The 57,671-nt window shown below is 53.7% G+C and carries 50 protein-coding genes and 1 CRISPR repeat array (1 of these 51 running past the window's edge); of the genes, 35 read left to right on the top strand and 15 right to left on the bottom strand.

Features of this window, described 5'->3' with window-relative positions; translation table 11 throughout:
- The 4 genes from ACTCIA_RS05640 to ACTCIA_RS05625 form a co-directional block, all read right to left on the bottom strand.
- Positions 1–3 carry the 5' end (the start) of an ASKHA domain-containing protein gene (locus ACTCIA_RS05640; protein WP_463000826.1) on the bottom strand. The gene continues 399 nt to the left of window position 1, outside the view, so 3 of the gene's 402 nt are visible here — the first part of the coding sequence; its start codon is at positions 1–3; its stop codon lies beyond the left edge, outside the window.
- Positions 4–361: 358 nt separating this feature from the next.
- Positions 362–973 (bottom strand): cytidylate kinase-like family protein, encoded by a 612-nt coding sequence (locus tag ACTCIA_RS05635; protein ID WP_463000823.1) that lies wholly within the window; start codon positions 971–973, stop codon positions 362–364.
- Positions 974–1,169: 196 nt separating this feature from the next.
- Positions 1,170–2,444, bottom strand: a complete 1,275-nt coding sequence (locus ACTCIA_RS05630; RefSeq protein ID WP_463000822.1) for a radical SAM protein — start codon at positions 2,442–2,444, stop codon at positions 1,170–1,172.
- A 23-nt stretch (positions 2,445–2,467) separates the two neighbouring features.
- A complete protein-coding gene (locus ACTCIA_RS05625) occupies positions 2,468–3,058 on the bottom strand; it encodes a hypothetical protein (protein WP_463000821.1) in 591 nt (196 codons plus the stop codon).
- 540 nt (positions 3,059–3,598) lie between these two features.
- Here ACTCIA_RS05625 and ACTCIA_RS05620 point away from each other — a divergent pair.
- From ACTCIA_RS05620 to ACTCIA_RS05605, 4 genes are all read left to right on the top strand, one after another.
- Positions 3,599–4,723 carry a 2-hydroxyacyl-CoA dehydratase subunit D gene (locus ACTCIA_RS05620; protein WP_463000820.1) on the top strand — a complete coding sequence of 375 codons (1,125 nt, stop codon included), beginning with the start codon at positions 3,599–3,601 and terminating at the stop codon, positions 4,721–4,723.
- A gap of 24 nt (positions 4,724–4,747) precedes the next feature.
- Positions 4,748–5,986: a 2-hydroxyacyl-CoA dehydratase subunit D gene (locus ACTCIA_RS05615; protein WP_463000819.1), complete on the top strand. Its 1,239-nt coding sequence runs from the start codon at positions 4,748–4,750 to the stop codon at positions 5,984–5,986.
- Positions 5,987–6,020: 34 nt separating this feature from the next.
- Positions 6,021–6,797, top strand: a complete 777-nt coding sequence (locus ACTCIA_RS05610) for an acyl-CoA dehydratase activase (RefSeq protein ID WP_463000818.1) — start codon at positions 6,021–6,023, stop codon at positions 6,795–6,797.
- A 141-nt stretch (positions 6,798–6,938) separates the two neighbouring features.
- Entirely contained in the window at positions 6,939–7,226 is a 288-nt protein-coding gene (locus tag ACTCIA_RS05605; RefSeq protein ID WP_463000817.1) for a PxxKW family cysteine-rich protein, read from the top strand.
- A gap of 96 nt (positions 7,227–7,322) precedes the next feature.
- Here the strand turns inward: ACTCIA_RS05605 and ACTCIA_RS05600 are convergent, their stop codons facing one another.
- Both ACTCIA_RS05600 and ACTCIA_RS05595 read right to left on the bottom strand, forming a co-directional pair.
- Entirely contained in the window at positions 7,323–8,009 is a 687-nt protein-coding gene (locus tag ACTCIA_RS05600; protein WP_463000816.1) for a lipopolysaccharide kinase InaA family protein, read from the bottom strand.
- The gene (locus ACTCIA_RS05595; RefSeq protein WP_463000815.1) at positions 8,006–9,064 is read right to left on the bottom strand and encodes a glycosyltransferase family 9 protein; all 1,059 of its coding nucleotides are present in this window, start codon (positions 9,062–9,064) and stop codon (positions 8,006–8,008) included. Before ACTCIA_RS05595 ends, ACTCIA_RS05600 begins: the two co-directional genes overlap by 4 nt.
- Before the next feature lie 161 nt (positions 9,065–9,225).
- Here ACTCIA_RS05595 and ACTCIA_RS05590 point away from each other — a divergent pair, with 161 nt between their 5' ends.
- Positions 9,226–9,603, top strand: coding sequence for a DUF6165 family protein (locus ACTCIA_RS05590; RefSeq protein ID WP_463000814.1), 378 nt, complete (start codon positions 9,226–9,228; stop codon positions 9,601–9,603).
- 62 nt (positions 9,604–9,665) lie between these two features.
- Positions 9,666–10,445 carry an endonuclease/exonuclease/phosphatase family protein gene (locus tag ACTCIA_RS05585; RefSeq protein ID WP_463000813.1) on the top strand — a complete coding sequence of 260 codons (780 nt, stop codon included), beginning with the start codon at positions 9,666–9,668 and terminating at the stop codon, positions 10,443–10,445.
- A gap of 23 nt (positions 10,446–10,468) precedes the next feature.
- On the opposite strand, the gene ACTCIA_RS05580 is transcribed toward ACTCIA_RS05585, so the two are convergent.
- Together ACTCIA_RS05580 and ACTCIA_RS05575 are read right to left on the bottom strand one after the other, a co-directional pair.
- Positions 10,469–12,238, bottom strand: a complete 1,770-nt coding sequence (locus tag ACTCIA_RS05580; protein ID WP_463000812.1) for an adenine deaminase C-terminal domain-containing protein — start codon at positions 12,236–12,238, stop codon at positions 10,469–10,471.
- Position 12,239: 1 nt separating this feature from the next.
- A complete protein-coding gene (locus ACTCIA_RS05575) occupies positions 12,240–12,728 on the bottom strand; it encodes a hypothetical protein (protein ID WP_463000811.1) in 489 nt (162 codons plus the stop codon).
- Between the two features lie 311 nt (positions 12,729–13,039).
- On the opposite strand from ACTCIA_RS05575, the gene ACTCIA_RS05570 reads away from it, so the two are divergent.
- Positions 13,040–13,507 carry an HAD family hydrolase gene (locus tag ACTCIA_RS05570; protein ID WP_463000810.1) on the top strand — a complete coding sequence of 156 codons (468 nt, stop codon included), beginning with the start codon at positions 13,040–13,042 and terminating at the stop codon, positions 13,505–13,507.
- Positions 13,507–13,971 (top strand): DnaJ domain-containing protein, encoded by a 465-nt coding sequence (locus ACTCIA_RS05565; protein WP_463000809.1) that lies wholly within the window; start codon positions 13,507–13,509, stop codon positions 13,969–13,971. The genes ACTCIA_RS05570 and ACTCIA_RS05565 overlap by 1 nt, the downstream gene beginning before the upstream one ends.
- On the opposite strand, the gene nth is transcribed toward ACTCIA_RS05565, so the two are convergent.
- On the bottom strand, positions 13,968–14,606 hold the full coding sequence (gene nth / locus ACTCIA_RS05560; protein ID WP_463000808.1) for an endonuclease III: 639 nt from the start codon (positions 14,604–14,606) through the stop codon (positions 13,968–13,970). The two genes, ACTCIA_RS05565 and nth, sit on opposite strands and share 4 nt — an antisense overlap.
- 111 nt (positions 14,607–14,717) lie before the next feature.
- Between nth and ACTCIA_RS05555 the strand changes: the two genes are divergently transcribed.
- Both ACTCIA_RS05555 and ACTCIA_RS05550 read left to right on the top strand, forming a co-directional pair.
- Positions 14,718–15,770, top strand: coding sequence for a tRNA 4-thiouridine(8) synthase ThiI (locus ACTCIA_RS05555; protein ID WP_463000807.1), 1,053 nt, complete (start codon positions 14,718–14,720; stop codon positions 15,768–15,770).
- On the top strand, positions 15,761–16,591 hold the full coding sequence (locus tag ACTCIA_RS05550; RefSeq protein ID WP_463000806.1) for a putative molybdenum carrier protein: 831 nt from the start codon (positions 15,761–15,763) through the stop codon (positions 16,589–16,591). Before ACTCIA_RS05555 ends, ACTCIA_RS05550 begins: the two co-directional genes overlap by 10 nt.
- A 6-nt stretch (positions 16,592–16,597) precedes the next feature.
- Here ACTCIA_RS05550 and ACTCIA_RS05545 read toward each other — a convergent pair whose 3' ends face one another.
- Positions 16,598–20,848, bottom strand: a complete 4,251-nt coding sequence (locus ACTCIA_RS05545) for a diguanylate cyclase domain-containing protein (protein ID WP_463000805.1) — start codon at positions 20,846–20,848, stop codon at positions 16,598–16,600.
- A gap of 170 nt (positions 20,849–21,018) precedes the next feature.
- Here ACTCIA_RS05545 and ACTCIA_RS05540 point away from each other — a divergent pair, with 170 nt between their 5' ends.
- The gene (locus ACTCIA_RS05540; protein WP_463000804.1) at positions 21,019–21,516 is read left to right on the top strand and encodes a CBS domain-containing protein; all 498 of its coding nucleotides are present in this window, start codon (positions 21,019–21,021) and stop codon (positions 21,514–21,516) included.
- Between the two features lie 34 nt (positions 21,517–21,550).
- Here the strand turns inward: ACTCIA_RS05540 and ACTCIA_RS05535 are convergent, their stop codons facing one another.
- Positions 21,551–21,937: a NifB/NifX family molybdenum-iron cluster-binding protein gene (locus ACTCIA_RS05535; protein WP_463000803.1), complete on the bottom strand. Its 387-nt coding sequence runs from the start codon at positions 21,935–21,937 to the stop codon at positions 21,551–21,553.
- Positions 21,938–22,156: 219 nt separating this feature from the next.
- Here ACTCIA_RS05535 and ACTCIA_RS05530 point away from each other — a divergent pair, with 219 nt between their 5' ends.
- On the top strand, positions 22,157–23,134 hold the full coding sequence (locus tag ACTCIA_RS05530; RefSeq protein ID WP_463000802.1) for a YheT family hydrolase: 978 nt from the start codon (positions 22,157–22,159) through the stop codon (positions 23,132–23,134).
- Positions 23,135–23,137: 3 nt separating this feature from the next.
- On the opposite strand, the gene ACTCIA_RS05525 is transcribed toward ACTCIA_RS05530, so the two are convergent.
- Positions 23,138–23,524: a hypothetical protein gene (locus ACTCIA_RS05525; protein ID WP_463000801.1), complete on the bottom strand. Its 387-nt coding sequence runs from the start codon at positions 23,522–23,524 to the stop codon at positions 23,138–23,140.
- 219 nt (positions 23,525–23,743) lie between these two features.
- On the opposite strand from ACTCIA_RS05525, the gene aceA reads away from it, so the two are divergent.
- From aceA to ACTCIA_RS05465, 12 genes are all read left to right on the top strand, one after another.
- Positions 23,744–25,093, top strand: a complete 1,350-nt coding sequence (aceA, locus tag ACTCIA_RS05520) for an isocitrate lyase (protein WP_463000800.1) — start codon at positions 23,744–23,746, stop codon at positions 25,091–25,093.
- Positions 25,094–25,107: 14 nt separating this feature from the next.
- The gene (locus ACTCIA_RS05515) at positions 25,108–28,050 is read left to right on the top strand and encodes a 4Fe-4S dicluster domain-containing protein (protein ID WP_463000799.1); all 2,943 of its coding nucleotides are present in this window, start codon (positions 25,108–25,110) and stop codon (positions 28,048–28,050) included.
- A 4-nt stretch (positions 28,051–28,054) separates the two neighbouring features.
- Positions 28,055–29,368 (top strand): NrfD/PsrC family molybdoenzyme membrane anchor subunit, encoded by a 1,314-nt coding sequence (nrfD, locus tag ACTCIA_RS05510; RefSeq protein ID WP_463000798.1) that lies wholly within the window; start codon positions 28,055–28,057, stop codon positions 29,366–29,368.
- Entirely contained in the window at positions 29,361–29,888 is a 528-nt protein-coding gene (locus tag ACTCIA_RS05505; RefSeq protein WP_463000797.1) for a DUF3341 domain-containing protein, read from the top strand. Before nrfD ends, ACTCIA_RS05505 begins: the two co-directional genes overlap by 8 nt.
- On the top strand, positions 29,885–31,117 hold the full coding sequence (locus tag ACTCIA_RS05500; RefSeq protein WP_463000796.1) for a hypothetical protein: 1,233 nt from the start codon (positions 29,885–29,887) through the stop codon (positions 31,115–31,117). Before ACTCIA_RS05505 ends, ACTCIA_RS05500 begins: the two co-directional genes overlap by 4 nt.
- Entirely contained in the window at positions 31,114–31,665 is a 552-nt protein-coding gene (locus tag ACTCIA_RS05495; protein WP_463000795.1) for a cytochrome c3 family protein, read from the top strand. Before ACTCIA_RS05500 ends, ACTCIA_RS05495 begins: the two co-directional genes overlap by 4 nt.
- 259 nt (positions 31,666–31,924) lie before the next feature.
- Complete coding sequence (locus tag ACTCIA_RS05490) at positions 31,925–33,295, top strand: cbb3-type cytochrome c oxidase subunit I (RefSeq protein ID WP_463000794.1); 1,371 nt, start codon at positions 31,925–31,927, stop codon at positions 33,293–33,295.
- Positions 33,292–34,227, top strand: a complete 936-nt coding sequence (locus tag ACTCIA_RS05485; RefSeq protein ID WP_463000793.1) for a cbb3-type cytochrome c oxidase subunit II — start codon at positions 33,292–33,294, stop codon at positions 34,225–34,227. The genes ACTCIA_RS05490 and ACTCIA_RS05485 overlap by 4 nt, the downstream gene beginning before the upstream one ends.
- Positions 34,228–34,238: 11 nt before the next feature.
- On the top strand, positions 34,239–34,496 hold the full coding sequence (gene ccoS, locus ACTCIA_RS05480) for a cbb3-type cytochrome oxidase assembly protein CcoS (protein ID WP_463000792.1): 258 nt from the start codon (positions 34,239–34,241) through the stop codon (positions 34,494–34,496).
- Positions 34,497–34,665: 169 nt separating this feature from the next.
- Positions 34,666–34,941, top strand: a complete 276-nt coding sequence (locus ACTCIA_RS05475; RefSeq protein WP_463000791.1) for a hypothetical protein — start codon at positions 34,666–34,668, stop codon at positions 34,939–34,941.
- A gap of 2 nt (positions 34,942–34,943) precedes the next feature.
- On the top strand, positions 34,944–35,171 hold the full coding sequence (locus ACTCIA_RS05470) for a hypothetical protein (RefSeq protein ID WP_463000790.1): 228 nt from the start codon (positions 34,944–34,946) through the stop codon (positions 35,169–35,171).
- Positions 35,168–35,683 (top strand): c-type cytochrome, encoded by a 516-nt coding sequence (locus tag ACTCIA_RS05465; RefSeq protein ID WP_463000789.1) that lies wholly within the window; start codon positions 35,168–35,170, stop codon positions 35,681–35,683. Before ACTCIA_RS05470 ends, ACTCIA_RS05465 begins: the two co-directional genes overlap by 4 nt.
- A 122-nt stretch (positions 35,684–35,805) precedes the next feature.
- Here the strand turns inward: ACTCIA_RS05465 and ACTCIA_RS05460 are convergent, their stop codons facing one another.
- Entirely contained in the window at positions 35,806–36,228 is a 423-nt protein-coding gene (locus ACTCIA_RS05460) for a nucleotidyl transferase AbiEii/AbiGii toxin family protein (protein ID WP_463000788.1), read from the bottom strand.
- Positions 36,221–36,607 carry a type IV toxin-antitoxin system AbiEi family antitoxin domain-containing protein gene (locus ACTCIA_RS05455; protein ID WP_463000787.1) on the bottom strand — a complete coding sequence of 129 codons (387 nt, stop codon included), beginning with the start codon at positions 36,605–36,607 and terminating at the stop codon, positions 36,221–36,223. The genes ACTCIA_RS05460 and ACTCIA_RS05455 overlap by 8 nt, the downstream gene beginning before the upstream one ends.
- A 394-nt stretch (positions 36,608–37,001) precedes the next feature.
- Between ACTCIA_RS05455 and cas3g the strand changes: the two genes are divergently transcribed.
- The 6 genes from cas3g to cas2 are packed head-to-tail and all read left to right on the top strand — an operon-like array spanning position 37,002 to position 45,064.
- Positions 37,002–39,770 carry a type I-G CRISPR-associated helicase/endonuclease Cas3g gene (gene cas3g, locus ACTCIA_RS05450; protein WP_463000786.1) on the top strand — a complete coding sequence of 923 codons (2,769 nt, stop codon included), beginning with the start codon at positions 37,002–37,004 and terminating at the stop codon, positions 39,768–39,770.
- Positions 39,763–40,554 (top strand): hypothetical protein, encoded by a 792-nt coding sequence (locus ACTCIA_RS05445; protein ID WP_463000785.1) that lies wholly within the window; start codon positions 39,763–39,765, stop codon positions 40,552–40,554. Before cas3g ends, ACTCIA_RS05445 begins: the two co-directional genes overlap by 8 nt.
- 12 nt (positions 40,555–40,566) lie before the next feature.
- Positions 40,567–41,652: a type I-G CRISPR-associated RAMP protein Csb1/Cas7g gene (gene cas7g / locus ACTCIA_RS05440; protein ID WP_463000784.1), complete on the top strand. Its 1,086-nt coding sequence runs from the start codon at positions 40,567–40,569 to the stop codon at positions 41,650–41,652.
- On the top strand, positions 41,649–43,073 hold the full coding sequence (gene csb2 / locus ACTCIA_RS05435; RefSeq protein ID WP_463000783.1) for a type I-G CRISPR-associated protein Csb2: 1,425 nt from the start codon (positions 41,649–41,651) through the stop codon (positions 43,071–43,073). Before cas7g ends, csb2 begins: the two co-directional genes overlap by 4 nt.
- A gap of 3 nt (positions 43,074–43,076) precedes the next feature.
- Entirely contained in the window at positions 43,077–44,765 is a 1,689-nt protein-coding gene (gene cas4g/cas1g / locus ACTCIA_RS05430; protein WP_463000782.1) for a CRISPR-associated endonuclease Cas4g/Cas1g, read from the top strand.
- Positions 44,766–44,770: 5 nt separating this feature from the next.
- The gene (cas2, locus tag ACTCIA_RS05425; protein ID WP_463000781.1) at positions 44,771–45,064 is read left to right on the top strand and encodes a CRISPR-associated endonuclease Cas2; all 294 of its coding nucleotides are present in this window, start codon (positions 44,771–44,773) and stop codon (positions 45,062–45,064) included.
- A gap of 215 nt (positions 45,065–45,279) precedes the next feature.
- Positions 45,280–49,851: direct repeats of the CRISPR family, unit length 37 nt; unit sequence GTATTCCACGGCCTTCCGGCCGTGGCCTCATTGAAGC.
- Between the two features lie 134 nt (positions 49,852–49,985).
- Here cas2 and ACTCIA_RS05420 read toward each other — a convergent pair.
- Entirely contained in the window at positions 49,986–50,972 is a 987-nt protein-coding gene (locus ACTCIA_RS05420) for a helix-turn-helix transcriptional regulator (protein ID WP_463000780.1), read from the bottom strand.
- 219 nt (positions 50,973–51,191) lie between these two features.
- Between ACTCIA_RS05420 and ACTCIA_RS05415 the strand changes: the two genes are divergently transcribed.
- The 5 genes from ACTCIA_RS05415 to ACTCIA_RS05395 all read left to right on the top strand — a co-directional run bounded on the left by ACTCIA_RS05415 (position 51,192) and on the right by ACTCIA_RS05395 (position 57,455).
- Positions 51,192–53,687 (top strand): heavy metal translocating P-type ATPase, encoded by a 2,496-nt coding sequence (locus ACTCIA_RS05415; protein WP_463000779.1) that lies wholly within the window; start codon positions 51,192–51,194, stop codon positions 53,685–53,687.
- Position 53,688: 1 nt separating this feature from the next.
- Positions 53,689–54,840: an inositol-3-phosphate synthase gene (locus ACTCIA_RS05410; RefSeq protein WP_463000778.1), complete on the top strand. Its 1,152-nt coding sequence runs from the start codon at positions 53,689–53,691 to the stop codon at positions 54,838–54,840.
- Entirely contained in the window at positions 54,837–55,682 is an 846-nt protein-coding gene (locus tag ACTCIA_RS05405) for a sugar phosphate isomerase/epimerase family protein (RefSeq protein ID WP_463000777.1), read from the top strand. Before ACTCIA_RS05410 ends, ACTCIA_RS05405 begins: the two co-directional genes overlap by 4 nt.
- Positions 55,683–56,065: 383 nt before the next feature.
- Complete coding sequence (locus ACTCIA_RS05400; RefSeq protein ID WP_463000776.1) at positions 56,066–56,293, top strand: hypothetical protein; 228 nt, start codon at positions 56,066–56,068, stop codon at positions 56,291–56,293.
- Positions 56,286–57,455, top strand: a complete 1,170-nt coding sequence (locus ACTCIA_RS05395; protein WP_463000775.1) for an alginate export family protein — start codon at positions 56,286–56,288, stop codon at positions 57,453–57,455. The genes ACTCIA_RS05400 and ACTCIA_RS05395 overlap by 8 nt, the downstream gene beginning before the upstream one ends.
- The last annotated feature ends 216 nt before the right edge of the window (positions 57,456–57,671 follow it).

Genomic DNA, 57,671 nt, shown 5'->3' with positions numbered 1-57,671 from the left:
AATAGCAATATTTATGCCAGTGCATTAAAAAATTTGCACTATGCTATTTTTTTAATGCGTGGACCGGCAAAAGGATTCATGCGCAGGGGTTGTGGGCTAACCGGGGCGTGTTTGGTGGTGATACAAGCAAGGTGGGGCCAGGCTGACCATAACGAATGTAACGTTATGTAGCGTTAATACTTGAGGGAAATATTTTGCACCATGCCTTGTGCACAAAAAAAAATCAGCAGGCGGCCGGGCTGCCAAGTACCCGGCCACCTGCTGATCCAGGGAGGTTGACAAGTCAGGAGGTGTTGTTCAACCTGTAAATTAATAAGCAATATGCGTGCCAGTTCTTCGGTATGTGTTTGCCAAATTGCGCCTACCCCTGGATCAGATCGCAGGTCAGGTCTGTGGCTTTTTTCATGGAAATCCGGCTCATGTTCAAAACAAGATCATACAGGCTCGGATGATCATAGTCCTCTTTTCCAAATTTTTTATAAAGGGCCCGCCGTCTTTTGCCCTGGACCGTTATGGCGGTTTCCGCCTGCTTGCGGGTGAGATTATAGTTTTCCATCATGAACCGGACCCGGTCTTCGCGTCTGCCCACCAGCAGAATATGGAAGGCACGGGGATGATCCCGCAGGATATACTGCCCGCCCCGGCCGATGATCACGCAGTCGCCTTCATCGGCCATTTTTTCGATTATTTCATACAGGGCACTTACATAGATTTTTTCGTCAATGTATCCTTTGGTTTCAGCCAGAACCCGGTCAACATAGCTTTTGGAGATCATGTAGTCCATAAACCGCAGCAGCGAGCCCCCGGCTTCCTTTTCAATGGATTTTACCCAATCGTTGGAGACTTTGGCGCGTTCGGCAACCATTTGCACCAGGTCTTCGTCTGCCAGGGTGTAGCCCATCCGCTTTGATACTGTTTTTCCCAGGGTTTTTCCGCCTGCTCCGAATTGCCTTGAAATGGTCAGCACCGTCATAACCTCGGCTCCTTTTTGCGGGTGATTGTTTCAAATACCTTAATCTTAAACCGGAACATTGTTTTTACTTTTAATAAATATATACATGTTTGCGCACATGGAAACCCGAAAATCGAAAACCGGCTGAATATCAGACGCATTTATCGCATTATCCGGGCCTGCAGCCGGGCGTTTGCCCCAAAATCGGCACTTCTTTTCAGAGCCGCTGGATCAGATAAATATAGGCCGGCAGGCGGCAGCGGGTTTTCAGTTCATTAAACCGGGTCAGCAGCCGGTTTTTGTCCCCGATATGCTCAAGCGGGGACAGGTAGACCGCCCCTTTGGCATAAAAATGCGCCAGCCGGCTGCGGGTCAGTTCCAGAATCGAGGGCAGGTGGGATTCGGGCAGGTCTGCGCCGATCACGAAATTGGCAGTGACTTCCACCCGGTCGTATTGCTGGTTGATTTCCATCATCCGGTCAAAAGCGGCTGTTACTTTTTTGGCATTCAGGGGCTTTCCCAGGGCGGACAAAGTGGCTGTGTCCCCGGATTCCAGGCCTATGTTGATATATGTGTAAAACGGCAGGTCATTTAAGCCGGCAAAAAGGCGAGGGTCTGCGGCCAGCATGGAATCCACGCTGCCGAATAAAAAAAGCCGCGGGTTTTTCATGACCGATCGGCCGATTTCCAGAATATCCCAGGCCCTGCGTGCGGCAAAAAAAATCGGATCCGCCCCGGCATGCAGGGCATCATGCTGGCCCAAAAAAACCGAATTGTAGTTGATTCGGTTGGCACCGTAGAATTGCGCCAGCTCGCGAAGCTGGTCTTCAACGGCCTGCTTCGGGTAAACGGAAAAACCGCGCCCGGATTTGACCCGGCAGAACCGGCAATTATACAGGCATCCTTTTGAGATGGCCACCGGGATCACATCGTATTCAACATGTCGGCAGTCCGGGGGCAGGACAGTGACCGGCCCGCCGATGATTTCGTGCAGGCGCCGGCCCCGTTGTTCCAGGACTTGCGGATTCATTGCCAGGATACGGTGAACAAATGCGCTTTGTTTTTTAGCCAGCCGTGTTGTATCAAGTTGCTGCAGGTCCCGGCGCAGCCGGTGCCAGGCGGCAAAGGCTTCCCTGACCTCCTGTCTTTCAAAGGCGTCGGCGCCAAACAGGGCATTGGTCTGGTAGGGCAGGCACGGGACGTAATATTCTCCCGTGTAGTTCAGGGCCCCGGCGTAACCCCCTGCGGAAAAATACTGCCAGTCATTTCCGGCGGTGCGCTTGAGCCATTCCGCAGAGGTGAGCCACCCGCCTGTCCGGCCGGCGATGGTCCGGATCTCGCCGTTGGGCTGGAATTCGAAAATATGGGCCGGAGTCCGGATTTCGCCGTAGCAGCCATAACGCAGGGGGTAGCTGATTTTAATATATTCCGCTGCCCCCTGTTTTTCCGGGGCGATGCTCAGTTTTTGATTCCGTTCAGAAGGGCTTGTCATTTGGCTTTAATGGATCAGTTCCGTCATTCCTCGCCAATGCCGGTAAACCGGACATTGAGGTTGATGTTAATGTTCAGCCCGCCCTGCTCGGAGATTTCATCCAGAACCTGGGCAACCAGCATTTTGATGGCCTGGTCGGAATCCTCGTTTTGCCGCGTGCTGGCCGTCTGGTTGGGCAGACGGATGGCGGAAATGGTTTTGTCCATGGATTTGCGCCGTTTTTTGGCGTTATGTTTGATTTCACGGTTTTTCAGGCGCGCGGAGCTGACATATTTTTTGAGATCCGGATAATCGGCAAGGGTTTGTTCAAGAGTGTAGCGGTTCTTTCCGGTTTTGCGGGTAAGCCCGTAAAGCGCTTCTGCCGGAAGGGTTAGGGCTTCGGGAACCAGATGATAGGTGTAGCCCTTGGCGCTTCTTTTTTTATAGATGAAAAAGCCCAGGTCGCATTTCTCGCTATTGCTTAATTTGGCCAGAATACTGGCAATATCCTGGATTTTGATACTTTTCCCGGATTGCTCGGTGACCAGCTGTGTAATTTCCGGAGACCGCAGGTCCCGGCCCGTGAGCAATGCATCAATAATAAATTCACTGTTGGTTTTTTTCTCCCGATCCATGGGATGCCTTTCTCTGTTCCAATTGAATTGGTTAATAGTATGTTTTCTTTTTCCTTAATCCATTCTATAAATAATGAATTTAATTATTTTGTCAAGGGTATTCTAATTTTATTTCCAGGATGTTAGCCAATATTTCGATTTCTATTGATTTTACGAAGGCATTGTTTAGATTGATCTCGTTGGGAACGGAGTTGTTTCGAAAAACATGGTTTTTTGGCCGGTGAGGGGGAAAAAGGAGTGCCAAAAACGAACGAATGCTCGTTTTTTCGCCTTGACAGGGCTTTGGCCGCAAGGGTATGAACAAGGCATGTCTGTGCAGGGCAAACACATTATTGAACTTTGCAAAAAAAACCGGACTTGATTTTTGATGGCGCCGTAAAAAGTCCAATATCTGCGTTACGCGCAATTTCTCAGAATTTCACGTACGGATAAGTACGCTGCATTCTTCGAAATTGTGCAAGCCTTGATCTTGAACTTTTTACGGCACCATCTGAAATCAGACTTTTTACGGTGCCATCATTTTTGTATAAGGAAAACTCCATGACTTCAGCAGAAAGGTTTCAGTCCATCTGGCGCGATCCCGCAGGCTACGGCCGCAGCGTAAAACAGGAAACCGGCCGCAGCATCCTTGGATTTTTTTGTTCCTATGCGCCCGTTGAACTCATTTATGCCGCCGGGATCCTGCCTTTTCGCCTGTTTGGCACCCGGGGGGAAATCAGCCTGGCGGACACCCATCTTCAGTCCTATTGCTGTTCCCTGGTGCGCGGCGGCCTGGAGGACGCCTTAAAGGGGAATCTGGATTTTCTCGATGGAGCGGTGTTTCCCCATACCTGTGATTCCATTCAGCGACTGTCGGATATCTGGCGGTTAAATGCCGGTTTTGCCCATCATTTTGACGCGGTGTTGCCGGTTAAGCTAAATACGCAAAGTGCCCGGCAGTATATGATTGATGTGCTCTCCGGGTTTTGCCGGGAGCTTGAGGCCGCATTTGGCAAACAAATCCGTGATGCGGATATAAACGCGGCCATTTGTGAATACAACCAGATCCGAAAGCAATTAAAAGCCGTATATGAACTCAGAAGTCAAAATCCCGGGCTGTTTGAGCCCTCTGCCGTGCACTGGATCATGACCGCGGCCATGGTCATGGAACCAGCGGCATTTTTGCGTGAAATCACCGCATTTCTGGATCAGGTCGGCTCTTCTGCCGGGGCTGCAGCGCAGACCGGCCGCAAGCGCCTGATGCTGGCCGGCGGCATCTGCACCCATCCGGACGTCTATGATCTGCTGGCCCGGGCCGGGGCGGACGTGGTATGGGATGACTTGTGTACCGGCGCCCGGTATTTTGAGGGCGCCATTGACGAATACGCCGAAGATCCCGTGGCAGCAGTGGCGGACCGGTATCTTTCGCGCAGCGTGTGCCCGGCCAAGCATGCCGATATCACCGCCAGGGGCCGGCATCTGGTGGATGCGGCCCGGCAGCAGGGGGCAGACGGGGTTGTGTTTCTCCAGCTTAAATTCTGTGATCCCCACGCTTTTGACTACCCTTACCTGAAGCAGTTTCTCGATTCGGCACAGATTCCGAGCCTGCTTATCGAAATCGAGGACCAGCCCCCGCCCGGGGGCCAGTTGCTCACCCGTTTGGAAACCTTTGTGGATATGCTCTAGCCCGGGGCGTATGGGAGACAAGTAATGGCAGATAATCAAAAAAAGCATGATCCGGCAAAAAAAGCGCCCAAAATCCAGGCGGTCTCCCGCATGAAGGAGATCATGACCAATTATTACATTGATGCCAAAACCGCCCGGGAGCAGGGCAAAAAAGTGGCCTGGATCACCAGCGGCGGCCCGGTTGAGCCCCTGATCGCCATGGACGTGATTCCGGTGTACCCGGAAAACCACGGGGCCATGATCGGAGCTTCAAAGATGGGGGCGCAGCTTTGTGAAAAAGCAGAGGAAATGGGCTATTCCCGGGATCTGTGCTCCTATGCCCGGGCGGATATCGCCGACAGCGTGCAAAAAACCGGGCCCATCGGCGGTCTGCCCGAACCCGACATGCTGGTGTGCTGCAACAATATCTGCGGCACCGTGCTCAAGTGGTACGAAACCGCGGCGCGGTATTACAACGTTCCCCTGTTTATCCTGGACACGCCCTTTGTGCACACGGAGTTTTCCGATGCCGCCCGCAAATACGTGCTTTCCCAGATTTACGAATACATCGGTTTTCTCGAGACCCATTGCGGCACCAAAATGGACTATGACCGCATGGAGGAAGTGGGCCGGCTTTCCGTGGAGGGCACCGGGCTCTGGCAGGCCGTGCTCGACACCTGCGCCCACCGGCCGGCGCCCATGACCGCATTTGATGCTTTTTTTCATCTGGCCCTGATTGTCACCCTGCGCGGCACGCAGACTGCGGTGGATTATTACCGGCAGCTGCACGATGAATTAAACCAGCGCATTGCAGACGGCGTTTCCATGGTGCCGGATGAAAGATACCGGCTTTTGTGGGACAATCTTCCGGTGTGGTACAAGACCCGGTGGCTGTCTGAAAAATTTGCCGCCCATGACGCGGCCCTGGTGGCCGACACCTACACCTCGGCCTGGAGCGGGATGCTGCCGGACATGGGCGGGCAGACCTTTCTGGAAGCCATGGCCGAGACCTATACCAAAGTGTATATCAATATCTCCATTGACAGGATGTTTGATATTGTGGCCAATATGATCGAAAAATACCACGTGGACGGGATGGTGATGCATTCCAACCGTTCCTGCAAGCCCTATTCCCTGGGCCAGTATGATCTTCGGCAGATGATCATGGACCGGCTCGGGGTGCCCACCTTAATCATCGAGGCTGACATGGTCGATGAACGCGCTTTTTCCGAAAGCCAGATTGACACCCGCATTGACGCCTTTATGGAAACCCTGAAATCCTGAATTCACTGCATATCACCCGGGGATGGAAAGCAGCATGATTACCGCAGGCATTGATATTGGTTCGATAACCGCCAAGGCGGCGCTGATCCGTGACGGCAAACTGGCCGGCACTTCTCTGCAGTTTACAGGATACCATGCGGCAAAAGCCGGAAACTCGGTGCTTGAAACCCTTCTGGGCCAAACCGGTATCCGCAGAGATGACATTGATGTGATTGTGTCCACGGGCTACGGCAGAAACAGCGTGGATTTTGCCGACAAGGCCGTCACCGAGATTACCTGCCATGGTGCGGGCGCGCATTTTATTGATCCGGAAATCCGGTTTGTGGTGGACGTGGGCGGACAGGACAGCAAGGTGATCAAAATCGATGGCACCGGCAAGGTGATCGATTTTGCCATGAATGACAAGTGCGCAGCAGGCACGGGCCGATTCCTGGAGGTCATGGCCCGGGCACTGGAAGCGGATCTGGATGATTTTGGCCGGCTTTCGGCCGAGGCTGACGCCCCGGCGGCCATCAGCAGCATCTGTACTGTCTTTGCCGAATCCGAGGTGATTTCCCTGATTTCCAGGGGGGAGAGCCGGCAGAACATGATTGCCGGGATTCATGAATCCGTTGCCTCCCGGATTTCGGCCATGGCCCGGCGCGTGGGGGTCACTCCGCCGGTGATGATGACAGGCGGGGTGGCACGAAACCAGGGAGTGGTCCGGGCCCTGGAAAGCCGAATGCATGTTGAAATTCGCGTTTCGCCGCATGCCCAGTTAAACGGTGCCATTGGTGCCGCCCTGCTGGCAGCGCGAATGCAGAAACAATAAAAAATCTTGACAAGGACAAACCCGTTGCTATATAAATAATTTCTTTATATTTGTCATAAGCTTGGCAGATATGAGTGCGTCAAAAATTTCCGGCCCCTTTCGGGGCCGTTATTTCATGTAAGAAAAGGAGTTGAGAGAAAAATGATCTGCCAGACCACCCGAAAAGGAATGGAATGTGCTTTTATGACAGCAGACGGCTGTGTTTATAACGGCGGTACCTGCTATCAGATTATTGAGTCCTGCAACGGCTGCGGCCGAAGCGTGTCCTATGAATCCGGCTGGTATTGCAGCAAGTGTCCGGAGCCGGAAAAAAAGTGGAAAAACGGCACCTGTAACCTGGCCACCCACGTGTCCAAAGCCGGGGCCGATACCAAGGCGGCCAAGATCAACCCCATCAAGGCCTCCAAGCGCGGCGCGGGCAAAAAATAGCCGCATTTTAACAAGCGATCCCCTCCTGCGGCGCAGGCCGGTAAGTTTTACGGTTTGCGCCGCATTTTTTTTGCGCCGGCCCAAAAAACGCTTTTCTTATTCCCCGAGACTGTCGCGGAACAACGGATCGAGAAACAGGGGCAGTTCGTGTTTGATCACCGCCCTTTGCCACCTGCGCACATAGCGCTGGCGCAGCCGTGCGGCGTCATCCTTTGTTTGAAGCGCCTTGTCAAAATCAATGATATAAACCCTGCCGCAGTCATTCACCAAAATATTGCCCGGGTGGAGATCCACGTGCAGGATCCGGTTTTGAATCAATCTGCGCACCTGGCCGGCCACGGCGGAAATGCTCTGCGCTGCGGCTTTTTCATCGGCCATGGCCAGTTCCGAAAGGGTGCGGGCATTTTCGATCTGCCGGGTGACCAGCCATGTGTTTTGTAAAAATCGCCCTTTGGATGCAAAGGCCACCGGTGCAGGTGCCCGCACGCCCATGGCGCGGATGCGGGTTAGCATCTCAAATTCGGCCCGGCCCCGGCACGGGCCGATGCCCAGGTAGGTTTTTTCAATGACCCGGCCCGGCAGCCCGCCTCTGAAGTAGGCCTTTATGACCACCTTGCCCAGGCCTTTGATCTCCGGGGTTTGAACAGCCGTTCTCCCGCCGAGCCGGCCCTGTGGGTTTTGCGGCGGCATTTGAAAATACTCTGCCAGCCGGTCCATCTGCGGGCGGGTCAGGCCCCGGCCTGAGCCGAACCGATATCCCCGGTGGCGCTGAAGTGTTATCATTTGGCCCCCTCCGGCAGATTTTCCGGCTCCGGGTAGGCTGTGAGGCAGTATTGTATTTTTTCAATCACTTCTTCCGGGGTGATGGTTTCCATCCGGCCCGGCTTGGTTTTGCGGGTAATCGGCGCGTGTTGTGCATCCGGATCGTTGTAGTGGTCGATCAAGAGGTCATGGAACCGGTAGGGGCCGCAGCGCCTGGGGTTGGAGTATCCATAGAGCCCGATGGTGGGAACCCCCATTGCCACGGCAATGTGTAAAGGTCCGGTATCCGGGGACACCACCAGGCGGCAGCCCTGAAGCTGCATCATGGTGCGGCGGATGGGTTTTTCCAGGGCAATGACAGGCCGGCATTTGCAATGGGCGGTAATTTCTTCTGCAATCTGTTTTTCCCGGGCGCTGGGTCCGCCGATCATCACCGGCTCAAGGCCCAGGCGGGATTTGACCGCGTCCATGACCCGGGCGTAGCAGGCCGGGGCCCATTCCTTTTGCCGGTGGGCCGTGGCAATGACAAAGCCGGCAACCGGGTGGTCAATGCGGTCAAAATAGGCCTTCTGCCATCTGCGCTCCTCCGGGGTAAAACAGAAATCCCAGGTTTTTGTAAAGTTGCCGATCCCCAGGTATTCCAGAAATTCGAAAAACTGGTCCTGCACATGCCCCATAGGGCGGCGGCCGGGAATATGGTGATTTGTGGCCAGCCAGTGCAGTTCCCGGGACCGGTGCCAGTCAAATCCGAGCTTGATTTTTGCCGGGGTAAACAGGGCGATCAGGCTGACTTTGGCGCTGACCTGCGGGATCACGGCCAGGTCAAAGCGCTGTTGGCGAAGATCCGCGATGAGTTTCCGCCAGCCTGCCGGACCGGTTTTGCGGTCAAAGGTGATAAACCGATCCACGCACGGCTGGTGCATGACCATTTCATAGGGAATGGTCTGCAGCACCCATGTCAGGCTGGCATTGGGAAAACCTTGTTTCAGTCCGTTGGCCAAAGCCAGGGCATGTACCGTGTCGCCCACGGCAGAGGTGCGGATCAGACAGATTTTTTCAGGTGCGGGTTCAAGCATTTTTTATGCGTCAAAGGGGCAGCCCCGGCCCGGAATTGCCGGACAACGCCTTTTTTTTCAGTGAGATTGGACTTGAAATCAGTTGGGCTACACTATATGGTTTGCCTTAAAAAATCAATGGATTTGTCCCATATGCACCGTTTGTGCGGAAAGGAACAGCAATGAAGGTTGAGGTCTCTGTGGGTGAACTGGTGGACAAGGCCACCATTGTCCACATCAAGTCCGAGCGGATTCATGATCCGGAAAAACTGCGCAATATCAACAGGGAATTTGCTCTGCTCAAAACGGCCATGGCGGCTGCGGGCGTTGACGAGACAAGCCCCCAATACCTGCAGCTCTATGAGATCAACGGCCGGCTGTGGGATATCGAGGATGCCATCCGGGAAAAGGAGCGGACCAAATCCTTTGATGATGAATTCATCTCCCTTGCCAGAAGCGTTTACTTCAACAATGATAAGCGCGCTGCGGTCAAGCGGGAAATCAACCTTGCCTGCGGATCCGAGCTGGTGGAGGAAAAAAGTTATCAGTCCTATGAATGATCCGGTTTTATGCATCATGAAATGCGGCGTACGCCATCCGGACAAAAACGACGGGGAATCAGATGAATTTGCGGGTGATGACGTTTAATCTGCGGTTTGAAAACGACCGGGACGGGCAAAATGCCTGGGAGTGCAGAAGGGCCATGGTCGTGCGGGTCATTGAAAAGCATGCCCCGGACATCCTGGGCACCCAGGAGGGGAAATGGGATCAGCTCATGTACCTGGCAGACAACCTTCCGGATTACCGGATCCACATGCCCGGCCGCCAGGAAGACCAAAAGGCCCAGTGCCCGACCCTGTTTGTGCGCAAAGACCGGTTTGAGATCACGGGAGGCAGGGACCTCTGGCTGTCAAAGACCCCGGATGTTTACATGAGCAAGGACTGGGACAGCGCTTTTCCCCGGATGATGAGCTATGCCGAGCTTGCCTGCCGGGAGGATGAAGGCCGAAACATTTGTGCGGTTGTCACCCACCTGGATCACATCGGCAAACAGGCCAGGTTTCACCAGGCAAAGATCATTGCGGAGCAGGCCGGACGCACCGGTTTGCCCAGGCTGGTCATGGGCGATTTCAACGAGGAGCCCGAAGCCGATGTCCACCAGATCCTGACAGACCCGGCGGTTGGCCTGAAAGATACCTGGCAGCAGTCAGGCGGGGGCTGCGGCCCGGACAGTTTCACCAGCCACGGGTTTACCGGTATTCCCCAAAAAAGCCGCATCGACTGGATACTGGCAAGCAAAGAATTTTCGGTTGATCATGTCCGGATCATAAAATACCAGGAAGACGGGTTTTACCCGTCGGATCATTTCCCGTACATGGCGGATTTGCGCCTGAGTGCATAAAACGTTCCGCTGCCGGGGCGGTTTTATGCAAACAGGTCAAGGCGTTGACCGGTTTTCAAATCCACCAGCCCCTGCTCGCAGATCCGGATAAACGGGATGGCCGCCCCGGTAAGGGTCAAAAGGCTCAGCACCGGATCGGGAAAGGCAATTCCAAGGGATTTTGCAGCGGATTTGATTTCGCGGTTGGCTTCGATGATGTCGGCCATGGGCTGTTCTGTCATGACCCCGAGAACGGGCAGGGCCAGTTCACCGATCACCCGGCCGTGTTTTACCGCAACAATGCCGCCGCTGTTGTGACTGACCCGGTTGATTGCAGCGGCCATGTCCGCGTCATTGACCCCCACGGCCACAAGATCCGAGGTGTCCCAGGCGCCGCTTGCCGCCATTGCCCCGGCCGTTATGCCAAATCCCTTTACCAGCCCGGTAAAGCACCTTCCCGGGTCCTGGCGGAAGTTGACAGCCGCTGCCTTGGCAATATCGTTTTCCGGATCTGCCGCAATTCCGCCGTTGGCCACGGGCAGGTCCATGATTTTTTCCCGGGTGACAAGGTCTGTGACCATTTCCATGACCCGGATGCGCTGGACGGGTCCCGAATCCGGGGCGGTGACCGCAAAGTCGGCCGCATCCAGGTCCCTTGGCAGTCGCATGGTGTTGTAAGCGGTTTGGGAAAACACGTGGGGCCTTGGGGAAACGAGCAGTTTGCCGTTTTCCGCAATGACCTGTCCCCGGGAGACCACGCACCGGGCCCGAATGGTGGAAATATCGGGTATGAGCAGAAAATCCGCATCCCGGCCCGGGGCCACGGAACCGATCTGCAGATCCATTCGGAAGTGTTCGGCCACGTTTAAGGTGGCCATGCGGATGGCGTCCACAGGGGCAAAGCCCAGGTCAATGGCTTTTTGCACAAGGGTTTCCATGTAGCCGGACCGGCTCAAAGCCTCGGGGGTGATGCCGTCTGAGACCAGGGCGGCCCGGCGCAGGTCGATGTTTTTGTGCCGGATCTCGGATACGGCTTCCAGGTCTTTTCGCACGCTGCCTTCGCGGATCATCACGCAAAGACCCTGGCGCAGCCGGGACAGGGCTTCTTCTGCGGAAATGGGTTCATGACAGGATGATATGCCGGCGGCCAGATAGGCCGCCAGTTTCTGCTCGCTGGCTCCGGCTGTGTGGCCCTCCAGGGTTTTGCCGGATTTGCGCACCATTTCAAACGCCGCCATGTAGCGCTCCGGATGCTGGAGCACCTCCTGCCAGTAAGCCTCGCCCATGCCCAGAATCTCGGGCCGGGAAAGCAGGGCCTGCAGGTCTTCTGTGTCAATTCCGGCCGAGAGGCTGCTGATGGACACCATGGCCGGGGCGGTGGCAAAGATCTTGATGGGTTGTTCACTGCAGGCGGCCAGGTAGTCGGTGACCCCGGCCAGGCCGGCGGCAAAATAGCCCTCAAAGACTTCCGTGACAATGGTGGTGGTGCCCCCGGTCATGGCATATTTGAGAAATTCCTCCGGGACCAGGGATGCGGCCATGTGGGTATGGCCGTCAATAAATCCGGGAATCACGGTCATGCCGCCGGCGTCAATGACGCGGGTATCCGCATCCGCCATTTTTTCCACGCCCGGGCCCACGTAGGCGATTTTGCCGTCCTTGACGCAAATTCCGCAGTTTTCCGGCAATTCGCCGGTAAACACGTTTAGCACCCGGGCATTGATCACAACCAGGTCCGCCGGGATTTTTCCCAGGGCCGCATCCATGAGCCGGGATGCTGTCTCGCCGAAGCTGTCGTTTGTGAATGCGTCCATCTCAGTGAGGCTCTTTGGGGATGTCGGAACCGGATACATCCGTGCTGAGGTCTGCATGGATGTTGTTTAAACCGTTTTCGTAGAACTCGTCGGCAAACAGCGATTCCAGAGCCCGGAGCTGGGCGGCGTTCTCCTCGTCAAAAAGCTCGTCATAGGTTTCAATACCCTTTTTGTCCACAAGGGTTTTCAGAGCCATGCGCTGGGCCAGGCCGAACCAGAACAGGTTGTCCTCGAAATCCTCGAGCAGGTCCATGACCTCGGATTCCTCCTCGTAATCCGGGGTGGGCTGATATGCGTCCGCCTGCTCGTCATAGGCCACCAGGTCGCCCAGGCCCTTTTCCCGGGCTCCTTCGTAAATCTTTTGGATCACCTGGTCATAGTCCCGGGTTTCGGGATTTTCCTCGGTTTCAAACACGTGAAGAACCCAACTGGCGATCATGGCCAGATCCATGAGTTTCCGGTATTCTTCCCTGCTAAATTGCGTTGGCATGTGTACCTCTTTTTGGCTGGTTTTTAAAAATAAATGAAAATCTGTATGAAAATATTTTCCAAGTAACAAAATGTCATTGAAGTTTCAAGGCAATTTCACTTGTTGGAAAGTTTCGGGCAATTTTTTGTTTTTGTGCAATATCCTGCAAATATAAAGATCTTGCAGGGCTTTTCGCGTCCGGGCCGACGGGGGACGGGTTGCTCCCTTGACAAAAATCAGGCTTTTAGTATTGATATGGATCAGGAAAAGATCCGGCCCAATTGCCCGGGTCTGGATTTAAAAAAATCACAAGCAAATCAAAAGGGGCGGGTTTGAAAATCGATATACCGGGATACGGCACCCTGGATCTCAAATACGTGGTCATGGATTATAACGGCACCCTGGCAGTCGACGGCCGGGCCGTGGCCGGCGTGGACCGGGCTCTGGAAAACCTGGCGGGTGAACTGGAACTGCACGTGCTGACCGCCGACACCTTTGGCAAGGCGGCTGCAGAGCTTAAAGCCATGCCCTGCAGCCTTTCGATTCTGCCTGCAGGCGACCAGTCGGCAGCCAAGCGCGAGTATGTCCGGCAGCTGGGGGCGAAAAACACCGCTGCCATTGGAAACGGCAGAAACGACCGGCTCATGCTGGCTGAATCCGCCCTTGGCATCTGCGTTCTGCTCGATGAGGGCGCCTGTGTGGAGACCGTCAATGCCGCAGACGTGCTTTGCCCCTCGATTCTTTCGGCCCTGGGGCTGCTGGCCAACCCCCTGCGCATTAAAGCCACCCTGAGAAGCTGATGAATCCCTTCTGGGTCGTTCTTATTATCGTGCTGGGCCTGATCTATATCATCAGCCCGGTGGATCTGCTGCCGGATTTTTTCCCCATTGCCGGCAGACTCGATGATCTCGGGCTGGTGGCCCTGCTGATTTATTACCTGAAAACCGGCCGCTGGCCCGCCTTTATTTCCCGTATTGCCGGCTGGCTTTTCGGCACGGGCGGCTCGAACACCGGAAAATCCAAAGATCAGGAGCGGAGTACCGGGGGGCGGCAGCAGACAGCCGGCAAAAAGGACCCCTATACAGTGCTGGGCCTTTCAGCCGGCGCATCCAGCCAGGAAATCCACGAGGCTTACCGCCGGCTGGCCCACCAGTATCATCCCGACAAGGTCTCCCATCTCGGGGAGGAATTCCAGGAACTGGCCAGACAGCGGTTTCTGGAAATCCAGGAGGCTTACGAGGCCCTGACCGGCAAAACTCCTTAGGTTCTTTTGTCTTCTGAATAACAGAGATGGGCCAGAAAACAGTTTTCGCATTCGGGTTTTCTGGCCTTGCAGATCTGCCGGCCGAAAAAAATCAGGTGCAGGGAAAAATTATTCCACTCCTTTTTGGGGATCACCGTCATGAGATCGGCCTCGATTTTTTCCGGATCTTTGTTGCGGGTCATATCCAGGCGGCGGGAGATGCGCGCCACATGGGTGTCAACCACCATTCCGGGAATGCCAAAGGCCGCTCCCAGCACCACGTTTGCGGTTTTGCGCCCCACGCCGGGCAGCGACACCAGATCCTCCAGGTTGCCGGGCACCCGGCCGTTGAACCGCTCGGCCAGATCCCGGGCGCAGTTTTGGATATGCTTTGCCTTGTTTTTGTAAAACCCCGTGGACCGGATCAGGGTTTCAATTTCTTTGAGGTCGGCTTCGGCAAAATCATTGGGTGTTTTGAATTTTTCAAATAAGGGGCCCACAACCGCATTGACCTGCCGGTCGGTGCACTGGGCCGAAAGAATGGTGGCCACCAGCAGTTCAAACGCGTTGTTGTGTTTCAACTGCGTCTTGACATCCGGGTATTGGGCCCTTAATATCTGTCGAATTTCGCGTATGCGATTTTTTTTTCCGGTCATGTGAAACAGGCCTGTTGATTTTTGTGCGTTGTCAGAGCGGGACGTGATCGTCCCGGTGGCGCGGCACTGGATAAAAAGTTTGAATTTGTTGACCCATCAATAAAAATGAATATGAATTACCATAGCGCCACAAATATTTTGGCTTTTCATACCATGGATTGCGGCAAAAAAAAAACAAGAGCCCTGGGGCTTTGCTCCGGGGGTCTTGACAGCATCCTGGCCGGGCTTGTGCTTCGCGGCCAGGGCATTGACGTGGTGTGGATCAGCTTTGAAACCCCTTTTTTTGATGCGGAAAAAGCCCGGGCCGCAGCCGCGCAGACCGGCATTGAGCTGATTGTCAAAGATATCACGGATCGTTATTTGCCAATGCTGGCCGCCCCGCCGGCGGGCTACGGCCAGTTCGTCAATCCGTGCATGGACTGCCATGCCCTGATGTTTCGCATTGCCGGGGAAATGATGGAAGAAATCGGCGCGGATTTTCTGTTTTCCGGAGAGGTGGTGGGCCAGCGGCCCATGAGCCAGGTCAAACCGTCTTTGCGATATGTGGAGAAACGCTCGGGCTATGACGGATATATCCTGCGTCCGCTGTCGGCCAAAAACCTGCCAATGACACCCATGGAAGAAAAGGGCCTGGTGGACCGCGATCAGCTCTGCGATTTTTCCGGGCGGTCCAGAAAGCCCCAGATGGCGCTGGCAAAACAATTGGCCATCACCGATTACCCGGCCCCGGCCGGCGGGTGCCTGCTGACGGATGCCGGGTTTGCCGGGCGGTTAAAGGACCTGATGGCCCACAGGCGGAAATGGCTCAGGCGGGAGCTGGATTTGCTCAAATACGGCCGTCATTTGCGCCTGGATGCCGGGACAAAGCTGGTGATGGGCCGCAACAAGGCAGAAAACGAGCAGATTGCCCGTCTGTATGACCCGGATGCAGACGCCCGCCTCCGGATGAATCAGATGGCCGGCCCCCTGGGCGTCATTTTGGAGTCCAGCTCCGGTGCCTGCATCCGGCAGGCAGCGGCCATATGCGCCGGCTACAGCAAGGCCGCGGGAGATCAGCCCGCAGAGGTGGAAGTGACCCTGCCGGGCGAAGACGCCCGGGTGATTTCCGTTGTTCCGGTCAACCCAGAAATTGCAAGCCAATGGATGATATTGCCATGCAGATAACAAAAATTGTTTCAGGCGGTCAGACCGGCGCAGACCGGGCCGCCCTGGATTTTGCCATTGAATACGATATGAACCACGGCGGCTGGATGCCCGAGGGCCGCATGGCTGAAGACGGTCTGATTCCGGACCGCTACGGGCTGAGTGAATTGCCCGGCGGCGGCTATGCCCGGCGCACGGAAAAAAATGTCGAAGACTCGGACGGTACCCTGATTGTCAGCCGGGGACCGCTGTCCGGCGGTTCCCTTCTGACATTTGAGGTTGCGCAAAAACACGGGCGGCCCTGTGTCCATGTGGACCTGGAAACCGTTATTGTCTTTGATGCGGCCATTGATGTTTACGAGTGGTTAAGGGGCCACGAAGTTCATGTGTTAAATGTGGCCGGCCCCCGTGCCAGCAAGGATGAGAGCATTTACGAGCTGACCTGGAATCTGCTGGAAATGGTGCTTCACATGGATGCCATTTCCGGGGCCATGCCCAATGCCGCGGAGTTTTTCCCCGGCCGGGAGAATGCCGCGGATTCAGATAACCAGCTGCCCGCAAGCGTGGATGAAGCCGTGAATCTGCTTTTGGAACGCCTGAGCGCAAAAACCAAGTCCAGGGTGGCCAGCCGGCCGGGCGATGATCTGGCCGGCTTAAAAGACATCCTGGGCGAACCGATTCTTGAAGAATTCGGTCTGGATGCCGGCAACTCCGCGCTGCTGGAATCCTGCCGGCAGCAGGCGGAAAAACCGGATCTGGAAGCTTCCGGAGCGGTACGCGTGATCCTGCGGAAGTTGTGGGAGAGACTCCGGCAGATGGGGCATCTGCGCGTGGTCAAGTAACCTCCCTTAGCTCATCATTGTTGCCGCTTCCCGTACCCGGGGGTCTTTGTCGTTTTTGAGCGCATCGATCATTTGCCGCGCCCGGGGTCCGGGCGTCCTGGAGACGGCGTAAGCCGCTGCGATGCGCACCCGGGTCGGATAAAGCCGTTTTTTAAACACACGTCGCTGTGAAAACAAAATTTTTTCCAGGGACTGGAGGAACCGGTCGCTGGCGTGCTGGCCCATGGCCCGGCACACGGCGCACAGCAGCTCCGGGTCGTTTCTCTTCTCCACCAGTTCCATCAGAATCCCGGCTGCCTGGGCGGATTTTCTCGTGCCCAGATGATTGATCGCTTCTGCTGCCAGTTCTGAATCCCGGCTGCCGGCCAGTTCACCGAGCAGGGATGTGGTTTCGGGCTTGTCAATTTTCTGGATGAGCCGGAAAGCGGCCCGCCGGACATGTTGATTTGCGTCTGCCATTGTGTAGCGAAGCTCTGTGGTCAGCTCGGTTGTCACCCCGTCTATGATTTCCAGAATTTTTATTTTTGCATCTTCCCGGGTTTCATGAATCAGCGCGGACTTGAGCCGGTCGGCGCCTGCCTGGCCGAAGTTGGCCAGCAGCCGGGCAGCCAGCCGCCTGACCCGGATGTCTTCTTCCTGGGTGATGATTTCAATGAGCATTGGGGTCATGCCGGTGCCCAGGGTGCTGATGAGCTGGCAGGCCTGCTGACGGCGTTGCCTGTCTGAAGCCTTCATGTCCGCCCGGAGTATGTCCACGATTTCCGTATCCAGCTGCCGGCCAAGAACCTGGGGCCGGTCAGATGGCTCCATGCCGCTGTCTGCGGTCAGTACCGGATGCTGCAGGAGCCGGGAGAAAATCCAGGCGGCTGCCGGGTATTCCCCGTAAAGAATCAGGGATGCCGCGCATTGATGAAGCCTGTCTGCGGCCTGGCGCACGGCGGGGCCGTGGGTTTCAGCCTCGATAAGCGGCATGAGCGCGCTGAGTACCAGCTTGAGATAAGCCCCGGCCGGCTGCCATCCGGGGGGATCCAGAACAGCGTAAAAGCGGTTGCGGATCCTGATTTTTTCCGTTTTGTCGGAAGCGTCATGCAAATGGGCCAGCTGCTGCAAAATCCTTTTGACCTTTTCGGTTTCCCCTTTTAAAAACAGGTCCCGCAGCCGGGCGGCAAGCGCTTGATCATCCTCACCGGACATGGGGTCGGGTGGTGCATCGCTTTCCGATTCGGACTCGTCAGCTGCTGTTTTTTCCCCGGCGGATGCGTGTTGACGGCTCTGGTCGTCTTCTGCTTCCGTCATTTCAGCCCTGGCGTGAATGTGCTGCTCATCGTAGAGGCGCTGATTGATCAAAAGACCGGACAGTTTGTGCCTGTTTGCCAGTTTTTGCCAGAACCCGGCCAGCTCCTGCCGGTCCTCGGGTAACTCAAAACAGGCCTGAAAAAACGTGTTCAGATCCTTTTCCGTTATCCCGGAAGTCAGTGTCAGGCTGTGGATGCCGGTATGGGTCATAAAGCGGGTCATGCCGCTATACAGGGCCTCAAAACCACTGGGATCCACCTTTGCCCCGTTGATGAGCAGGCTGTTTTTTACCCGGGAGAATACAATGATCGGCTGACTTGCAAAAACCGCCTGGAGTTCGCCCATGAGCATGGCCACCGCTTCCCGGGTGACAGGTCCGCCGGCGGGATAAAGCCGGAATTTGCTGTAAGTGCCCAGAAATGCCCCGATGATCCGTTGCGCCTGCCGGGTTTGGGTATCTGAAGACCTTGCCGCTTCCTCAGGGGACGCATCCGGGATTTCCAGCGGGTCTTCTGCCGGGGCGTCAGATGTTTCAACCCGCGTATAAGTGACCTGGCGGACATGCACGCAGGTAAGATTGTGCCGGTCTGCAAAGCTCTTCCAGAATCCCGGCGGGATGGTCTTTCTGCCGGCCTGGCTGATTTCGTCGAGTACGCGCTGCAGCTCGGTTTCGGCTGTGCCGTATTTGAATATCAGGCTTTTGATTTCCATGCGGGAAAAAAGTGCCCGGATATTGGCGGAAACACCGGATGGGGCGGCATCCCGGATTTTTTCCCCGTTAATCCAGAGGTCATCGCCTTCAACGGTGATGGAAACCTGGCTGTTGGTATAAAAGATTCGTTCCAGTATGCGCAGCAGGTCCCTTGAGGCGGTGACAACCGATTTGCTGCCCGCCGGATAAAGCCTGGTGTTTCGCACAGCCACCAGCAGCGCACGGAGCAGGTGCGGCACCAGCTGCCGGGCCTGGGGGGGCAGGCGTTCATCGCCCAGTCCGGTTTCCGGGCCGGTTTCATCCCGGTCAACAGTTTCCGGGTCAAAATCGGCGCTCCAGTTTTCCATTTCGTCTTCCCGGAACAGATGCTGGTTCCAGTTGTCCTGGAATTCCTTGTACTCCCGGGCTTTTTCGATTTCATCAGACCGGCTGAAATGATGGGCCAGAAACGCGGCAGAAGGCAGCAGGTTCTGTTGAAACAACGATTCCTGGTAGATGCCGATCTGCTGGTGAAGCAGCTTTTTTTCCGCCGGGCTGATGCCGTCGTAAATAATATCTCTGACTTGTTTGCTGGAAAAACGGATGTTTTCGTCATCAGCAGCAAATTCCGTTTCAACGATGCCCTGCTGCTCGGCATTGTCGATGATTTCATAGAGCCGGGCCGAGTAATCCCGGGTGATGCCGGCAAGCATGCTTAAAAACGTGGATTCGCCAAAAGCCGATGCCTGGTCCAGAAACCGCCGGCTGTCCTCGTCCAGGGAATTCATTTTCAAGCGGATGATTTTCTCCAAAGAGCGGGGGAAATACTCCTTGTCCAGGGCAGAAACCGTCCATTTGCCGTTTTTTTTGACAATATGGCCGTCCTGGATCATTTTCCTGATGATTTCGGTTAAAAATAATGGATTTCCGCGGGTTACCCGGGCCATTTCCCGGCAAAGGCCCCTGGGCACCTGAATGCCGGGGAATATGGCATCCAGGTGGGTTTCGATATCGGACTGGCTCAAGGGGGTAAGGGCAATGTCCTGGATTTCGAGTTCTTCAGAGTACGCGTTCCGGAACAGATCCAGGGACACGGCTTCGCCGATGGTTTGTTTTTCCCGGGCCGCGGTGCCGCAGAAAAATACCGGAACCCGCCTGCTTTGCATCAGCATCCGGATCAGGTGAAGGGAGGCCGGATCGCAGTAGTGAAGATCGTCAACAAGCACCGCCAGGGGGCGGCCGCCGGCCAGGCGGATGATAAACCGGGTAAAGGATTCAAAGACAGCCTCGCGCGCCTCAGGGTCATTTTCCGGCAGAGGGGCCTCGCCTTCCCGGATCTGGGGAATCACCTGGGCAAGCCGGTCGATTTCCGAATCATCTGCTTGTTTTAAAATGGACAGGCCCTTGTCCTCCAGCCTGTTCATCAGGGCCATGGCAATGTAGGCGGCCAGGTAATAGGGCCGGAAAGCCTCCTGGATGATCCCCTGGACCCGGACGGGCTGTAAATTTTCCTCCAGGTCCTTTTCAATTGTGGTCAAAAAGCGGGTTTTGCCGATGCCCGGAGCGCCGTCCACAATGACCATGCGGCTTTGGCCCTGGTTAAAATGCCGGAGTGATTCCCGCATCCTTGCCAGCTGGTCACCCCTTCCGGCAAGGCCGGCATTTTCCAGGTATTGCAGGGCGGTTTTGGGAAACACCCCGGCATCGCTGACTTCTGCTGCATCCATGCACCGGTCCCGTCCGGCTTTGCGGGCGGCCTGCATGGCTGTGTCAGCCTTGTGGATCAGGTTTTTGATCTCAGCGGCGTCTTCAGGCGCGCCGGCAATGCCGATGCTCAGGCTCAGCGGTATCCGGGTTCCGGCTTCAGGGGCGGAAAAGGGTTGTCTGCGGATCTGATACAGCAGCTTTTCAGCAATGCTGCGGGCTTCGGGTTTACTGTGATCGGCCAGGAGCAGAAAAAAGCTGTCCCCGGCATAGCGTACGCAGACGCCATTTTCCGGAGCTGCCGTGCGGATGCTTTCCGCGGCATGGATCAGGGCCTGATCACCTGTGTTGTGACCGTACTGGTTGTTGATCCGTTTGAAATAATCAATATTGATCATCACCAGGCTGACCGGCCGACGGTCAAGGGCCTGCCAGTCAATGGCGTTCTGGCAGTGGTGAAACAGGTATCGCCGGTTGTTGAGCCCTGTCAGCTCGTCTTCATAAATCAGGGCTGACGGGTTTTTACCGACGTTTTGAAGGAAGTAGAGAAGTTTCTGGTATTTCATCCATCCCCCGGGTTGGACAGGCCTTTGATGCCGGAATTCTTACCAAATCATAAGAAAAAATCAATTCAATAGCAACCAGATTATACAATGCCGGGCCCGGGTCATCTGTTTGCGCACCGGCCGGAGGGACGTTATGTTTTTGCAATCATCGTATCAACAGGGAGACAAACATGAAAACAGCAGCCGAAATATTGCAGGAAAAAAGGACCACAAACCTTGTCACCATGCTCCCGGGGTCCCGGGTTATCGAGGTGCTCAAACAAATGGCAGCCTATAATATCGGCTCCATGTTAATCGGCAGGGAAAGGCGGATTGCCGGAATATGGACCGAGCGGGATTTTTTGAACAATATGCTGGAGCCCGGCTTTGATCCGCAGAAGGCTGTGGTGGATGATTACATGCATGCCGATCTGGTTTCGGTTGCCCCGGATACGCCCTCAGAGCGGCTTGAGGAGATGTTTTTGGGACTTTTTATCCGCCATATCCTGGTCATGGAAGACAAGGAATGTATCGGCCTGCTGTCCATCGGCGATGTACTGCGTTCCAGTCTTTTGGAAAAAGACCGGAAAATCAGGGAACTCAATCGCATTGCCAGTTGGGAGTATTACGAGAACTGGGCCTGGCACCGGGGGCGAGAGCGTTCCGGCGCCAGGCAGGAAAAGGAATAAAAGCCCGTCAGATGTTATTTGACGGGAGTTTGGATCAATGGCAGCCGCCGGCTCCGCCGCCGCAGGTGTGATTCTGGGTAAACTGCCGCAGCCGGCCGCTGATCAGGGCGTCCACGGCAGAGCCAACAGTCGGGGCCTGTTCACCATAATAAACCTCAATTCCCATTTGATTAAATCCCATAAGCGGGCGCATGCCCATTCCCCCTGCCACCAGTTTCTGCACCTGTTTGTCCGCCAGATATTGAACCGGCGCCATGCACCCGCCCTGCGCATGGGGAATGTTGGGCACCACTTCCACGTTCTGGATTTGATCATTTTCCACTTCCACCAGGGTGTAGAGGTCGCAATGGCCGAAATGCGCTTCCAGGGGAGCTTCCAGTCCGCCCGGCGCAGCCGAGGGGATCGCTATTTTCGTTTTCATGTCTGTTTGTTCCCTTTTTGCTGAAGATGTTTTTTTTGTGATGCTTGCCGCAGATTGCAGGGTTTCGCGTTCTGCGCAAAAGTTCACAACAAATTAATGACTGGCCGGGGGCTTGTCAATGCCTTTTTGTATATGCCGGCTTGAAAGAAACAGGGAAAACCGGTAGAAAGATTTTTTGTGTTTATTGACAAGCAATGTGTTTTTCAGAGGGAGTCGGAAATGTCTGCACAAAATGGCTTTGTTCCCCCGGCCGGGTTAAAAGGCCCGCACATCCAGTCATTACTGGCAAGCGCCCGGTTCCGGGCGGCCAATACCGGTGCTGTGATCAATGATGCCCGGGAACATGTCCTGGAAACCAGCCAGGGTGCACGTCTTCAGGGGTTTTATTCGCCAGGGCCGAAGCCCGTAAAAAAGGGCCTGGTGCTTTTGCTCCACGGCTGGGAGGGAAGCGCCCAATCCACCTATGTCCGCACCACGGCCAGGTATCTGTTTGACCGGGGATATGATATTTTTCGCCTGAACTTGCGGGATCATGGTCAAAGCCATCATCTTAACAAGGGGCTGTTTTTCGGCACCCTGTTTGACGAGGTTTTTGAATCCGCACAACAGGTGGCAAAACTGGCCGCAGATGTTCCGTTTTTCGTGGCCGGGTTTTCCCTGGGCGGCAATTACGCGCTTCGCATTGCCCGGGAGCTTTCGCGGCGTTCCATACCGGAAATCTGTCACGTGGTGGCCGTCAGCCCGGTGCTGGATCCGGGCCGGGCAACGGACGTGGTGGACCGGACGCTTTTTTACAGGTATTATTTTTTGAGAAAATGGAAAAAATCCCTGGCGTGCAAGCAGCAGTTGTATCCGGATCTGTACGATTTTTCCGGTGTGCTGGCACACAACACCATCCTCGGGCTCACCGCGGATCTGCTTCCCCGCTGCAGTCCGTTTGACAGGCCGGCCGATTATTTCCGGACCTACACCCTCACCGGCGCAGCCCTGAAAAATATTGCCGTACCCACCACCATCATCACTTCAAAAGATGATCCGATCATTCCGGTGCAGGATTTTTACGGATTGCGCTTAAATGACCTGACAAATCTGATCGTGCATGCCCACGGCGGGCATAACGGATTTATCCAAAACTACCGTTTGAAGGTCTGGTATGAAAAGGCCATGGCTGAGATTTTTGCCCGATACGGCAATTAGTCATCAAACCCCGCACACCCGGTTTTTTTCGCATGCTTTCGGGTGCCGGCATATTTCCGCCAGGACCTCGGCTGAAGGGGGCCCGTTTTCCAGTGCGTTTAACAGGACCCTTCCCAGTTCCCGGGCTGTGGTGCGGCGCATGTGCGTTTTGCGCGTGCGGCCCGGCTTGGATATCCACATGCACTGGCAGCGGGGATCATCTGCGACCGTAATCTCCGGGCCCAAAATCAGAGGGCAGAGGTCCATGAAAAGGCGGCGCTGGGGTGGGTATTGGTGAAAATCGGTTCGAATGGCGTCAATCGCCTCTGCCACGGACAAAAAGACGTGTTGTTTTCCGTCCAGGGCTGTGTCTCCTTTCAAATCGCCAGGGACAGGCAGGCTGGTTTTCAAGGCCCCTGTCCCATGATTATTCTTTTTTATAAGCCAGAATTCATATTCGGGCCAGTTTTTTTCTGTCTGAATTCCTGATTCTTTCTCCGGCTCTTGCATAAAACAGAAAATCATGTGCAAAATATGCAAACCGGAATTACCTTTTCTGTGAAACCGCCCCAGCGTCCCAGCTGATGCGGGCGGATCTGTGCATTCAACCCCCGGAGAAAAGGAATCTCTATGATCAAGACCATCAACGAGCAGGCCGTGGAGCTGGAATCAAAGCTGTCCTGTCATCTCATTGATACAGAGGAAATCGATCAGCTTGACCAATCATGGAAGAGCGATCCCAGGTGGAAGGGCGTGACCCGGCCGTATACGGCCTCAGATGTCCTTCATCTGCGGGGTACGCTGCCGGTGCAGTACTCCTGGGCCGATGCCGGGGCCAAGCGCCTGTGGCGGCTTCTGCACACAGAAGAGTTTGTGCCGGCTTTGGGCGCGCTGACCGGAAACCAGGCCGTACAGCAGGTGGAAGCGGGTCTGAAGGCCATTTATGTGAGCGGATGGCAGGTGGCGGCAGACAATAACGCAGCCGGCGAGATGTATCCGGACCAGAGCCTGTATCCGGCAAACAGCGTGCCCAACGTGGTCCGGCGGATCAACAACGCCTTTAAGCGCGCCGATCAGATCCAGGTGCTCGACTGCAGGCAGGACGGGCCTTACTGGTACGCCCCTGTGATCGCAGATGCCGAAGCCGGATTCGGGGGGCCGTTAAACGCATTTGAGATCATGAAGTTCATGATCGAAGCCGGGGCCGCGGCTGTCCATTTCGAGGACCAGCTGGCTTCAGCCAAAAAGTGCGGCCATCTCGGCGGCAAGGTCCTGGTGCCCACCCGGGAGTTTATCACCAAGCTGATTGCCGCCCGTTTGTCCGCAGATATCTGCGGTGCCCCCACGCTTTTGATCGCCCGCACGGATGCCGATGCAGCAAAGCTTTTGACAAGTGACATTGACGAGCGGGACCGGCCCTTTATGGTCAGCCAGGAGCGCTCGGATGAAGGCTATTACTGGATCCAGCCCGGTGTTGAATCCGCCATTGCCCGGGGCCTTTCCTATGCCCCGTATGCGGACATGGTCTGGTGTGAGACCTCGGTGCCGGACCTGGACCAGGCCCGGCAGTTTGCCGAAGGCATCCGCGCCCAGTACCCGGACAAGCTGCTGTGCTATAACTGTTCGCCATCCTTTAACTGGCAGGCCAACCTTGACAGTGCCGCCCTTTCCCGGTTCCAGCGGGAACTGGGGGCCATGGGCTACAAGTTCCAGTTTGTCACCCTGGCCGGGTTCCATTCTCTGAACCTGGGGATGTTCGAAATGGCCCGCAGTTATCGCGACGAGGGCATGGCGGCGTATTCGCGCTTCCAGCAGGAGGAGTTCAAACATGAGAAGGAGGACGGCTACATGGCCACCACCCACCAGAAGTTTGTGGGTACGGGCTATTTTGACCGGGTCATGACCACCATCACCGGCGGCAAGGCCTCCACCGGCGCCATGGCCGACTCCACCGAGACCTCTCAGTTCACCAGAAAGTAAAGGGGTTTTGGCGCATGGATCGTCGAACCTTTCTGAAGCTTTCGGGCATGGGAAGCCTGGCGTTTGTTTCCGCATGCACCCTGGAAAATGAGAAAAACCTTTATTCCCTGGTCCGGCTTGAAGACGACATGATACCGGGAAAGGACATCTGGTATGCCTCGACCTGCCGCCAGTGTCCGGCCGGCTGCGGAGTGCTGGCCAAAAACCGGGAGGGGCGCGTTATCAAGCTCGAAGGCAACCCGCTGCACCCGGTCAACAAGGGCAAACTTTGCATCCGCGGCCAGGCCGCCCTTCAGGAAATCTATCATCCGGACCGGCTTAAAAAGCCCCGCGTCAGGGAAAACAATACCTGGAAAACCATCGGATTTGACAGGGCCCTGGCCCTGCTGGCGGAAAAAACAAAAGCCGCCGCAGCCAAAGGCGAAAACCGGGTGCGCATGATCACGCAAATCGAGGGCGACATGCGCATGGATGTTTTCAAAAAAGTCCTTGCAGCGGCAAACAGCACAGAGCCCCTTGTTTTTGAGCCCTTTTCCTTTGAAAAGATCCGGGCGGCCAACCAGCAGGTTTTTGGCGTAAATGCCATCGGTTCCTGGCAGATCCGGGAGGCGGACTTTCTGCTGGGTTTTGGCGCGGATTTCTGCGAAACCTGGCTTTCGCCGGTGGAATATGCCCGGCAGTTTAAAACCATGCACGCCTGGCAGGGGGCTGCAAAGGGCCGGTTTTTTCATGTCAGCCCCTGGCGGGGCATTACCGGGGCCAATGCCGATGCCTGGCTTTCCTGCGCCCAGGGCACTGAAGCGGCCATATGCCTGGGCCTGATCCGCAGGGTCATGGAACAAAACCCGCCCGGAGACATCCCGGCCAGGACAGCAAAAGCAATCCGGGCTGTTTCAGATCCCTTTGACGCCAACCAGGTGACCGCCATATCCGGCATCAACCCGGATGCCTGGCAGCGTCTGGCCTCGGCCCTTTCAGAGGCGGACAACCCCCTGGTGCTGGGCGGCCCCACAACTGCGGCAGACACCTGTGACGTGCAGACCGAGTTTGCGGTCAACCTGCTCAACTACCTGCTGGACCCGGGTCTTGAAAAAATGGATTTTACCCGGCCGCACCGCGTTCAAAAGGCTGCATCCCACATGCAGATTTTGGATTTTTTCGATCATATCGGTGTCCAATCTCCGGATGTGGTGCTTTTAAATCAGGTCAATCCCGTATACGCCCTCGGCCCGGAGATAAAGGAACGCCTTGAGCAGACCGATGCCTTTGTGGTGAGTTTTTCCAATTTCATGGACGAGACCGCCCAATGTGCGGACCTGGTGTTTCCCACCAGCCTGGCCCTGGAATCCTGGGACGAGTACGGGGCATACCCGGATCTGCTGTCATTGTGTCAGCCGGCCATGAAACCCCTTCACGGCGGGCCTTGTATCACGGATGTGTTTTTGCAGATCGCCCCGGATGCACCGCAAAACACTGCAAACGCCAAAGAGGCCCTCCTTTCCCATGTGCAGCAAAATTACCCGGTCACAGATGTCCGGTCCTGGATGCAGGCCGTTGGCAAAGGCGGACTGTTTGATCTGCCCCGGTCAAAACAGGCCCATGAAAAGCCCCGGCTGCAGCAGCCCGGGTTTGCAAAATGGCTCACCAGGATTTCCGTTTCCGGCAATGAACAGGACCTTTCCTTTGCCGCTCTGCCGTCTGTACGTTTTTTTGACGGGCGCGCGGCAGACCTGCCCTGGGCCTGCGAAATTCCGGACCCGGTCATCCAGGTGGCCTGGCAAAGCCCGGTACTGGTGCATCCGGACACCGCGGAAATCCTTGGCATTGCTCATGAAGACGTGGTGCGCATCCGTACCGCCCACGGACAGATCCAGGCGCCGGTATATGAAACATCAGACATTCATCCCGGGGTGATCGGTCTTCAGGCCGGACAGGGGCACACCGCCGGGGGCAGGTATGCAAAAGGGCAGGGGGCAAACGCGTTTTCCCTTTTTTCCGTGCAATCCGGATTTGCCGCCGGCATTGCCGTCTGCCGGACCGGTGCCCTGGAAGTGGAAAAAACCGGCCAAAAGCAGAAGCTTGCCGCCACTGCCGGCAGCATGGACCCCCACGGCCGCAAAATCGCGCTCACTGTAGCCGCAGACGAGCTGGCCAAACCGGAAAAAGAAAAAAAACAGGGCCTGGCCATGCACGATTTTCCCCTGACCCTGCCCCTGCCCGAGGGCTATGACAAGCACCGGGATTTTTATCCCCCGCATGATCACACAGATTACCGCTGGGCCATGGTGGTGGACCTGGACCGGTGCATCGGGTGCAGCGCCTGTGCGGCGGCCTGTTATGCGGAAAACAACCTGGCCGTGACCGGAGAAGAGCAGATCATCAACGGCCGGGAGATGTCCTGGCTCCACATTGAGCGCTACTGGCAGATTGATGATCCGGAAAACTTCGTTTTTCTGCCCATGCTCTGCCAGCACTGCGACAATGCCCCGTGCGAGTCGGTCTGCCCGGTCTACGCCCCCCATCACAGCAAGGAGGGGTTAAACAACCAGATTTACAACCGGTGTATCGGCACCCGGTTCTGCGCCCAGAACTGCCCCTACAAGGTCAGGCGCTTTAACTGGTTTGACTGGAAATGGCCGGAACCGTTAAACCTCCAGCTCAACCCGGATGTCACGGTGCGCAGCAAGGGGGTCATGGAAAAATGCTCCTTTTGTGTCCAGCGCATCAAGGCGGCCCACGGCCGGGCAAAGGATGAAAACAGAAAGATCAGAGACGGCGAGGTGACACCGGCCTGCGTGCAGACCTGTCCCACAGACGCCCTGGTATTCGGCAGTCTCATGGATGAGCGCAGCCGGGTATCGCAGATGGTCAGGGATCGCCGGGCATATCAGGTCATGGGATATTTGAACACCAAGCCGGCCGTGATTTATCTCAAAAAAGTGGTGCACAAGATCTGAGGCCATGGAAAAACTTTCATTTCAGGAAATTGACAACACTGTTGCCGCCACCCTGGAGCCGCCGGGCCGGTTTTACTGGGGCGTGGTGGGTTTGCTGTTTTGCGGGGTCCTGGTGGGCGCTTTCTGCTGGGGCTGGCAGATCATGGTCGGCATCGGCGCAGGCGGCCAGAACAGTCCGGTCAACTGGGGCACCTATCTGATCAATTTCGTGTTCTGGGTGGGTATTGCCCATTCCGGAACCCTGATCTCCGCCATTTTGTACCTGCTGCGGGCCCAATGGCGAAACCCCATTGCCCGGGCTGCTGAAACCATGACCGTGTTTGCCGTTTGCACGGCCGGCCTTTTTCCGTTTATCCACCTGGGCCGGGTGTGGATGGTCTACTACATGCTGCCTGTTCCCAATCAGCGGACCCTGTGGCCCAATTTCCAGTCGCCGCTGATGTTTGACGTGGTGGCCATCAGCACCTACCTGATTGTCAGCGTGCTTTTCTGGTACACCGGCATGCTGCCGGATCTGGCCATCATCCGGGACCGGGCCACGGGTGTCCGGAAAAAGGTGTTTTCCGTGCTCTGCCTTGGATGGACCGGACGATACGAGCACTGGCGGCATTACACCCGGGGCTATCTCTTGTTTGCCGCCCTTGCCACGCCCCTGGTGATATCCGTGCACAGCGTGGTGTCCTGGGATTTTGCCCTGGGCGTGATTCCGGGCTGGCACACCACCATATTTGCTCCGTATTTCGTGGCCGGCGCCATTCATTCGGGCCTGGCCATGGTGCTGACCCTGATGATTCCCATGCGAAAAATTTTTAAGGCAGAGCGCATCATCACCATGCACGTGCTGGAAAGCGTTGCCAAGACCATCGTGTTTACCGGCCTGATCGTGGGCTTTGCCTACGGCACTGAGTATTTTATTGCCTGGTACAGTCAGAACACCGTGGAAATGGAGGTGTTTTCATTCCGTTCCACCGGCGGATTCGCCCTTGCCTACTGGATCATGGTGGTCTGCAATTCCATTGTGCCCCTGCTGTTTTTCTTCAAACGCATCCGCACCCATATTTTCTGGTTGTTTGGGATTTCCATCGTGGTTAATATCGGCATGTGGTTTGAGCGGTTTGTGATTATCATCAGCAGTGTGGCCCATGATTTTCTGCCCAATGCCTGGGGCCGGTATGCGCCCACGGCAATCGAGTACGGGATCATGCTGGGCAGTTTTTCCCTGTTTTTCTTTTTTTACTTTTTGTTTGTCAAGCATCTGCCGGCCATTTCCATGACCGAGATGAAGGAACTGCAGCATCAGGAAACAGCCCATGAATAGCGGCCATACACAGTTAACCGCCCTTTTTGCAGACGACAGCCGGGCGGCCAAAGCCATTTTGACCCTGCGCGATACCGGCTGGTCTGTTGCAGACGTACGCGGCCCCATTCCCAGCGAGGCCATATCAAAGGCCCTCGGGGTCAAAAAAAGCATGGTGGGGTGGTTTACGCTTTTGGGCGGGTTTATGGGATTTTTTCTGGGATATTTTCTTGCCGTGTTTACGGCCACGCGCTGGGACCTGATGGTCAGCGGCAAGCCGGTGCTGTCCTATGTGCCGTTTTTTATCGTGGGCTTTGAGTTCACGATTTTGTTTGCCGTGTTTGGAAACGTGCTCGGCCTGATTCTGCTGGCCCGGCTGCCGGCCTATCAGGATCTGCCCCACCGGGTCACCCGGTGTTCCTCTGACCGGTTCGGGGTGGTGGTGGACTGCCATTTGGACAAAGAAAATGAACTGCGGGCAATTTTAACCCAACTGGGCGCGGAAGTGCCCGAACAATCGGCTACAGGCGGGGAATCGTGACTCAGCAGATCCGGGATCGGCAAAAGTCAATAAAGCGCATTTATGCGGTTTGCCTGGCGCTGTCGGGCCTGGGGGTGGCCGCTTTTGCGGCCGGTCTGCTTTTGGGAAAGCCCGAAGCCGCCTGGCGGGCCTATCTGGTCAATTTTCTGCTGTTTTCCGCAGTGGCCCAGGGCGGACTGGTGTTTTCCGCTACGATGAATACCGTGCACGCCCGCTGGAGCCGCCGGCTCTCGGCTTTGGCTGAATCCTTTGCCGCATTTTTTCCGGTGTCGTTTGTTCTGTTTCTGGGGCTGTTTTTCGGCCGGGCCTACGTGTTTCCATGGATGGGCCAGGACCTGCACGGCAAGGAGGTCTGGTTAAACGTGGGGTTTTTGTTTTCCCGGGATATCATCGGGCTGCTGATCCTCTACGGGCTGGGCTTTGCCTATTTGTATTACAGCCTGTGGTTCCGGGTGGACCGGGAGAATCCGGGATCTGCGCTCCAGCGGCGGCTGGCCGGGTTCTGGGCCGCCCGGGGCGACGACAGCCAGGTATATGCCCACCGCAGATACGTGTTCGGGGTTCTCTATCTGCTGGCTTTTGCATTTGTGCTTTCTTTGATCGGGTTTGACCTGGTCATGGCCGCAGACCCCCACTGGTATTCCACCCTGTTTGGGGCCTACACTTTTATAAAGGCCGTTTACGTGGGTTTTGGCGCGCTGATCATTCTTGCAGCGGGACTGCATGTCAGCCGCCATACGGATTTTACCATGAGCCGGCCTGAGTTTATTGACATGGGAAAGCTGTTTTTGGCCTTCTGTCTGGCATGGGCGGATTTTTTCTATTGCCAGCTGGTGGTGATCTGGTACGGCAATATTTCCGAGGAAACCGTGTATGTTATTGAGCGCACCATGCTCGCCCCCTGGAACCGGGTGGCCTGGATCGTGTTTATCGTCTGTTTTATCGGGCCGTTTTTGATATTGTTAAACCGGAACATCAAGACCGTGCCCTGGTTTATGATGCTGTTGTGCACGGTGGTGATTGCGGGCATGTGGCTGGAGCATTACCTGCTTTTGGGCCCGGCCCTTGAACCCGGGGGCGGAGTTTTGCTCTCAGTTGCGGATGTGTTTATGTTTTTCGGCTTTGCCGGTCTGCTTGCGGCCAGTGTGGCCGCTTATCTGGGGCAGTTTCCCGGAATCCCGGCGGCCGCGGGTACACCGCCCGACACAGAAGGACAGGGCCAATCATGAATCCCTTTGACCGGATAAAGAACTTTTTTGCAGCAGTTGCGCTAAACCGCTGGCCGGTGGTTTTTGTGATCCTGGCGGTGGGGCTGGCTGCAGTATTTGCATACCTGGTGTATGTGTATCCGTCTGCGGCCATGGGCCCGGAACAGCCCATTGCCTTTTCCCACCGGGTCCATGCCGGGATCAAGGACATTGACTGCCGCTTCTGCCACCCGTATGTGGAAAGATCCACGTATCCCGGGGTGCCGGAGGTGCAAAAATGCCTGTTCTGCCACAATCACATCATTTCCGGGCATCCGGAAATCCAGAAGGAGCATGCGTATTTTGACACGGATACGCCAACGCCGTGGCAGCGGGTCAATTACCTGCCCGAGCATGTGATGTTTAATCACCAGCGCCACATCAAAAAGGATGTGGAGTGCGCCTCCTGCCACGGGCAGGTGCAGGAAAAGGACCGGCTGAAGGGCCAGGCGTTTCAAATGGGATTCTGCCTGGAGTGTCACCGGGCCGAGGAGGCCAATCTGGATTGCTGGCTGGCCTGCCACAACTAGTGCCTTGCGGAAATGGCCAATTTGCCCAATTTCTGTGTCAGGCTCAAATTTGAATCCTCGAAATACAGGAGTATGTCTGTGGTTCAAATTTTCGCCTTCCTTGAACTTGGACAAATTGTCTCATTTCCCCAAGGCACTATGGCGGATAGAATCGGGTTCCGGGGAAGTCCAAGGGCGGGGTCGGTTTGTAAGCGGCATTGAGCGTTTACGAAACCATCATGAATAAATTGAATGCAATGGCGTTGGAAAAGGAAACCGCGTGACAGAGACCCAAACCATCAAACGAACCGATTATGCCACTGCCAAGGGGTTTTGCCTGACTTCGGCGTTCTGGATGATGGCGGCCACGTTCATGGGGCTTTTGGGGGCAACCGAGCTGATTGCCCCGGATCTGACTGAAAACATCGGATGGCTGAGCTTCGGCCGGGTGCGGCCCACACATGTGAACCTGGTGCTTTTCGGTTTTGCCACCCCGGGGCTTTTGGGGGCGGTGTTTTATTTTTTCCCCAGGGTTTTGCAGACCCGGCTTTACAGTGAAAAGCTGGGCGTGGCCACTGTGATTGCCTGGAATGTCATGCTGGTGGCCCTGGTTGTCACCCTTCTTTCAGGCCATACCCAGGCCCGGGAATATGCCGAGCTGATCTGGCCGGTGGATCTGCTGGTGGTCCTGGCCTTTTTTATGGTTACGGTCAATTTTTTCATGACCGTGCAAAACCGCACAGAACCCCTGATCTATGTGTCTGTCTGGTATGCATGCGCGGCGGCTGTTCTGACCATGCTCACCTATGCCCTGGGCAACGTGATCTGGCAGCCCGACGGCGGGGCCCTGACCGGGATTCCGGATGCGATTTTGCTGTGGTTTTACGGTCACAACATTTTCGGCCTGCTGTTGACTCCGTTTTCCATTGCCGTGGCCTATTACGTGATACCAAAGGCCGTGCGGGCGCCCCTTTACAGCCATACCCTTTCGCTGCTGGGGTTCTGGGCCCTGATCGTGGTCTACACCCACATCGGCACCCATCACCTGCTTCAGGTGCCGGTGCCCACCTGGCTCAAGGTGGTGGCCATTGTTGACAGCATTGCCATGGTGATTCCGGTTGCCGCTTTTCTCATCAACATCTGGTACACGGCCAGGGGCAAGCTCGGGGCCATTCATGCCGATATCGGTGCAAAGTTCGTGTTTACCGGAACCATCATGTATTTTTTCGTCAGCATCCAGGGCTCCATGATGGCTTTGCCCCAGGTGCAGCGGGTGACCCATTTTAACAACTGGGTGGTGGGCCATGCCCATATCGGTGTTCTGGGTTTTTCCGGCATGATCGCTTTGGGCGGGCTTTATTACGTGCTGCCCCGTATTACGGGCAAACCCCTGTTTTCCCGGTTTCTGGCCGATTTTCAGTACTGGCTGATTTTAATCGGTGTGGTGGGCTTTACGGTGATATTAACCATTGCCGGACTCATTCAGGGCAATGCCTGGCTAAACGGCGAGACCGTCTACCGGGTCCTGCCGGAAATTCATTTGTATTACGTGATCCGGGCCGGGCTGGGGGTGCTGATTTTTGTTTCCGCCATTATCGGGTTTTATAACATCACCCGATCGGTATTCATGCCTGCAGGAGGTGGAAGATGAAAATGACCCCTGCGGTGATATTTGCCGGGAGCGTGCTGATTCTGGCCGCGGTGGTGGCCGTGGTGGTGGTGCTGCCCTATTATCACACCAACCAGACCGAGCCTTCTGAGATATTCCGCCAGAGAACCGATGCCGAGGCCGCGGGCCGGCAGATCTATATTGAAAACGGGTGTGTTTACTGCCACACCCAGTCCATCCGGAGCATTGACTGGGGCATGGGGGCTGAGCGCATCGCGGATGCCGGTGATTACGTGGCAGACCGGCCCATTTTGCTGGGTTCCCAGCGCACGGGTCCGGATTTGTCCCAGCAGGGCGGCGAGCATCCGGACGACTGGCACTTGGCCCATTTTGTCAATCCCCGCTATACCAGCCCGCTGTCGATCATGCCGGCGTTTGCATTTCTGGGCGAAAAAAAGATCGGTGAACTCACCGCCTATGTCCAGAGCCTGGGGATGAAGGATGCAGACGGGCGCATGGCCCGGCAGAACAAGTGGAAAGAGCGGGCGGTTGCCGCCTATGAAAAGGGCACGGACAAAAACGTGCAATGGCTCCATGATCATGTGCCCGAGACCTGGCAAAAAATGGCCAACCCTTATCCCACCACGGATGCGGGCCTGGCCCGGGGCCACAAGATCTACCAGGATTTCTGCCTGGGATGCCACGGCCCCATCGGCGACGGCATGGGTCCGGCTCAGCCCTATCTGTATCCGCCGCCGCTGAATTTCACAGTGTTAAAGGACCGGGGGATTACCGGCGGGATTTTGTATTACCAGATCATGAACGGCATTACCGGTACGGCCATGCCGTACTTCAAAAAGCACCTGGAATCGGAAAAAATCTGGGATGTGGGCAATTACGTGGCTGAGTATTTTATCAACCAGAGTGATGCGGGCGAGGATGTCGGCGGCATTGACGCATCTTATGAACCATAGGAGCAGTTGCGATGTATTTTCCTTATTTTGCAGCCTATATGGGCATCGGGATTTTCCTTGCTGTGATATTGTTTGTCTGGGCTCTGAAAAACGGCCAGTTTTCCGAACAGCAGCGGGCGCGCTTTCTGCCCCTGGAAGATGAGCCGGATGCGGGCGAGCTTCAAAGTTCGCGCATGGGGCGGCTGGAATTTCTCACACTCGGGTTTCTGGCCAGTGCCGGGCTGGCTGCAAGTGCGGCAGTGCTTGTTTTTGCGCTGTTATCTTTTTAGATTAAAAGTTTTAAGTGTTAAGTGTTAAGTTTTAAGGGTTAAGTAAAGGTAGAAGATTCTACGGGTTCGGTCAGATTGCATTGCAGATATCTTAAAATGGAAAATATTCAATAAAGCGTTGTTGTGAAAGCGCTTTTGGCTGCCCGGCTTTTAGAAAAGAGGTGAGATCATGCGGTTTTTTGAACTGTTAAACAATATCCATGTGTTTATTTACCTGTTTCCGGCCCTGGGATTCATCCTGCTCCTGGGCCTGGCCCTGGGGTATTCGCATCTTCGGTCCGGAAATGATCAAAAGCGCATGAAGGAAATCGTGCATTCCTATCCCGAGGGGATTGAAAGCCGAAATGCGCCATTTCCCCTGGCCATGACCTTTATCATTGCCGGCACCGTGGTGTGGGCGTTTTTTTACATCCTGTTTATGGGAATGTTTCAGGTGGTGATCTAGAGATGAAAGAAAACAGCAAACATGAAAGCGTGCTGCGTTCCTGGGTGATTATCAGCCTTTTGCTGGTGCTGATTCTGGCCAAGGGGTTTTTTGCCTTTGCCGTGGTGGGCGATCTGGGCCAGCCCGGGTGGGACTACGGCACGGTAAAAGACATTCCGGCCTCCTCGCCTTTTGGCGGGTATGAGCTGCTGCCCAATCCGCAGCATATCCGGGGAGCTGACGGGAAATGATCAAGCGGATCGCGGTACTGGGGGTTTTGGGTGTGGTGCTGGCCGTGGGCATCTACGCTGTGATCACGGTTTACGACAACCTGATGTCGGCCGGCCGCATGTGGGAAACCCCGGCCATCAAGCCCCAGGAACGGCCCATGGATACCATGGCCGAGGGCGTGGTGCCGTTTTCCGGCGGCGAGGCCCAGCTGCGGGCAACCCCGGCAGAAGAACTCAGCTCTCCCTGGCCGCAGGCGGATGCGGATATCATTGCCCGGGGCAAAACCGTGTATGCGCAGTTCTGTGTTCACTGCCACGGAAAAAATTATGACGGCATGGCAACCGTGGGCCAGAGTTTTTCGCCCCTGCCCACGGACCTGACATCCAGTGCAGTGCAGTCCATGCATGAAGGCGAGCTGTTTCACTCCATCAGCTACGGCACCCCAAACGGCCGCCAGCCGCCCCTGCATGCTTCCATCACCCCCGAGGACCGCTGGCGGGTGATCGCCTTTGTCAAATCTCTTTCCGAATAGAAAAAGGGCGTTTTTCATCAATCGTCGCGCTCAGGACTGCTTGATGTTTACTGTTCAGCGTTGAAAAAGGGCTTTGGGGTGGCTTATGCCTCCTTTGAGGTAGCTGTAAATACACGCTGAGTTTACAGGGAACGTATAAATTCTGCAAAATGCAGGATGCGTCGACTGTTGTCACGATGAAACAAAAGGTGTTCAAAATCCTTTTGTCTTCGGCGCAGATCAACAGCCTGCAGCGATTGTTCAACAGCAGTTTTTAATTCAGCAAGGTTGCGGATATCGCAGCGACTGGCAAGAAACTGATAATCCGGCTCTGTCCGGGACAGCAGAAACATGACATCGTAATAATCACGTCCTTTGCCCCGGGTGAGCATGGCGGCAATCTTCATGGCACACAGTACCGCTTCGGACGGAACCGGAAACGGGAAGAAAAAACCGCAGCCCCTGATGAATTCCATGACGGGTTCATAGGGTGTCTGCTGATCCTGGGATTCGATTTTCAGCAGGAAACGCGCTTCCCGATGTCCGGAAATGCCCAGATTAAACAAAAGTTCCGGGAAATAAAGACTTCGTCGAAACGCTTTTGTAGGAGTACTCACCAAAGTCGTTTGTAAACGAGGCGGTTTTCAGTGACGTGACGCTGGTTATCTGGACCACGGATTCGGGAATCAATCCATAAAATGCAAGTGCCGAGTGCAGGCTGATGTAGGAGGGGCTGTAGATTTTGCCGGCGATATATTCAGCGAAATCCGGGTTGTTTTTATATTCGGGAAAGGCGTACCATCCGCGCCGCAGATGCACGAGGTAGCCCTTTTTCGTCCAGCGGACCAAGTTATTGCGATCAAATCCCGGCTGCCAAGCATATACCTGATGAATGCTGAAACAGCCGAGGTCCAGCATCTTGTTTTTAAATTCAACCCAGTTCATATTTTATTTCCATTGTGCAGCAAATATGCTGATTTTTAGAAATATAACAAGCAAGGGGAATTGTCAAACAGGATTTGTGTTTAAATCCGAAAAAAAATATTTGTTTTTCTATTCCCCGTGACCCGATCTGTCACACCTCTCTGGTATTAAATATAACATGGCTGTAATATTTTTTGTCATTGGCCTGACTGCCACAAAGAAATTCAACAAATCAAGCGTTTCCAATAATCGATAAGTGTTTGACGTATATGAAAAAAAGTGATTCTATGGAATTTTAGCTCATTTATTGGAAAAGAACGATTTTTGTCGAATTAATCGCATAAAAAGCTGCAAAATTTTCATATATAAGTCTTTAGTCAGTATATCTCAAGCCGCAACAAAAGGAATCACGCAAATGGAAATTCATTTTAACGAGATTTTTACGGATTTGACAGGCCATAAACCCTTCCCCTGGCAACAACGAATATACGATGATTTTATCAGAGGTATTATCCCAAAGGTTTGTGACATTCCCACAGGATTAGGAAAAACTTCTGTAATTCCAATATGGTTGATAGCGCTGGCCGGGAAAGATCAAGACGTTTACCTGCCAAGACGGCTGGTTTATGTGGTCAATAGGCGGACAATAGTGGATCAGGCAACAGAAATTGTCAACAAGATCTGCTATAAACTTCGGTATGCAATTAATTATGAAAGCAATTTGTTATATCCCATGGCAAGCAAACTCAGGAAGATGGCAACGATAAAGAACAACGAAGGGAATTTGCTGGCGGTAAGTACACTCCGTGGGGAGTTGGCGGATAACCTTCAATGGCGCTTTGATCCTTTGGCCCCTGCGGTAATTATCGGGACGGTGGATATGATCGGCAGCAAGTTGTTATTTTCCGGTTATGGTGACACAAAACGCGCCCGACCGCTCAATGCCGGCATCCTGGGGTGTGATTCTTTAATCGTACATGATGAAGCCCATTTGACCCCCGGTTTCAGCAATCTACTCCACAGCGTTCAATATTTTCAGAATGCCTTTAGAGCAAATACTGTCACCCCTTTTTTGAAGGTGCTTGAGCTTTCGGCCACAAGCCGGCAAGGAAACGACAAAAGATTTCAAATTAATGGTGATGATAGGCGTCATCCGGTGGTGCAGTCCAGAATGAATGCCCATAAGAGACTTCATCTTCATAAGGTTGATAAGAAGGAAAAACCGGTTAAAGAAAAACTCGCTGAATTGGCTTTCAGGCATAATGAAAACAATAGCAGGGTTGTTGTTTTTGTACAATCCCCGCAAGAGGTCACCAAAATATATAAATTGCTGATTGAAAAATTAAAAAAGGCTTCAGAAGAAATCTGGAAAAAGGAAAACAATTCAGCATCAATTCCTAAAAAAGTAAAAGAGGAGCTGCAAAACCATAAAGAATCCTTGGTGACTGTATTAACCGGCGAGATTCGAGGACGCGAGCGGGATATTCTTCTTGATACACAGGGTATGAGACCGTTTACAGGTAAAATTGATCCTGCGCAATGTGTTTATCTGATTTCAACTTCAGCCGGAGAAGTGGGTATGAATCTTCATGCGGACCATATGGTATCCGATTTGACAACCCTTGACTCCATGATACAGCGCTTGGGCCGGGTTAATCGTTTCGGACAAACGGAAGCCCAGGTGGATGTTGTCTATGAAAAAGGATTGCTAATGGAAAAGAAGGGGCCGCTGCAAAAAACCTTGCGTCTGCTTGAAGATAGAATAAAGGAGGGCAATTCCGATGTCAGCCCTGCTGCCCTTTTGCAGCTAATGGAAAATAGTGATTCCTCCAAAGCTTTTTCTCCCCCCCCTGAAATGGTGGATACCACCGATATTTTGCTGGATATGTGGTCTCAGACTTCGCTCAATGACTTTTCGGGCCGGCCGGAAGTCGCTCCATGGTTGCATGGTATTCAGGAAAATTTGCCGGAAACCTGGATGGCATGGCGGCAGGAAGCCTCATTGCTTTCAAGTGGGGATTTAAGCAATGAAGAGATTGCCAAATGGTTTCAGAAATGCCGGCTCACGTCTGCAGAAACATTGCGAATGCCGACTTTTCGGTTATGGAAGGAAACAGAAGCGAAAAGGTGGGCGGAACATAATAAAGATGAGATGGCATTGATTCTGTTTCCGGATGGAAAAGCAGAAAAGATTCAAATTGCTGATCTGGTAAAACAGAGCAGTCTCCTCAATTTTGCCACAATCATCTATCCTGTCCAGCTGGGCGGATTAAGCCCGAACGGATTTTTTGATGGCCAAATTAAGAAGGAGGTTAACGATGTTTGCGACGAGGTAGACGACTCATTGCAGCGACTGGTTTTGGAACGTGTTGGCAGTGACTATCATTTTGTTCCGTTAGCAGATTGGCAGGGTATGACCATTCCGGAGGAGCTGGAAGAGCGAAATGCAGATGAGTGGCATTCATGGACCTCGCTTCGGGATGCCTCCCGGAAAATAGAAACGCAATATATGAAAAAAATGGTTTTTAGTATTAAATTCCGGAGGGCAAAAGAATGGGAGGATGAGGACAATCTGCAAGAGTGCTGGCTGGTACTTCTTAAGGAAAAGGGATCTCCTGAGAAAAAGAAGATCAAGATTCCAACGGTTGAAGAACACAACCTGGAAGTAGCCAATATCATGAACATCATGGTCAAGAAACTCGCCTTGCCGGGGAAGATACGCGAGGCTTTATTCCTGGCGGCCAGGCATCATGATACGGGAAAGGACCATCAGCGATGGCAGAGGGCAGCCGGTTTTGATGCCAATAATACTTCATTTTTTGCCAAACCATCTGCTGGTGGCATTAATTGGCGCATGCTGGATGGATACCGTCATGAGCTTGGCAGTGTTCTTCAGGCACTGGATATGAAGACCATAAGGATTCATCCCGAGTACGATTTGATACTTCATTTAATTGCTACTCACCATGGCTGGGCCCGGCCTTATTTTGAAGACAGCGCTTTTCCGCCTGAAATTGATGCGGCCACCCGGCAACAAGTCAGCCTGGACATTATGATGCGTTATACTCGACTGCAGGAGCGTTTCGGATACTGGCAGCTTGCCTGGCTGGAGTCCTTGCTTCGACGGGCAGACGGTATTGCATCAGCTCAACAGGGCGCAAGTGAGGAGGTGAGTGATGAATAATCAAGCTCCGGAACCAACAATCAATATTCCGGTGGACCTTTATAACCCGGGCCAGTTTTTTGCCTGTTGCGGCTTGCTGGAGCTGGCTCATCGGCTAAGCCGCCCCGGCAATCGTGCCCTGGGCTGGTTTGAAGGTATTGATAATTCTCAATCTCAATTTCTAATTGCGGCATTTAATGAAGATGGACCTGTAGGCCTTGAGGCGATAATCAGCTTTTTAAAAAAATGTGAGATCACAACACCCGATCCTATATCTAAGGAGGGGCCGGTTATCTTAGGGGAACCGTTTAATATTGCCCTTGATTGGCGAAGGCCTTTTCCACAGAACAACCTGGTAAAAACATTTGCAGGGAAGCAAAATATTTTTGAAATTTTGCAGTCTTTGCAAAACGCCATACCAGAAATCTGCAATAATAATTTGTTAAATTATTTCGGATTCTTGGATAAAGCTGTAACTGCATTTAGTATTCAACGTGCGGAAGATGCCATAGATGCTGGTTTTTCCATGGATGTTCAGGAAGGACGCCTTTTTAGAGAACCGCCCATATTTTTAGAGCTGCTATCTCTGATAGGGGTTCAGCGGTTCTGTCCTCAAAAAGGCGTAAATCGTCTTGATCGAGTCTATTATGTTTGGCTTAAACCTTTGCCTGCTTCTGTAGCCGCAATTGCCGTGGGACAGCCTTTATTCAATATTTCTGCACAAGGTTTTAATTTTCAAATGTATAAAAGAGACCCACAGGGCAGATACAAAGGCTTTGCCCCTTCCAGAAGACTAACACAATAAAGGAGTAGAATCATGACTGAGCAAGTGAGCACTCGATTTGATGATGTTATTAACAATAAAGTTAACGCTGCTATAGTGATGCGTCAGCAGTTAAAGCCGGTTGAAGGCGACAAGTCAGTTATTTTTCCACCAACCTACGCGGGTATCGGGTACAATATTGACACTATTGAGCGATCGGATGAATTTAAGACTGTTTGTACAATTGACAGTGTTGGTTCTCAGGCCAATCGTATGGAACCGATTTTTAAAGAGGCGCCTTATCGGGATCTTATCCCGCAGATTACCATTGAAATACGCAAGCCAGCATCACAAGGGCAGCAAAAAGGAGAACTGCTTGATACGGTTGATTTGCTTGATGCGGGCCATCGCATTGCCGATGCGGCAGTTCGTTTTTCAGATGGGGCTAATGAAATAGAAACTGCCTTTCAGGCCGTAAAAAAAGGAGATGCTTCGCAGCTGGCCAAACTTGCACCGACTTCACTGGTTTTTGGTTGTTGGGACTCCCGCGGCACTTATGAAAAGATACCTCGTATCGTAAGGTCCACTATCAGAGCCTATAACGTTCACCAGTTAAGGCGTTCGGCCCAGTATGTGCCGGCAACAGAGCAATATGAAGAAGCATTTGAAAAGCTGGGCGAAAAAGAAAGAAAAAAATTTGCCGATGAAGGAATGGGTCATGTGCCATCCACCGGTAAGGTTGGGGGTGTTGTGCTGGACCACGACAGTCAAATTGTCCGGGAAGCGGTGTTGAGTCTTTCCGCATTACGCACATTACGTAGTATAAATGATGAAGAGACAATGAATTTGCGCCGGTATATTTTGGGCTTGTCTTTGATTGTTTTTACCGCTCCCCAGGACCCTCTTTTACGAATGGGTTGTGAACTAACAGGTGATCCGGAAAACCCTGCTTCTTTGGAACTGGTCAATACAGACGGAAAAAGGGAGCCTTTTCGCCTATCTCATGATGAAGCTGTTTTATTTGCCAGAAAGGCATCAGAAGTGTTTGGTGTTAATTTGGAAATCAGAAAATTTACATTTGATTCCAAGAAGGCCAAAGAGGCGTTAAAGAAAAAGGACAAATCCAAGGAAAGCGAATGATTATGAAAACGCTTTGCATTACACTTCATTTTCTGGATGAATGGTTTCATGGCCAGGCTGATGATGAACCGGAATGGCCTCCGTCTCCATACAGGTTGTTTCAGGCACTTATTGCCGCATCATCGCGCAATGGGATAGATTCAAAAGGTCTTTTTCAATGGCTGGAACAAGTTTCTGCGCCGGAAATATTATCACCCAGGGTAAAAGAGGCGCGCAGGTGGTCGACATATGTTCCAACCAATGATTCTGACAAGAAATTTAACCGGCAGCAACGCTTAACTGAAAAAGTTTTTCGCCCGATTCATATCCCCAGAAATGTTCCTGTCCATTATCTTTGGAAAATAAAGGCAGAGGATATAGCTGTTGCGACAAAAACAGGCGGTCTGGCACAATTATTGTCTGCTGTCGGCTGGGGAATTGATCTGGTTGCCGGCACAGGACATATTTTATCTGAAGGGGATGCGCAAAAATTAATTGGAAGTTACAATGGCAATCACTGGAAACCAGCCGTTAATTCCAGAAAAGTCCTCCGGTGCCCGCGGCAAGGGTCATTTGCCGATCTTGTGAGCGCCTATCAAACTTTTGTCCATCGATTTAAAGGTAATGTCTATCATCCAGGGCGTAAACCAATAGAATTTTCAGAGATTGCTTATGCCAGGGTCGATGCGATTGAACGGAAATTCGTTTCTTTCAATCTGCTTCGCCCGGATGATGATTCTGACCGATGGGCTAGTTTTGACCAGAGGCAAGTGATGCAAGTCGCAGCCTGGGTTCGGGGTCAGGCTTGTGAAACTGCGAAAACGGGTTCCTTCCCAGGAGATTCAGAGGTGTATGTGGCCGGGCACATTTCTTCTCAAATGAAAAAGGAGGGAAATCCCGCGCGGTTTTCATATTTACCAATGCCCTCGATTGGCCATCAATATGCTGACGGCAGAATTCGGCGGTTTATAATTGCTGAACCTTATGGTGATGAGCGAGAGTATGCTGCCTGGGCAAGACGGACATTGGCCAACGCCCTTTTAACGGATAAAGATGGGATGCCTCGGGCGAGGTTGCAGCCAATGGCCAAACCCGACAAAGTGATTCGGCAATATATAAAAGAGGCCAGGCTGTTTCAGACTGTAACGCCCGTCGTTTTACCCGGGTTTGATGATTTAAAATATAGGAAAGCGGAAAAGCTGGTTTTGAAATCTTTGCAGCAAGCAGGATTTGCCGAGGATGATGTTGAAGATATGTATTTGCAGAAAGCACCTTTTTACACCGGATGCTTTTCATTGCGTTCTTACTGTTTGCCCCAATATCTCAGAGGCAATCCAGGGATGCATGTGCAATTAAGATGGAAAACTGCGATTTCTGGTCCACTTGCCATTGGCGCCGGTCGTCATTTCGGGCTGGGGCTTTTTGCACCCAAAATGGAGTGAGATTTGTATAAAAAAGATACTGATCCCAGCCGGATGGAATCAATATTAATCCCTGCCCGGATGGTGAATGAATACGCCTATTGTCCCAGATTGGTTTATTTGATGTGGGTCCAGGGAGAATGGGCAGAATCTGTGGATACGATAAAGGGAAAAAGGACGCATCGACGCGTGGATGAACCGGGGCGGTTTCCGGACGAGGCTGACCTGGGGGTGCTGGGCGGGCGGAAGGTGCGTTCAGTTTCTATGAGTTCGGATGGGCTGGGTGTCATTGCCAGGGTTGATTTGTTGGAGCTTTATGATGAGCGGGTGGTGCCGGTGGAGTATAAAAAAGGCAAGCGGCCGCATGTGGCCAAGGGGGCGTGGGAATCTGATCTGGTGCAGTTGTGCTGCCAGGGTCTCATTCTGCAGGATAATGGATATGCATGTGATGAAGGGGTTATTTATTTTGCCGGATCAAAAGAGCGGGTGCCTGTTGCCTTTGATGAGGAACTGATTCAGCAGACAATGGAGGCTATCAACGGGTTGCATCAGATGCAACGAGCGGATGCTTCTATTCCCGAGCCTTTCGAAAACAGTACCCGCTGCCCCAGGTGTTCACTGGTTTCCATCTGTATGCCCGATGAGATTGCTTTTTTCAAGAAGGAGAATCAGGCACCGCGGGCGATTGTGCCACGGTGCGAGGATGCATTTCCATTGTATGTCCAGGAGCCGGGTGCCCGTATCAAAAAAACAGGCGGGGTTCTGGAAATAAGAAAAGATGACGACAAGCTCGGTGAGGCCCGGCTGGAAGAGATCTCCCAGGTGGCGCTGTTTGGCCCGGTTGGAATTTCAACGCCCACTGTTCATGAACTGATCCGTCGGGGCGTGTCGGTTAATTACCACAGTAGCGGCGGGTGGTTTGTCGGCCGAACAGACGGACCATGGCACAAGAATGTTGAGTTGCGTGCATTTCAGTATCAGAAAAGCTTTGATCCGGGATGCTGTTTAGGGCTTGCCCGGCATTTTGTCCAAAGTAAGATTGCCAATTGCAGAACATTGCTGCGCCGTAATATGCGAAATAAGTCCAACGACGCTGTGCTCATCGCCTTGAATCAATATAAGGAAAAGGTCAGCCGTGCAGACAGCCTGTCGAGCCTTCTTGGTATCGAGGGAGGTGCGGCCGCAGCATATTTCAGCAAATTTACGAGTATGCTTGCGGAAGGAGGGGCGGAAAGCAGTTTCTCTTTTGATTTTTCAGGCCGGAACCGCCGACCCCCCAAAGACAGTGTTAATGCCATGCTTTCCTTTGCTTATGCCATGCTAACGCGGGAGTGGACAAATGCCTTGGCAAACGTGGGATTTGACCCTTACCGCGGATTTTTTCATCAGCCCCGTTTTGGTCGCCCGGCGCTGGCCCTGGATATGATGGAGTCCTTTCGGCCTTTGGTGGCGGATTCAGTTGTTTTAATGGCTATTAATAACGGTGAGGTAAAACCCGCAGATTTTCAGAAAACACCCTTGGGGTGTGTTTTTTCCGGACCCGGCAAGAAAAGATTTATTCAGACATTTGAAAGGCGGCTGGCTCAGGAGATCGCCCATCCGATATTTGGTTATAAAATAAGTTACCGGAGGGTTTTCGAAGTGCAAGCTAGGCTGCTGGCCCGATATCTGGCCGAAGAGATAGACTATTACCCGGATTTTATGACTCGGTAAGGTGAATGGCTGAAGATCATTTATACATAGTGGTGTATGATATCTGTGATCAGAAAAGATGGCGGCAGGTTTATAAAACGGTTAAGTCCTTTGGGCAATGGGTGCAGCTGTCGGTGTTTCAGTGTGTTTTGAGCAAGCAGCAATTGCTGCGCATGGAGCATGCCCTGGAAGATTGCATCAAGAAGGGCGAAGATCATGTGTTGATTGCCGATCTCGGTCCATCTGACTGTGTGGCCTTGCGGTTTAAAAGTTTGGGGAAATCCTTTGATACGGTTGTACGAAAAGCAACGATTATATAGTCTGGCATTTTTTTGCCGGAACCTTTTCGAGCGGTGGAATGCCGGAAATTTTTCAGTCATCGCTCGAAAACGGTATTGTTCTTTGAAAATCAAAAGGATACAATCGGAAAACAATACAGGCAAGCATGCTGTGAAGCAGAATTTGGAATGCAATATCCGGGTGCTCGCAGGCGGCAGTATAATAGCTTGTCAATTAAGGTGATTACTGGGTCGCTGTATTCCACGGCCTTCCGGCCGTGGCCTCATTGAAGCCTCAATTCCAGCGGCTCCACCGGGCTTTCCATCCATGTATTCCACGGCCTTCCGGCCGTGGCCTCATTGAAGCGTCGATATGGGGCGATCAGGCAAAGCAATGCGCCAAGTATTCCACGGCCTTCCGGCCGTGGCCTCATTGAAGCTTCATTACCAGGCATTACCAGTTTTCTTTACCAGTAGTATTCCACGGCCTTCCGGCCGTGGCCTCATTGAAGCCAAATCACCAGGGCATCATTGATAGTCAAGCCCCGCTGTATTCCACGGCCTTCCGGCCGTGGCCTCATTGAAGCTTATATCCGGGAAAATTTTTATGTAAAAATCTCTTGGTATTCCACGGCCTTCCGGCCGTGGCCTCATTGAAGCCCAATAGTACGGCTATGCCGTTTCCAGGATTGCTCCGTATTCCACGGCCTTCCGGCCGTGGCCTCATTGAAGCCCAGGCTATAGAACACACAAAATGCGATAACTATTTGTATTCCACGGCCTTCCGGCCGTGGCCTCATTGAAGCTTTGATAGCCTGAACAAGGCTTTTGAGGATTTTAAAAGTATTCCACGGCCTTCCGGCCGTGGCCTCATTGAAGCAGTTGTACCCGGCGGGGATACTTCCAGCTATAAAATGTATTCCACGGCCTTCCGGCCGTGGCCTCATTGAAGCGGATAAACGCCATGGACCCTTGCGGCTCAGACCGACGTATTCCACGGCCTTCCGGCCGTGGCCTCATTGAAGCCCACTCGGCTGGTCAACATTCAAGCAGCTTACGCACGTATTCCACGGCCTTCCGGCCGTGGCCTCATTGAAGCCATTGATTTTGCGTTACAAACTCAATTCGATCTGGGGTATTCCACGGCCTTCCGGCCGTGGCCTCATTGAAGCATGTCGGCGGCATGTCCAGCCATTACCAAATGCAAAAGTATTCCACGGCCTTCCGGCCGTGGCCTCATTGAAGCACAGCTGCCACATAGGAGCAGGGATAGCTCCCCATGTATTCCACGGCCTTCCGGCCGTGGCCTCATTGAAGCTCTTTTTGACAATACATATATTCCCCCCGCTACACTGTATTCCACGGCCTTCCGGCCGTGGCCTCATTGAAGCATAGGCGCGGACGATGAAAGCAAAGCAGATTAACGCAGTATTCCACGGCCTTCCGGCCGTGGCCTCATTGAAGCTGCCGGGGTATAACGAGATTGACGGCCTGTTATTTCGTATTCCACGGCCTTCCGGCCGTGGCCTCATTGAAGCCGCTTTGCAGCCGCGTTGACCACGGCCAACTCCGAAGTATTCCACGGCCTTCCGGCCGTGGCCTCATTGAAGCCATTTTTCAATATCACGCAGGGGGCCTCGGGAAGAAGTATTCCACGGCCTTCCGGCCGTGGCCTCATTGAAGCCATCGGTCCATGCTGAACTGCAGAAGCTGGCTAAGCTGTGTATTCCACGGCCTTCCGGCCGTGGCCTCATTGAAGCCCCCGGCAAAGCTCGTGTAATATGTTTAGAAGCCAGTGTATTCCACGGCCTTCCGGCCGTGGCCTCATTGAAGCATGTGCCGGTTGATAATATCGACAGTCGCCTTTTCGTATTCCACGGCCTTCCGGCCGTGGCCTCATTGAAGCTTTCAAGTTCTTCATCTGTTTTAAAATAATGGGGTAGTATTCCACGGCCTTCCGGCCGTGGCCTCATTGAAGCACATTGGGCAAAAGCTCAATGTCAAACTAATATAAAGTATTCCACGGCCTTCCGGCCGTGGCCTCATTGAAGCCGCCGCGATGTGTGCTGATACCTTCCATCGGTACTTTGTATTCCACGGCCTTCCGGCCGTGGCCTCATTGAAGCGGTAAAGGCATGAGTACGGGCCTTTTACAGAAACTTTGTATTCCACGGCCTTCCGGCCGTGGCCTCATTGAAGCTCCATCGCCGGCTTTGATTGGAGTATTTGCCAGAGTGTATTCCACGGCCTTCCGGCCGTGGCCTCATTGAAGCTTTATAGGCCAATCAAAAAACTTTATTTCTGCGCCGTATTCCACGGCCTTCCGGCCGTGGCCTCATTGAAGCTGGCAATATCGCTGGAAGTTGCACCCGGACCCGGAAGTATTCCACGGCCTTCCGGCCGTGGCCTCATTGAAGCGTTAACGCAGTTGGTGGGTTGGTTGATAGTGAAACGGTATTCCACGGCCTTCCGGCCGTGGCCTCATTGAAGCCTTCATGGTTGGCTTTCATTAAACACCAAGTCCAAACGTATTCCACGGCCTTCCGGCCGTGGCCTCATTGAAGCCAGGAAATTGGGCGTCAATCTGTGTCATGATCAGCACCGTATTCCACGGCCTTCCGGCCGTGGCCTCATTGAAGCTTGGTTAAAAAATAGGCAAAAAGATAGGTGGCGGGATGTATTCCACGGCCTTCCGGCCGTGGCCTCATTGAAGCGAAATTCTTGCGCTTGTCCAGGTCCCCGGAAAGGGAGTATTCCACGGCCTTCCGGCCGTGGCCTCATTGAAGCCTGACCCCATGCCGGACAGCAAGCCCTCGCCGCCACGTATTCCACGGCCTTCCGGCCGTGGCCTCATTGAAGCTTCCCACGGCATCCAACAAGGCAGTCATGCCCCTTGGTATTCCACGGCCTTCCGGCCGTGGCCTCATTGAAGCGTCAAACCAGCCAGTATGGGCGAAGGGCACTTGCTGAGTATTCCACGGCCTTCCGGCCGTGGCCTCATTGAAGCCAGAGCTGAAGGATATATTCGACACGCCTGACATGGTATTCCACGGCCTTCCGGCCGTGGCCTCATTGAAGCCATTTTCCATTACGAGTTGCTAGCTCATTACGGGCGGTATTCCACGGCCTTCCGGCCGTGGCCTCATTGAAGCAATGAGCGTTACAGTAAACAATATATGGCAGGACGTGGTATTCCACGGCCTTCCGGCCGTGGCCTCATTGAAGCAAAGCCAGGAACACTAAAAAGATATGCGTATCAAAGTATTCCACGGCCTTCCGGCCGTGGCCTCATTGAAGCGCCCTAATAAACGCATTATGGGCTTCCTTTACTGCGTATTCCACGGCCTTCCGGCCGTGGCCTCATTGAAGCCAAGCAGATTAAGCAGATAATCCGTGTGATTACCCAGTATTCCACGGCCTTCCGGCCGTGGCCTCATTGAAGCTGTGGTAGGTCTGGCCCTTTTTGATAGCCATTTTTGGTATTCCACGGCCTTCCGGCCGTGGCCTCATTGAAGCGGGCTTTCCCTCCTTCTCTTGATATAATAGGCTTAAGTATTCCACGGCCTTCCGGCCGTGGCCTCATTGAAGCTTTCAACATGGTGCAGCGCGAGTTGATCGCCATCTGTATTCCACGGCCTTCCGGCCGTGGCCTCATTGAAGCAACCTCTCCGGCGTCAGTGTCGGAGGGGCAGCAAACAGTATTCCACGGCCTTCCGGCCGTGGCCTCATTGAAGCAATATGGGTATGTGGATACAGACCAAACAGATCGCTGTATTCCACGGCCTTCCGGCCGTGGCCTCATTGAAGCAGTTGATAACGTCCTGGTCCGTGATATCGCCGCAGACGTATTCCACGGCCTTCCGGCCGTGGCCTCATTGAAGCTAATTCGCCAGATTCCGGTGGAATCGCCATACCTGGTATTCCACGGCCTTCCGGCCGTGGCCTCATTGAAGCTTTGTGTCTCCGCAAATCTCACAGAATGGCGTCTCCGTATTCCACGGCCTTCCGGCCGTGGCCTCATTGAAGCACCTTCTGGCGGTTTCGGGCAACGATTTTATTCCAGGTATTCCACGGCCTTCCGGCCGTGGCCTCATTGAAGCGTTGTGCCAGGGCTGTTAATTCCGTGGCGGATCTGGGTATTCCACGGCCTTCCGGCCGTGGCCTCATTGAAGCTATCCCCGAACTTGTTTGAAAATCCAAATCCCCGGAGTATTCCACGGCCTTCCGGCCGTGGCCTCATTGAAGCTTTAATGACATCCAAGACGATCCCCGGAACCGGTCGTATTCCACGGCCTTCCGGCCGTGGCCTCATTGAAGCCGCAAAACATTTGAGGAAGATTCTGCCCGAGTTTTCCGTATTCCACGGCCTTCCGGCCGTGGCCTCATTGAAGCCACCGTCAAAGCCGGACTGCATCGCAGATTGACCGAGTATTCCACGGCCTTCCGGCCGTGGCCTCATTGAAGCTTCTTATCCCCTGAAATGCCCGAATCCCAGATAGCAGTATTCCACGGCCTTCCGGCCGTGGCCTCATTGAAGCTACGATGCTTCCGTTTCTGTGTTTGGCATTGATTTGTATTCCACGGCCTTCCGGCCGTGGCCTCATTGAAGCTTTCTCCAGATCCAGGTGCATGTGAGCTTGGCGGAAAGTATTCCACGGCCTTCCGGCCGTGGCCTCATTGAAGCATTCATCTGTCACCTCAAAATGGCAAGGGTTCGTCAGTATTCCACGGCCTTCCGGCCGTGGCCTCATTGAAGCTTCCGCAGAGGATGAAAAATCAGGGCTTGTCTATGGTATTCCACGGCCTTCCGGCCGTGGCCTCATTGAAGCTGGCCCCACAGGGGGTCAAAAAGGCAAATACCGTCGATGTGAATACAATAATTTATTATTTGGCCTGAAGCCATATGAGTGATTGGCCGGAGTGGAGGAGCGTTTTTAAATCTGCACAATATGCGGCTTCAGGTTTACGAGCTGTAGTGAACCTGCATGGCGTCGATTTCGTTTTTTATATCCTGCCTGAGGGAGTCGGGGGCCAGGACTTCCGCATTGGCACCCCAGCTGAGAAGCCAGAATCGGATTTCTTGAGTGCCTGCGACCACAACTTCGAAATCAAGAGAGCCATCTGGGTTTTCGGTGAGAACCTGGGATTCATGCCATTTTTTTTCTTTGATATATCCGGCCACCTGTTGGGAAAATCGGATTCTTACAGGAGTGGGAGATCCTTGAAAAATGCCGAAACTGTCGTTCATGTGTTGACGAGTGGAAAAGTTTTCAGGGCGCTTAAACATTTCATTGGTGAGCCGGTAGTTTTTTATTCTGTCAAGAGCGAAAATGCGGACAGTGTTTTTCAATTGGCAATTGGCGATAACGTAAAAACTTCCGTCAAAGTACTGCACTCCGTATGGATCGATTTGTCTCTGGGTAATCCGGTTGCGGCTCATGGTGTGATAGGTGATTGCTATGGAGCGGTTTTCATTAATGGCTTTATGAAGGGTAGTCAAAAGTTCGGAAAGGCTCTGTCTGGATTGTTTGTATGGTCTCGGTTTTATATATAGATTGTTCTCCACTTCATTGATAAATTTAATGAATCCGGGAGGTAAAAATGTTTTTATTTTTTTGAAGAATGAATCCAAATCGTTGTAGATAAAGGTATGTTCGAACACCTTGAATACATTGCGTGATATATAAAGAGCCATGGCTTCACCCAAGGGTATCGGTAAAGGCAGGTTTCTTCCGCGACCGTGCAGGAGTGCCCATCGTCCCCTGCTGCCGTCGCTGTCAGGATTGTAAACTGGAAAACCGACTTCCTGGAGGGCAATCAGGTCCCGATAAATGGTGCGCCGGCTGCAGTTTTCTTTACACGCCAGTTCTGCGGCGGAAAGGCCCATTCCGCTTGATTCCAGATAATGCAAAATTCGCCATTGCCGTATGATCTGCTGTCCCCTGGACATTCCAACCGCCTCCTTGTTTGCTTTGATTTCTATGGCTCCTTTGGATAGGGATTGACCCATTTGGCCGAATTTTTCCCCCTTTACTGCATCAGCAAGCCTACCCTCTGGCAATAATTTGTTTTTAAACTGTTTTCGTGGTATTTTTCTTTATACAAGTTTGGATGCTTATTGTTCAACAGAGAACCCATCTTTTTCTTGTCTGGAAAGCTTGCCCGGAAAATGAAGCAAACCTGTGATTTATGCGGTCTGGTGATACGGCAGACAGCTGTGGAAGACGAGATAGAAGGGCGCAGGCTGGTGTTTTGCTGCAAGGGCTGCAGGCAGGTATATTCCATGATCATGGAGGCCTCGGGGGCCACGGATCCGGCTGGTTTTCGGGAAACCGAGATTTTTCAGCGGTGTGTGGACGCCGGGATCATTCCGGCATCCCAGCAGGATCTGGAAGAGCGGGAGGGCGGCGAAAATGCGACTGCGGCCGGAGCAAAGCGGGATGCGGAAAAACAGAAGGCCCATGAGAATCCCGGGTTTTCAGCAGACCGGTGCCTGACCCTGGATCTGGATCTTTACGGGATGTGGTGTCCGGCATGCGCATGGGTGATCGAGGAATCCCTCAGACAGCAGCCCGGGGTTTTCAGTGCGGACTGCCGGTTTGTGACAGACCGGGCCAGGGTGGTCTATGACCCGGTGAAAAACGCCCCCCACACAATTTTCAAGACCATTGCCAAACTCGGCTATCAGGCCGCTCCGGCCGGGGAGGGCACTGGCGGGGCAACGGCGGCGGCATATCTGCGGCTGGGGGTCTGCGCGTTTTTGACCATGAACGTGATGATGCTCTCCTTTTCCCTGTATTCCGGTTTTTTCACCGAACTTTCCGCGGCCGGCACCGCATACATTTCCTGGCCGATTCTGGTGATGGCCGCAATTGTGTTTGTTTACGGCGGGGCCCCCATTCACCAAAAGGCCTTTTCCGGGGTGGCGGCCGGCGCCCCGGGCATGGAAGCCTTAATTTCCCTTGGGGCGGGCGCGGCCTTTTTCTACAGCCTTTATCATTTTTATCACAACAGCATTCATCTCTATTTTGACACCGCATCCATGCTCATTACCCTGGTGCTCGGCGGCAAAGCGGCCGAGCAGTGGGTCAAAGACAAAATCCAGGCCCGGATCAGCGGTGTGTTTGACCTGCTGCCCAAAAAGGTCCGGATCTGCACCAAAGACAGCCCGGGCGGGCGGTTTGTAGACGCCCGGATGCTTGGCAAAGGCGATGTTTTCCGGGTTCTGGAAAACGATGCCGTGGCAGCAGACGGCGTGGTGGTATCCGGGCAGGGCCGGGCCGATGAAAGTACCCTCACAGGCGAGGCCCGGCCGGTGGTTAAAAATTCGGGTGATCCGGTCAGCAGCGGCACCCGGCTGATTGCCGGGGACCTGCGGGTTCGGGCAACAGCCGTGGGAGAGGCGTCCACGGCCGGTCAATTGATTTCCGTGATGGAAGATGCCCTGGAAAAAAAGACCGGGGTGGAGGATGCATCAGAGCGGGTGCTTCGGTATTTTGTGCCCGCGGTGGTGCTGCTGGCGGTATTGACCGGTGCGGCCTGGTTTGCCGCGGGGCTGGATTTTCGCGAGTCGCTGATCCGGGCGGTGACCGTGCTGGTGATCTCCTGTCCGTGCGCCCTGGGTGTGGCCATTCCCCTGGCCCGGGTGGCCGGGATTTCCCTGTCGGCGCAAAGGGGCATTCTCATCCATGATTTTACCGCGTTTGAACGCATTGGCCGGGTCAATGCCGTGGTGTTTGACAAAACCGGCACCCTGACTGCCGGCAACTGGAAGTTGGCAGAGGTTTATCCCCTCGGCGGCCGGGATGCAAACACGCTTCTTGGCATTGCCGCCGGCCTGGAGGCCGGCTCGGGTCACCGGGTGGCCGGGGCCGTACTGGATGCCGCGGAAAAGCAGAAAATCGCACCTGCGCGTGTCTCGGATGTCACGGAAGAGGAAAACGGGATTTGCGGCCGCATGGACCAGAAACGGGTCCGGATGGGCTCGGAGACGTTTTTGGGCCGGGAACTTCAGGAAGCGGAAAAATTGCCCGGCATCCCGGAGTTGACGCAGACCCCGTATTTGTCTTATGTGTATATGTCTGTGGACGGCATTGTTGCAGGCATTTTTTGTTTCGGGGATTTGCCCGGACAATCGGCTTCCGGGCTGGTCCGGGCTTTAAAAGATCAGGGCATCCAGGTGGCCCTTGTTTCCGGAGACAGCACGCAGACCGCCCGGGCCGTGGGCCGGGCCCTGGGAATTGACGAAAGCCGGGGTGATATGACCCCGGCGGATAAGGCGGATTTTGTAACAAACTTGAAAACCCGGGGATATTTTGCCGCCATGGTGGGCGACGGAATCAACGATGCTCCGGCCCTTGCTGCCGCAGATCTTGGAATTGCCGTGCACAGCGGAAACAACATCGGCCGCCGGGCCTCGGATGTAACGCTTATGGGAAGCGATCCCGCGCGGATGATCGATTTTCAGGCGCTTGCCAGGCGGGTGACGGCAACCGTGGGCCAAAATCTCTGGTTTACCTTTATCTACAATGCCGTGGCCATACCGGTGGCCATGAGCGGGCTGTTAAACCCCCTGGTGGCCGTGGCCGCCATGATGGCCAGCAGCCTGAGTGTGACCGGCAACACCCTGGTGCTCATCTCCAGGGAAAAACAGCAGACAGGATGACATGACAAATACCGAAAAATCCAAAAAAGGCGTGCTTCTTCTGGCCGCAGGCATAAAGGGCGCCATCGGCTCAACCGTGGCCGCAGCTGCAGCCATCATGCAAACCCGGCCTGAAACCGTGCTGCCGTATCTGACAACACGGGATAAATTTCCCTTTCTGGGCAAAGCCGGGCAAATGGCCGTGGCCGGATGGGACACGGATTCGGCTTCCTTTGACAGGGCCCTTGACCGATGCGGGGTTTTGGAAAAAAGCCTCTGGGAGCCCTGCATACCGGAATTAAACAAAATTGATGTCCGGCCGGCACCGGATGCGGGTATGGGGGTAAAAGAGCAGGTGGCGCAGGTCAAAGCCGATATGGCGGCTTTTCAAAACCAGCATCCCGGCCTGGTGCCGGTTTTTGCCAATCTTTTGCCCGCAGGCGTCTGCCATGATCTGCACGGATTTTCAACCCTTGAGCAGTTGTATGAAAAAGGTGCCCGGGTGCCGGCCGATATCGTGTATGCGGCCGCTGCCGTGGAATCGGGCATTGCAGTGGTCAATTTCACGCCCAATGACCTGGAGATCCCGGCCCTTGTCAGTGCAGCGGTTGCCGCCGGGGTGCCCCTGGCCGGAAAAGACGGCAAGACCGGCCAGACCTATTTCAAAGTGGTGCTGGCCTCATCGCTTCTGGCCCGTCGCCTGCATGTCAACGGCTGGTACAGTTTAAACATCCTGGGCAACGCGGACGGGGAAAATCTCATGGACCCGCAGCACGCAGCCTGTAAGCTTGACAACAAGACCGGGGTCCTCGAAGAGGTGCTCGGATACGCGCCAGGTGAAAAACGCCACAACACGTCCGCCCACAAGGTGCACATCGACTATTACCCGCCCCGGGGTGATGCCAAGGAGGCCTGGGACGTGATCGATTTTGAGGGGATTTTCGGCATGCCCATGAGCATGCGGATCAACCTTCAGGGCCGGGACTCGATTCTGGCCGCGCCCATGGTCATGGATCTGGCCCGGTGGATGGCGGCCCTGACCCTGGCCGGGCGCTCCGGCCCGGTGCCGGAACTGGCGTTTTTCTTTAAAAAGCCCGTGGGACAGAACGGACCGGTGGGCTTTGAAAAACAGATGGCAGCTTTGGAGAAACTCGAAAAGGAGATCTGCCCGTGATATTCGGCTACAGCACCAACGCGTTTACAAGCTACAGTCTTGATCAATCCATACAGAAAATCGCAAACCTGGGATTTTTCGGCGTGGAGATCATGTGCGACCGGCCGCACCTCTATCCCCCGGATTATGACCAAACCCGGCTGGCCAAAGTCAAGTCCCTGCTGGATGAACACAACCTGGCTGTCACCAACTTAAACAGCTTTACCCTGTTTGCCGTGGGTGACACCTATCTGCCCTCCTGGATCGAGCCGGATCCGAAAAGGCGGCAGATGCGCATTGATCATACCCTTGACTGTCTGCGGATCGCTTCGTTTCTCGGGGCCAAAAACATCTCCGTGCCACCGGGCGGACCCCTTGACGGGGCATCGCGCAATGAATCCATGATGCTGTTTCACAAAGGCATCGAGCAGGTCATCCCCCTGGCAGAGGAACTCAACATCCGGGTGCTGGTGGAGCCGGAGCCGGATCTGATGATTGAACGCACATCCGAGTTTCTTGATTTTATCCGGCGCATTGATTCCCCCATGGCAGGGATCAATTTTGACATCGGCCATTTTTTCTGTGCCGGCGAAAATCCGGCTGCTGCGTTTGAAACCCTTTTTGAATGGGTGGGGCACGTGCACATCGAAGACATCGGCAACAGCCGTATCCATCAGCATCTTGTGGCCGGAGACGGGGCAATTGATTTTGCCGAAGTGTTTGCTGTCATGAAAAATCTCGGCTATGACGGCGATATTTCCCTGGAGCTTTACCCTTATGTTAATGCTCCGGAAATCGCCGGCAGAAAAAGCCTGGAGCATCTGCGGCCCTTGTTTGCTCAAGCCGGGCTTACTATCGCGTGATGCCCCTTTCAGTTTTAAGTTTTAAGCGTTAAGTGTTAAGTAAAATCAAGAAATTATTTTTTATTATTTGTCGGTTATAGAAGTTTCCGGGCTTCCTTCCTGAAAAAGACGCTGATGCGGTAAAAAGCATTTTACGAAATCATCCGGTTTGGGTATCAAAAATATTGTTGAAAATATGCCAGCCTGAAGTTAAACTTCGTTAAAACAGGTAATCGTTGTTCACACCCTCATAATATCCGGCCAATCCACAGTACGCCTGTTTTCAGATAAAGATGCTTTAGGTGAAAGGAGGTGATTTCGGATTTTCCCGTTTAGTTGCAGGATGAAGAAGCATGTGCGGATTTTGCCATGATTTTCAACTTTCAATCAGAGGGGGGAAAACAATGAAAAAGTTTATTGCTGTTCTGGCTGCAGTATTTGCCGCAGGATTATGCACACAGGCTGGCGCCGCGGAAATCGAATTTCACGGTGACTTAAACAATCGTTTTAATTTATATACAAATCAGGCAAATATGTATTCACATGTTGAGGGCGTTAGATTTTATCAAAATGCTGTAGATGATGATGGAGATCCTCTTCAGGAAAGCCCTTCAGGAAGACGGGGTGGATGAGATCTGGGGGGACATCAAGTACCGCCTGTGGGCCACTGCAGCCACCAACGACGGGGCTGTCAAGGGGACATATGCAATTGAGCTCGGCGCACTGCGCTACGGCGACGGTGGTAAAGGAGGCGCCTTTTCAGGCGACGGCGTAAACGTCGAGACCCGCATGGCATACACTGATTTTGCTGTTCCGAACTCTGACGGACGGGTGTTTATCGGCCTGCAGCCCTTTGCGGTAAACAGTTACGTGTGGAAAGAAACCGCAATGGGTGTTCAGTATAAGGGCAAGGCTGATGCTTTTGATTACAGGCTTGCCTGGATGCGCGGCAGAGAATTTTTTAATAGCGACGATGATGATGATCTGCTCGAAGACATTGACAGCTTCCTTGTCAGGGGAGATTTTCCCCCCGCACAAGACGTTGAATCAGGTGTATTCGGTTTGTATCAGAGGTCTGATTCCCGTGAAAGCGGTGAGAATTCAGATCTTGGCGGCAATTATTTTGGCTCCAATTACCTGGTTAAACAGTTCGGTGCAAGCGAGTTTGACATATACACCCTGGGCATTGACGGCTCATTTAATACCCCCACAGACTTTGGGGATTTTTTTGTGAACTGGGACCTGATGTATCAGGGCGGGGAAATTAAAAATGCAACCATAGACGACCAGGATATCAGCGCATTTTTCCTCCATGCGGACGTGGGGGTTAACATTGACCGGCTGAAGCTGACCTATACCGGCTGGTACGCCTCAGGAGACGACGAACCTGATGAAGGCGACCGGGACAACTTCACGGCAACTGATGTGGATACCTTTGACAGCATCATCTTTTTCGAGGGCGGATACACGGATGACAACTACTTCACCGAAGCTCCCTACATTTTGGACAGGGGAATGATTTTCAACAGGCTGGGGGCTGATTACAAGGCAACCGAAAAAACAACCATAGGCGGCGCGCTTATCTATGCCATGACAGCAGAGGACCTTCCCAACGGAGAAGACAAGCTGGGCCTGGAAATCGACGCCTACATTTCCCACAAGCTTTATTCCAACCTTGAAGTGGCCTTAAACGCGGGCTACCTTTTCGCAGACGACGCAATGGGCTATTTCAGTGAAACCGAGGAGAAAGAAGACGTATTCCGCACCACGGCACGCGTGCGCTATGGTTTTTAAAAACCAGAGCTTCATCTGACATGAAGGCCCGGCAGCAGCCGGGCCTTCTTTTTCACCCAAAAGAGCTGAAAATCGACTTTTTACAAGCACATCAAATTATGATGGAAGCGTAAAAAATCTCAAATCGGAGATAACCGCCAACCAATAAACAAATAACTTATTGATTTTACTTAACACTTAATCACTTAAAACTTAACACTGCCTGTAAAAAAGACT

Source organism: Desulfosalsimonas sp., from assembly GCF_055149105.1.
The sequence above is the reverse complement of the archived record's forward strand: the minus strand, read 5'-3'. Positions and strand labels throughout refer to the sequence as shown.

Excerpts from the sequence above, each read along its gene's own strand:
- ACTCIA_RS05635 (WP_463000823.1), bottom strand. The coding sequence starts at position 973 with ATGACGGTGCTGACCATTTCAAGGCAATTCGGAGCAGGCGGAAAAACC.
- ACTCIA_RS05630 (WP_463000822.1), bottom strand. The coding sequence starts at position 2,444 with ATGACAAGCCCTTCTGAACGGAATCAAAAACTGAGCATCGCCCCGGAA.
- ACTCIA_RS05625 (WP_463000821.1), bottom strand. The coding sequence starts at position 3,058 with ATGGATCGGGAGAAAAAAACCAACAGTGAATTTATTATTGATGCATTG.
- ACTCIA_RS05620 (WP_463000820.1), top strand. The coding sequence starts at position 3,599 with ATGACTTCAGCAGAAAGGTTTCAGTCCATCTGGCGCGATCCCGCAGGC.
- ACTCIA_RS05615 (WP_463000819.1), top strand. The coding sequence starts at position 4,748 with ATGGCAGATAATCAAAAAAAGCATGATCCGGCAAAAAAAGCGCCCAAA.
- ACTCIA_RS05610 (WP_463000818.1), top strand. The coding sequence starts at position 6,021 with ATGATTACCGCAGGCATTGATATTGGTTCGATAACCGCCAAGGCGGCG.
- ACTCIA_RS05605 (WP_463000817.1), top strand. The coding sequence starts at position 6,939 with ATGATCTGCCAGACCACCCGAAAAGGAATGGAATGTGCTTTTATGACA.
- ACTCIA_RS05600 (WP_463000816.1), bottom strand. The coding sequence starts at position 8,009 with ATGATAACACTTCAGCGCCACCGGGGATATCGGTTCGGCTCAGGCCGG.
- ACTCIA_RS05595 (WP_463000815.1), bottom strand. The coding sequence starts at position 9,064 with ATGCTTGAACCCGCACCTGAAAAAATCTGTCTGATCCGCACCTCTGCC.
- ACTCIA_RS05590 (WP_463000814.1), top strand. The coding sequence starts at position 9,226 with ATGAAGGTTGAGGTCTCTGTGGGTGAACTGGTGGACAAGGCCACCATT.
- ACTCIA_RS05585 (WP_463000813.1), top strand. The coding sequence starts at position 9,666 with ATGAATTTGCGGGTGATGACGTTTAATCTGCGGTTTGAAAACGACCGG.
- ACTCIA_RS05580 (WP_463000812.1), bottom strand. The coding sequence starts at position 12,238 with ATGGACGCATTCACAAACGACAGCTTCGGCGAGACAGCATCCCGGCTC.
- ACTCIA_RS05575 (WP_463000811.1), bottom strand. The coding sequence starts at position 12,728 with ATGCCAACGCAATTTAGCAGGGAAGAATACCGGAAACTCATGGATCTG.
- ACTCIA_RS05565 (WP_463000809.1), top strand. The coding sequence starts at position 13,507 with ATGAATCCCTTCTGGGTCGTTCTTATTATCGTGCTGGGCCTGATCTAT.
- nth (WP_463000808.1), bottom strand. The coding sequence starts at position 14,606 with ATGACCGGAAAAAAAAATCGCATACGCGAAATTCGACAGATATTAAGG.
- ACTCIA_RS05555 (WP_463000807.1), top strand. The coding sequence starts at position 14,718 with ATGAATTACCATAGCGCCACAAATATTTTGGCTTTTCATACCATGGAT.
- ACTCIA_RS05550 (WP_463000806.1), top strand. The coding sequence starts at position 15,761 with ATGCAGATAACAAAAATTGTTTCAGGCGGTCAGACCGGCGCAGACCGG.
- ACTCIA_RS05545 (WP_463000805.1), bottom strand. The coding sequence starts at position 20,848 with ATGAAATACCAGAAACTTCTCTACTTCCTTCAAAACGTCGGTAAAAAC.
- ACTCIA_RS05540 (WP_463000804.1), top strand. The coding sequence starts at position 21,019 with ATGAAAACAGCAGCCGAAATATTGCAGGAAAAAAGGACCACAAACCTT.
- ACTCIA_RS05535 (WP_463000803.1), bottom strand. The coding sequence starts at position 21,937 with ATGAAAACGAAAATAGCGATCCCCTCGGCTGCGCCGGGCGGACTGGAA.
- ACTCIA_RS05530 (WP_463000802.1), top strand. The coding sequence starts at position 22,157 with ATGTCTGCACAAAATGGCTTTGTTCCCCCGGCCGGGTTAAAAGGCCCG.
- aceA (WP_463000800.1), top strand. The coding sequence starts at position 23,744 with ATGATCAAGACCATCAACGAGCAGGCCGTGGAGCTGGAATCAAAGCTG.
- ACTCIA_RS05515 (WP_463000799.1), top strand. The coding sequence starts at position 25,108 with ATGGATCGTCGAACCTTTCTGAAGCTTTCGGGCATGGGAAGCCTGGCG.
- nrfD (WP_463000798.1), top strand. The coding sequence starts at position 28,055 with ATGGAAAAACTTTCATTTCAGGAAATTGACAACACTGTTGCCGCCACC.
- ACTCIA_RS05505 (WP_463000797.1), top strand. The coding sequence starts at position 29,361 with ATGAATAGCGGCCATACACAGTTAACCGCCCTTTTTGCAGACGACAGC.
- ACTCIA_RS05495 (WP_463000795.1), top strand. The coding sequence starts at position 31,114 with ATGAATCCCTTTGACCGGATAAAGAACTTTTTTGCAGCAGTTGCGCTA.
- ACTCIA_RS05485 (WP_463000793.1), top strand. The coding sequence starts at position 33,292 with ATGAAAATGACCCCTGCGGTGATATTTGCCGGGAGCGTGCTGATTCTG.
- ccoS (WP_463000792.1), top strand. The coding sequence starts at position 34,239 with ATGTATTTTCCTTATTTTGCAGCCTATATGGGCATCGGGATTTTCCTT.
- ACTCIA_RS05475 (WP_463000791.1), top strand. The coding sequence starts at position 34,666 with ATGCGGTTTTTTGAACTGTTAAACAATATCCATGTGTTTATTTACCTG.
- ACTCIA_RS05470 (WP_463000790.1), top strand. The coding sequence starts at position 34,944 with ATGAAAGAAAACAGCAAACATGAAAGCGTGCTGCGTTCCTGGGTGATT.
- ACTCIA_RS05465 (WP_463000789.1), top strand. The coding sequence starts at position 35,168 with ATGATCAAGCGGATCGCGGTACTGGGGGTTTTGGGTGTGGTGCTGGCC.
- ACTCIA_RS05455 (WP_463000787.1), bottom strand. The coding sequence starts at position 36,607 with ATGAACTGGGTTGAATTTAAAAACAAGATGCTGGACCTCGGCTGTTTC.
- cas3g (WP_463000786.1), top strand. The coding sequence starts at position 37,002 with ATGGAAATTCATTTTAACGAGATTTTTACGGATTTGACAGGCCATAAA.
- ACTCIA_RS05445 (WP_463000785.1), top strand. The coding sequence starts at position 39,763 with ATGAATAATCAAGCTCCGGAACCAACAATCAATATTCCGGTGGACCTT.
- cas7g (WP_463000784.1), top strand. The coding sequence starts at position 40,567 with ATGACTGAGCAAGTGAGCACTCGATTTGATGATGTTATTAACAATAAA.
- csb2 (WP_463000783.1), top strand. The coding sequence starts at position 41,649 with ATGATTATGAAAACGCTTTGCATTACACTTCATTTTCTGGATGAATGG.
- cas2 (WP_463000781.1), top strand. The coding sequence starts at position 44,771 with ATGGCTGAAGATCATTTATACATAGTGGTGTATGATATCTGTGATCAG.
- ACTCIA_RS05420 (WP_463000780.1), bottom strand. The coding sequence starts at position 50,972 with ATGTCCAGGGGACAGCAGATCATACGGCAATGGCGAATTTTGCATTAT.
- ACTCIA_RS05415 (WP_463000779.1), top strand. The coding sequence starts at position 51,192 with ATGAAGCAAACCTGTGATTTATGCGGTCTGGTGATACGGCAGACAGCT.
- ACTCIA_RS05410 (WP_463000778.1), top strand. The coding sequence starts at position 53,689 with ATGACAAATACCGAAAAATCCAAAAAAGGCGTGCTTCTTCTGGCCGCA.
- ACTCIA_RS05400 (WP_463000776.1), top strand. The coding sequence starts at position 56,066 with ATGAAAAAGTTTATTGCTGTTCTGGCTGCAGTATTTGCCGCAGGATTA.